The sequence below is a fragment of the Bradyrhizobium sp. Bra78 genome (assembly GCF_024519855.1).
Classification (GTDB): Bacteria; Pseudomonadota; Alphaproteobacteria; order Rhizobiales; family Xanthobacteraceae; genus Bradyrhizobium; species Bradyrhizobium japonicum_G.
The window spans coordinates 1-53,903 of sequence record NZ_JALJRE010000010.1 but is presented as its reverse complement, the minus strand read 5'-3'; the positions used below and the strand labels follow the sequence as shown (position 1 = coordinate 53,903).

Genomic DNA, 53,903 nt, shown 5'->3' with positions numbered 1-53,903 from the left:
ATCCTTCGGTTGAAGTGAAAACAGACGCAGGGAAACGCAGGAAATCAGGCGGTCGCGGTCGGAGCGCCCTCGGCGGTCCGGTACGTCACCAGATATTCGAGGCGGATACCGCCGATGTGGTTCTCGCCTTCGGCCTCGGCCACCGCCTCGGTCGCCGACAGCCGGACGTTGAGCGCAAGGCCGCCAAAGAATTTCGCGGTCTGGTAGTCGACCATCGCGGCCATGCCGGCCTCGATCTCCGCGGCGATCGTGTCGAGCAGGTCGTCGGGCGGCGCGGCCGCGACGACGCGGCCCTCGATGTGCAGCGTGCAGTCACGCTCGAGCAGCGGCGGCCGCCCGGAGACCGCACGGCGCGAGGTCTCGCTGCGCGTATAGATCAGCAGCGTCGGCTGGTGACCCTTGGCGAGCGGCCTGGTGCGGCCGACAAAGACCCGATCGCCGGTAGTGGCGAGCGCGCCGAGACCGGCGGCGACATAGTCCCGGATCTGCTTGCGGACATGGTCTGGCATCAGGCCGCCACCTTCAGCTTGTCGCCGACGAAGCGCTGCCAGCCCTCGCGGGCGCGCGCGACCAGCTTCTGGTCGAACGTGGCCCGCGCCGTCTCGTAGAACGGAAAGCGCTTCTGATAGCGCGGCGCGCGCACGAACATGATGGCCGGCACCATGCCGCGGGCGCCGTCGCGGAAATAGATTCCGGGCGCAACGTTGCGATCGGCGCGGCCGCCGGCGCCGGGCCGCAGCACGAAATAGGTCCCGGCCTTTTTCTTCTTGGCGCGCGAGCGCTTGCTGCCGGTCGCGTTGGCCTGGTAGCCGGCCTTTTGCTCGGCGGCGCCGAGCTGCGACAGGATCCGGGTGATGGTCGAGCCCGGCACGTTGCCGAAACCATCCAGCTTGATGCCGCTCCCCGGCACGGCGAACTCTTCCGCCTGCATCAGCCCGGCGCGGATCAGCCGCAGCTCATGCGATTTGTGGACGCGCGCGCCGCCCTCGACCTGCGGGCCGAGATAGCGCCAGGCGGGCAACGAGCCGAAACCATCCTTGAAATAGACCTCGGCGACCAGGTCCGTCTTGGTGGCCGGCTTCAGATAGAGCGCGTTGAGTGTGAACTTGGTCGGACGGTCGAATACGCTTTTCATGCTGTCGATCTCGGCGGCCTTGATGTCCTGGCCGGTCTTGGTCAGGGCATAGGCCGTGACGATCGGCGCATCGTTGTCGCGCAGATTGCCGAGCGCGCGAATGACGTCGGCGGATTCCACCCGGAAATGCACAGCCATCAGACCGCCCCCAGCCGCAGCAGCACCATGCCGGTGCCGTCGGGCTCGATCGAGACCACCTCGAACGTGCCGGCGCCGGCGACGGCGAGCTGGTCGCCGGCATCGCCGACCGCGGCACCAGGCAGCGCCGAGGCACGGCAGCAGAAGGTCGGCCGCGCGTCGACGGTCGACACCTCGTTGAGCGGCTCGCCGATCGTCGGGCGATCGAAGATGCCATCGAACGGATCCGACGCCGCCCCGCCCGCCGGCGTATAGACCGCCGACGCGCCGAATTCATCGGCGCTGAAAAACACGGCGCGGTCGGCGTCGGACTCGATCGGCATCGATCAGGCCTTCGCGGCGTCAGCGGCGGCAGCTTTGGCGGCTTCCGCCGCCGCCTCGGCCGCTTCCTTGCGGCGCGCCGCGACGTAGTCGCCGACCTTCGGATAGTCTTTCTTGATCGCCTCGGTCGCCGCCCATTCGTCGGCCCAGGCCATCTCGCGCGCCGCGGCCTCGCGCTGCTGCTCGTCCGCCAGCCGCGCCGCCTCCTCGCGCTCGACCTTCTGGGCGCGGTCCTGCTCGGCCCGCTCGGCCAGCTGATTGTGGATCTTGACCGCCTCGAGGAAGGCCGGCACGGGATCCTCGCGGTCGCGGCGGCCCTTGACCGGCACGACCTCCTCGACCAGCTCGAGCTGGCCTTTCGGCGGCTCGGTGAGGCCGAGCAGCTCGCCGGCCTTGAACGCCTGCGTCTCCTTGGCGCGCGCGAGGCCAAAGCCCTCGCAGACGCGGCCGCCGCCCGGCAGCGGCTCGAGCTTGTGCACGCGCGCCATCGCCTGCGCGGTAGAGAGCAGCAGCAGCGCGCCGGCGCCGACATGAAAACCACGACCGATAACGCGATAGGCCTGCATAGGACGTCTCCGTTTGAGGTTGAGAAAACAGGGCTGTCGACGGCAGCGCGCACCGTGCTGCCCGCGACAACCCTCCCCGGCAGGCGCGCCGGGGAGAGAAGCGAGGTGACGGCGGATCAGTTGAGCGTGACGTGCACGCTGCGCTGCCAGTAGCCGTAACCGGCGCCGCGCCAGGCATCGATACCCATCTGCCAGGCGTCGTTGTCGAATTCGAACTCGGACCCTTCGGCCTTCATCTTCATTTCGACTTCCTGCTCGCTCTGGCGGATCAGCGCCTTGATCGGCGAGTCCGTGCGGAACACGGTGAACTGGTTGGTCCAGCCGGCAGAGGTGAGGCGCACGTTCAAGGCCACCTCGACCTTGAAGTTACGCAGCAGGTTCGGGTTGAGGTTCTGCACCGACATCGCCGGGATAAGGCTGGAGACAGCTGCGAGCGCGGACTGCATCAGGCCGAGCGGCACCATCACCAGGAAGCTGGACGCGTTCTCGTTCATCGGCTCGCCCTTGTCGTCCTTGAACGACAGCATCTGCACGATGGCCTTGATGATGGCCTGCTGCATTTCCTCGACGCTCGGATTGGTGGTCGAGCCGTGGATCACGCAGGGCAGAGTGGCGATGGTGACGCCGATCTTGTTGGACTGCACGCCGGAGTCGCCCTCGACGTGGTCGGTGTCGTAGAAATACTGGCCGTCATAGCAGAGCGACGACACGCCGTTGACGATCAGCGTCGACGACAGCGAGGCCCAATGGGTCTGGCTGCGATCGGCGAACTCGTCGACGCGCGCACGGATCTGGCCGGTCTTGTCGCGGCGCGCGTCCTTTTTCTGGATCTCGAGCGTCGCCTCGTAGTGCTTGTTGACGATGGTCAGGCCCTGGCCGGAAAAGCCCTTGGCCTGGCGCTGGCCGATCCATTCCCGCATCATCGGGGTCTGGCCGAGGAAATTGTAGGTCTCGGAGGCCTGGTCGGAGCCGAAATAGTTCGCGACGCTGTCCAGCCAGTTGGTGCCGGGATCGGTCTCGAGCCGGGCGAAATACATGCCCCGGATGGCACGGCTGGAAAGCAGGGAAAGATCGGACATGGTCTAGCGTTCCTTGTGGGTTGAGATGGTGAGCCGACTGGTCGACGGCATCTGGGCCGTGCGGCCGGGAAAGAGGATGCGCGGCGGCCAGGACGGCCGCCGCGCGGGTGACGCCGTTACGCTTCGCGCGCCCAGGTGCCGACGAACCGCGCCGACCAGCCGTTGGCGTCGCCGTTGGCGATCTCGATCCAGTCACCACGGCGCGCGGTCGCCTTGGTGTTGATGAGGTCCTTGTTGTCGGCCGCGGCGATGCCGGGCCCCTCGATCATGTCGGCGGCGTTCGGGCTGACGGCGACGCCGACCGCGCCGAACGCGCCGAGATTGCCGACACGGACGAAGTTGATGCCCTCGACCGCCGGCAGCGTGATCACCACGGCGTCGGTATCGACCCACAGCCACTTGCCGGTGTCGGTCGCGTCGACCGTGTAGTTGGCGCTCTTGAGCACATGGGTGAAGCCGGCATAGGGATCGCGCAGGCCATCGGCGTCGAACTCGACCAGGACGATGCCCGCCGAGATGAAGCGGTGCACGAAGCCGACGAAGGATCCGCCGACCGGCGAGAACGAGAAGGTGTCATCGTCGGAGGCGTAGACCGGCAGGCCGCGATCGGTGATGACCGCGCCGGCGACGGACAGCACGATCATGCCGAAGGTGCGGAGGTCGACGTTGATCGCCGCGGCGGCGCCGGCCGAATTGTCGGCCTGCGCGTTGGCGAAGCCGGCGAAGCGGTCGCCGGCGACAAGCGGGCGGCCATGGCCGGTTGCATCGACGCTGCCGACGGCGGCGCCTTCAAAGATGATATCGGCTGCGATCACCGGCAGCGCGCTGTACTCGATCGCGGTCCGGCTGCCTTCATAGACGCGCGGCTTGTTGACGGCCAAAGTGGTCATTGGCTGGTTTCCCTGTTTTTCGATTGTTGGAAAATGGGCGCCGGCGCGGAATGCGGGACGGCGAAGGTGGTCGAGGCCAGGCGGCGCGGACGCCGCCCGGCAAAGCTTGCTTGAAAGGCCGCGTTTGTTACTTGCGGGCGCCGAGGACGCGGACCTTGCCGGCCGACTCCGCGGCCTTGAGCGAGACGTAGTCGTCGACGGTCGCGAATTCGGCCTGCAGCGCCGCCGACGCGGCGTATTCGGATTTCCACCCCTCGGGCGTCGAGCCCTTCTCGGCCTCGGACGCGGTGGCACTGGCCGCAGGATGCGACTGCGGCGCGGCCACGACCTTGCCGGTGACCTTCTCGACGTCGACGATCGCCTGCGCCTGCTGGCCGCGCGCGAGCTTTTCCGCCGCCAGGATGCGGCCGGCGGCCATGTCCGGCGTGATGGTGGCGTCCGCCTTCATCGTCGCGATCAGCGCCTCGTGGCCCGCCATGGCGTGCGCCTCGATGCCGATGATGCGCGCGCGCTCGGCGGTCGCCCCCTCGGCGCGGATCGCCGCGCAGAGGTCCGGGAACGCCGCAGCGAGATCCGCGACGGTGGTGACGGCAGCTGCAGCCGCTGGCGCTGCCGGAGCTGCGGGCGCCGCCTGCAAAGCCGTCGTCGTCGCTGCCGCAGCGAGATGCACGGCCGCCAATCCAGATCCAGACATAGTTCTCTCCTTCAGGGTGATGGCCTGTAGCGGCCTAGTTGACGCTCTTGACGAACTCGGAAAACGCGACTTGCGGATCGATGATGCCGTCGACCAGGCCGGCCGACACCGCGTCCTCGCCGTGATAGACCTGCGCCTCGGTCGCCAGCGCCTTCTGCACCGGCAGCCGCGAGCCTCTGCCGCTCGCGACGGCCGCGGCAAACTGATCCCGGCGCATGTCGACGCGGGCCTGCAGCGCCGCGCGCATGTCGTCGGGCAGCGGCTGCGTCGGATTGCCGTCCGCCTTGTGCTTGCCGGACGAGATCAGCGTGATCTTGACGCCGTCCTGCTCGAGCTTTTTCGACATGTCGGCGTGCATGGTGATGACGCCGATCGAGCCGGACGCGCCGGCGTCGGGCATCACGACCTGGCGGGCCTGCGACGCCAGCAGATAGCCCGCCGACAGCGCAAAATCGGTCAGGATGGCGAGCGTCGGCTTCTGCGCCGAGAGCTGGCCGATCATGGACGCGGTCTCGAACGCGCCGTTGACCTCGCCGCCGAAGGAGTCGACCTCGAACACCACGCCCTTGATGGCAGGGTCGCGGCCGGCACGCGCGATCTGCGCCTGCAGGCCCTCATAGGAGGTTTCGCCGGACGATTGCCCGATGAACTTGCCCTTGTGCACCAGCGTGCCCTCGATGCCGATCACGCCGACATTGCCGACGCGCTGCACCAGGCGATCGCCAGCGTTGGCGCGCTCATAGGCGCTGCCGATGGGATCGCCGAGCTTCCCCATGCGTTCGGACGGCCGGCCGTTCTCGAACGCCACATGGTTGACCGCGGCAATGCCCGGCAGCGACACGCCGCCCTCGACGATGCGGGCGCCGAGGCCGATCAGGAAGGCCTGCAGCTTGCCCGGATCGACCATCAGCTCGGCGCCGAACAGGCGGCTCGCGATATGCGGCATCAACAGCGTCATTTGGCGGCCCTTTTCGGTTCGGATTGCTGCGGCTCGTCGCCGTCGTCAGGCTCGGCGTCGGGATCATCAGGATCCTGCGCTTTCGGATCCTGCGGCACGTTCGGATTTGCGGCCGGCGGCGGCGGCGCCACGACGCCGGTCTCTTTCCGCATCGCGGTTTCCTTGGCGCGCTGCGCGTTCTTTTTCTCGAACTCGCCCCCGGTCCGCTCCATGCAGACCTGCTCGATGGTCTTGAAGCCCTGCGCAACGTCCTGCGTGTCTGCGTCCGATTCCTGCTTCGGATTGAGGCTGGCGCGCTGCGGCCCGATCCACTCGGCGCCGCAATAGGCCTTGCGAATGATCGGGTCGGCAAAGAAGCCGGGGCGGTTGAGCCGGCCGGTCGCAACCGCCTCCTCCATCATCCATTCGTAGGCCGGCTGCACCAGGCGCGCGGCCAGCCAGGTGCGGCGGCGGCGGAAATACTGCCAGGCCATCTCCAGCGCGGCGCGGGAGGCCGAATAGGACGCCGTGAAATGCTTGACCAGCAGCTCGAACGGGATCTCGAGCGCAACGCCGATCTGGCGGCAGAACGACATCACGAACGGGTCGAAATTCGAATTCGGCCTGTTCGGGTTGAAGGTGCTGAGCTTCTCCCGCTCGGCCAGGCTGACGACCGCGGCGCCGCCAAGCTTGACCTCGTTGGCGTTGAGACTCGAGTCCGACTCACCAATCGGCGGGTCCTCGGAGTCCGACGCTCCGTCATTGGGCGTCTCGATCACGAACGCGACCATGGCGGTCGCGACCGCGGCGTCGACCTCGGCCTCGGAATAGGTCGAGAGCTGCTTGAGGAACTCGATCACCGGCGCCAGATACGGCACGCCGCGAGTCTGCTCCGGCCGCAAACGATCGTAGAGATGCAGCACCACCGGCAGGCCGGTGTCGGTGCGCGCCTGCACCCGCTCCCATTTCAGATCGAGGACGCGCAAGCCGCCAGGATGCTTGTTGGTGACGTGATAGGCGATATGGACGCCGTCCTTGCTGACCTCAACGCCCCCGGCGATGGCGTCGGTATCGGCCGCGCGGTTCGGGTTGCAGACCCGATCGGCCTCGATCATCTGCAGCTTGGTGCCGTAGGCGTCGCCGGGATCCTTGCGGTAGCGCCGCAGCATGAACAGGTCGCCCGACTCGAGCACGCTGCGGTAGGAGGTCGCCTCCAGCTCGTCCATGCACTGCACGCGCGTGAAGTCGCAGCTGGCGCAGAACAGGTCCCATTCCCGTTCCTGCTCGCGCTCCATCGCATCGGCCTGTTCCGGCGTGATGCCGAGCGCCTCGTGGTCGACGTTGGCCTGCAGCTTGAGTCCGTCGCCGACCACGTTGGTGACGTTGGTAGCGATGGCGCCGGTCGCGATCGGCGCGTTGCGCGCGAGATCGCGCGAGCGGCCGCGCAGATCCGGCAGGTCTAGCAGCGTGTCGGCGTCGGCTGAGCCATCCTTCGGCCGCCAGCGCTTGGTCGGGCGCCGGTCGCGGGCGCCGCCGTTGTAGCCGCCGGCGCCGGTCGCCGAGGCGAGCTCGGTGCGCGCCTGCGCCCGCGCCAGGCCGCGCTGCGGATCGAACGTGGCAACGACGCGGTCGATGAAATTCAACTGCATCGGCTGCTTGGTCGACGACGGATTGGCCATGGTCACTCCGGCACGATGTAGCGGGTACGGCGGCGACCGCCGGCCGCGCTCGGCGTCAAGGTTTTCACCTGTGCGTCCCAGAATTCGATCATCTGGCGGATTTCCGCGGCGTCAGCGCGCTGCAGCTTGCGGCGGCCGTTGCCGGTCTCGATCTCATAGGACTGGCTCGCGGCGACGGCGGTCGACGCCTCGATCCATTTCGCGAGCTGCGCCTGCGCCTGTTCAAGCGTGATGCCGGCCATGTGCTTAGAAAACCCCTCGGCTGTGAATCGTCATGCCGCGCTTCTTCGGACGGCGCGTCAGCAGCGGCCGCACCAGCGCGGGCTCGGCGGCGGCAATCTTGACGGCGTCCGGCGCGAGCAGATCCGGCTGCTGCAGCACCTGCGGCACGCCGCGCTCTTTGGCGATGGCGGCCCATTGATCAGCGGTCAGGCGCGACAGGCCGAGATATTCGGCCATCGCCATCGCGTAGATCCGGCAATCGAGCAGATGGTTCGGCCCTGTTTCCTGCCATTCCTTGACGGTGCGGCCGCGCCGGACCGTGGTCTTGAGATATTCGGCGGTCTGCTGCTTGAAAAACCGCTCGTCGCAGCCTTCGTGGTGGTGGCAGTAGCCGTCCGGATCCTGCTCGGCGCCGGCGCGCCGACCGTCTTTGACCAGGTTGGAATAGAACGTCGCCTTTAGCGCCCAGGTGCCGACCGGCCAGAGCGTGGCGCCCTTCTTGATTTTCTTGCCCGACAGCTTGATGTCGACCTGGATCGGCGTCCCGATAGCCGGCGCCGACCAGCCCGACACGCCCTTGATGGCGAAGGCGCGGGCGCGGCCGCGGCAGAACCGATAGACTTGGTTGGCGCGGCCGCCGTCGCCGGCGTCGATCGCCAGGCAATCGACCAGCCGAGTGCCGCCGAACGCGTCGGGGAATTTCTGGTCGTACAGCTTTTCCAGCTTGGCGAAGGCGCCGCCCTTGTGGTCGGTTGTGTCGCCCTCGAGGAAATCGTGCTGCACGCTCCAGGACTCGCCGTTCGAGGCGTAGGCAACGACCTCGTACCAGATGCCGGTGTGCTGCACGTCGGCGCCGGCGACCAGGAGCAGCCCGCGCGCCGGGACCGTTCCGAGCTTGTAGTCCTCGCGGCGCGCGAGCAGCCGATCGAACTCCGGCGCATCGCCCTTCAGCTCGAACGGCAGGCCGAGCGTCAGATTCCAGAACGCCTTGAGCTTGATCGGGTTATCGCCGGCGGCGACGTATTCCTTGGCGATCTCGTCCCAGGGCACGAACGGCGACGACAGCGCGTCGAAATGATAGCTTTTGTACCTGCCCTCGCCCAGCGCGGTGGCGACCCAGCGGCCGGTGGCGTAGACCGCGAATTTCTGCCAGCCCTCGATCACGGCGCCGCAGCACGGCGGAATGTAGCGCGCGCGATACGGCGGCGCCGACTCGAACTCGAAACGCCGGTTCTTTTCGGACCACTCGAACCGCAGGTTTTCGTCGCCGCAATGCGGGCAGACCATGGTCCAGCGGCGCTGGTCGCCGGCCTCGAACTTGGACTCTATCGACGACGCGCCCTTGATGGTCGGCGTCGAGAAATAGGCCCGCTTCCAGGTGCCGGAGCGCAGGAACGAGATCTGCCTCGCCCGGATCATGTCGAGCGGGTCGCCCTGGTCGTTCAGATCGGCCGGATATTCGTCGATCTCGTCGCACAGCGCTTTCTTGATGGTCTTGGAGCGCAGGTCCGCGGTCGACGACGCCAGCGACAGGAACAGCGAGCAGTCCGGCGAGAATTTTTTCTCGTAGGTTTTCGACGCGTTGCCGGCGCGCGCGGTCTGCGGAAACACCTTTTTCCGCATGATCGGCGACAATTCGAGCGCGCGGCCGAGCTTCTGCGAGTTGAAATCGCCGAGCGCTGAGTCGGTCGGCTGCACGATCATCATGTCGCACGGGTCGCGGTCGATCGAATGACACGCGGCGATCTGCAGCAGCGTGGTGAACGCCGATTGCGCCGACTTCATCACCGCGATTTCGTTGTCGGGCGCATCCGGGCCGAGCGCATCGAGCGGCTCGACCAGGTGCGGCGTGCGCGACAGGTCGATCAGCTGTGACTTGCGCTCGCCGTCCGGCAAATAGAAATGCTGGTTGGCCCACGCCGACGGCGGGATCGGCGCCGGCGGCGAGAACACCGCCGCGAAGATGCCGGCGATGATCGGGAGCGAGGCGCGCATCGACACCATCACGAATGATCCTCGGCGGCGCGACCATCCTCGGCCGGCAGAACGCGCATGCTCTGCTCCAGGGCGAGGCGGATCTTGCGCGCCAGCTCCTTCAGCGCCTGCCGCAGCTCCGGCGCGCCGCCCTTGGACGCGGCGGCGATCAGCTCGTCGCAATGGTCGGGCAGCTGCTCGACCTCGCGGACGATGACCGCGGCGCAGCGCTCCATGCTGCGGGTGACGTCCTCGATCGAAAGCAGCTTGCCGAGCCGCTCCTCGAGGTCGAGGCGCTTCAGCTCGGCCTCGTAGCCGGCGCGATCGGCCTGCGCCTTGGAGAACGTAGGTTCCCGGGTCGGCGTCGGCGCATCCTCGGCCGACTTCGTGTCGGCGCCCTGCTGCCGCGACAGGTCCGTGGTCTCGCCGACCAGGCGATCGTACTCGGCCAGGTTCACCAGCTTGGACTTGCCTTTGCCGGGCCGCGTCGACAGGCCGTGCTCGGCGACCAGCTTGTTCACGCGCTCCGAGATGGTCTGCTTCGTGACATTCTTGCGGGACGCGATGTCCGAAATGCTCAGCCAAAGGCCGTCGCCGGCCGAGGCGGCGCTGGTCGCGATATCGAACATGTCAGGTGCCATCACCCTAGCGTCAGGTGAGTCAGGTCAGCGCCGACCACCTCCAGCTAGCGCGACGTCGGGGTGCGAATTACCCGCGAGCGAATTCGAAACGCCAGAGGGACCCATCGATCCCAAACGAAAAAGGGGCGAGACCGATCGCTCGGCCCCGCCCCGCAAAGTCTAGGGAGGAACGCCCAAGGAGGGCAGCGATAGAGACAGCCCCTACCGCACACCCTATGCACCCGAAAGCGCCGCCTGCGTTGCGGCAGACGGCGCTTGTCCAAAGATCCCCGTTGAAGGTGTTAAGCGCCGCGTTGCGCGCCTCGATGCTCGCCAGACCCGGCAGCCGGTCCGTGGAGCGAGGGGCTGGGGATATTTGCACCCCCTGCCCTCAGTGCCAGACGCCCCCCGCACGAACATATTGCGTCGCAGCACGCTCCAACGAGCGAGCTTATACCAAGCTTTCCAGAGAGGTTGCGGCATTCACCAATATTGCCAAAGCACTGCCTGGCTTCTTCCCGCCCACGCAAAACTTGTGGTACATCGCAGGCACCCGCTTAGCGGGCGTTTACTTTGGGAGGTTTTGAGAATGAAACGTGCCGTTTTCGCACTTGTGGCAGCAGCATTTGGGATGACCTCGCCTGCGAAAGCAGACTGCGCGCAGTCAATCTACGAGGTTCCGGTGATTGCCGGCTTCCAGTACATGGCCAGCGAGATCTCATCGGACAACAACGTCGAGGTCTTCGTGAACGGCCGGCTGGTTCAAGTCTGGCGCTCCACCGACAGCATCAAGCCACTGGTAGACCTGACTGCGCTTTTCTCTCAGCAACGCACGAACACGGTAAGGATCCGCGGGACGAACGAGCCTTATCGCAAGGGCTGGCACGATCCCAATCCAGGCGACACCGGCTACCTCTTACTGGGAGTGACGTCGTATCGATGTACCGTAGCTGACTGGCGCGGTGAATGGCCGCAGCAGATGTTCGACCACACCTACTCGTTCATTGATCAAAGATATCCCGGAATTGCGAAGGTGGTGAAGCCAAGAGTGAAGTCAGATCCAAGGCTCGCCCGGCAAGAATACAAAGCTATCTGATGACAAACGGGCCGCTTGCATTACGACAAGCGGCCCAAGTCTAGGGAGGAAGCGTACAACGCATGCAGCACCGCGAGACGCTGCACCCTATGCATGCAAAAGCCCGGCACGATGGCCGGGCCTGTTTTACGTAAAAGGCGAGAGGTACGCTTCGCGCGTGTACCTGGAATCAGGTGCTGCGCATCAGGGCCTTAGCCTTCTGACTCGAACCAACCTCAGCCGCGTGGCGTACTGGCGATCGGTTCAATCTGCGTGTCGTCCATCTGGAGCGAGACGCTGCGCTTGAACGCGTCGATGTCAACGGTGAGTCGGCCCCTTGAGTCAAGCCGGGTGACCTTCCCGATGAACTCGGCGAACGGACCATCGACCACCTTGACCAGCTCGCCAATCGTCAGCCTGCCACGATGACCCCGCTCGGAACGTGGCGTGTTGAGATAGGCCTCGATGTCGCGCAGCCTCGCCATGTCACAGGCAGGCATGCGGCCTAAGCAATCGCCGACCATGTGGAAGCCGTCGACATCGGGAAAGGTCGTCATCACTTCGCTGGTCTCGGTATCGGGCACGAAGATCAGACCAGGCACAAGAGGCCGGACAACTTTGCGACCAAGATGCGGCTTACGCGCCGGCCCGCCGAGCCCTCGCCTGATGTAGCTGATCTCGATCGGATACCAGCCTTGAAGACCGGAATAGCGAAACCATCGCATGACCTTGGCCTCTCGGCCCGGATAGACGTTGAGCAGATGCCAATGCTTCACATCGGTTTCGACGACGACGCGGGGCAAGAGTCCGTTTCGGAATTCCCCCTGCAGATAGTGCATGTTCATTTGTCTCCCCCTGCCTGTGAGGCGTCGTCCTGCGATGCTGCGAGCCAGGTGCCGTCGCGGCGCGGCGGCCACGGTGCGGGCACGCGAAGGCCCTCCTTCGATTTCCGCAACTTGAAGCCCGGATGATTCCACCGCAGGCCGTGCACGGCCGGGTCGTGGTCCTCGAGCCAGATCTTTTCCGGTCGCGGCTCGGCGCCGAGCCAGAGCTGCAACCGATCGCGCCAGGCCGCGAATTCCTCCGAGCCGCGATCGACCACGAGCCATGCCGCAGACGGCATGCCGCAAGCCGCGAGCGCGACCAAGTCAGGCTGAGCCGGGGTGGTGCGCCAGACGCCCTCGCCGAGCTCGGGCTCGCGCCGCACGGGCAGCTCGCGGCGTTCGGCGATCATGCACGCCACGCGCAGGCCGAGCAGCTCCTCGCCGACGACAAAGCGACGCTCCGCAGGCCTTGGCCGGTCCTCCTCGAGCATCGCGCCGGGGAACTCGTCGAAGCACTTGGCGCGGATCCAGAGGTGGAAGCTCATGCCACGCTTCTGCCGTAGCTCACGCAGCTTGGCCGCGTAGTCGGGCACGGCGGCGCGACAATGACGCTGCTTGTCCGGAGACAGTTCACGGAACGCCTCGAGCGCCAGATCTCGCCGCTGCACCTCATGACCAGGCCAAGCGCGCCAAGCCGGATCGAAATGTACCGGCTCGGCTTCCTTCCCGTCAAAGCGATGAGCATCCGAAAACCCCCTGGAAGGGGGCTTGGGGGAAGATTCCAGTTCAGGTTCAGAGATTAGGCCCTCTACCGAGTCATAGGGCTGGCGTAGTGCTGGCGTAGTGCTAACCGGATCGGCCGGCGGATTTAGCCCTGTCTGCGGCATAGGGCTAACTTCACGTGAAACAGGCTCGGCTCCCCCGCCGATGGCGACCGCCTCGATCGTTTCGGGCTCGACATCGATCATCAGCCGGATCAGGTCGCTGGTGCGCTTGCCGCGGCCGTCACCATTGCGACGGCCATACTCGTCGATCCATTGCGGCAGCCGCGCGACCGCACCGATCTCCTCAAGCCAGGCCAGCCGGTTGCGCACGGTCTGCTGGGACAATTCGGTGTCATCGGAGAGCGTCGGGATCGAAACGAAGCAATAGCCGTCGCCATCGACATACTGCGTCAGCATCGACAGCGTCAGCTTGGCGTGCGGATTGTTGAGGCGCAGGTTTCGTGCCCAGGCGTGCGCCTCGTCGGCGGCGATGCGGCGGGCTCGCCGTTTCGCGACTGTCATGTGATGCTCTTGAGCTTTCGATTCAACTGGACGCGGTAAGCAACTGCACTGACTTGTTTCTGCTATCGCGGCCCCATCAGCATGATGCGGACGATCCCGGTATCGGAGCGGCTCCAGAGCAGCCCGCGATTGATCGCGTCGCCGATGCGAGTGAGCCAGCGCGGCGGAAAGCGCTTGATACGGACAAGGCGATCTGTGGTCGGCGCGTCGATCGCCGCGGCCTCATCTTCGGTCATCACCCGGCCGGTCCCCTCGACGCGATAGGCGATCTCCAACTCGCCAAGCCTGCCGGCCTCAACGACCAACGCCTGAATGATGTTGGCCAGCCTGATGGCGGGCTCGCCGCCGGCGGCGAGTGTCGTGAGGACGAGCGCGGTCATGGATTGCGTCTGCCGGCCCTCACAACCCCGTGATGGCTGCAACTCCAACCTTCCCAAGCTTTACAACCGAAGATCGAACCTACAATCTTGCAGGCATGGCCGTTGACCCCGCCGCCAGTCAAAGTCTGTTTGACGCGCTGAAAGACTTCGTCAGCTCGGGGGCGGATGCGCACCACAGCGCTCTCTACAACAGCCTCAAGGATTTTCAGACGCTGGCGGCTGCGTTCGTTGCGTTTGCTGCGGCTTGGGTGGCCTACCTTTCTGCCATGGTCTCTGCCCGAAACGCACGCCGCACCGAATTGCTCGCCGACGCCAGCAAACGTCTTGGACTGCTTGTGCGCCTTAACGCGGCGGCCAACAGCGTGGCGACGGGCGCTCAGGCGGTCCGTCCGATCATCCCCAGATCGGTTGACACTTCTCCCGTCCATGACCCAGTCCGCGAGGAGGTCTGGTTGGCGCTGAAGGCCAATATGCACTTGGTTGTGGCCCCCGATTTTGCGGAGGCATGGAAGCGAATTGAGCTCATCCCGCGCGACGCTGTCGATGATCTGCGCTCTCTGATGGGTGCCTCGGGAAACTTGCCCGCTATTATGAAAACTAGTACCCCAGAGAACAGGACGCTTTGGCTGGCCAAAATAGAGCTCGATGGCATCCTGATCAGCGCGCCGCGCTTGAGCGAGCGATTGCAGCCGGTGATTACCAAACTTAGCCGGTACGTCAGCAAAAATACGGTTTGAGCCAAGCGAACGCGTCGGCGGCAGCGTTATAATGCTCATGCTGGCACCTCGACGGGCTCGCACGCGGGCGTGCTGCCGCCGCGCTGAACCAGATCAGTGCCACGGAACCATTCTTTCCAATGCAGAGCAAAGCCGCGCTCGTCGGTTTCGTGGCGCGAGACGCAGACGATATCGCAGCCGTCGCGCTCACAAACCTTGCGCGAGCTATGGCCGTCCGGGCTGCGGACCTTTTCGCTCCAGCGATGCTTCACGCCTGCGACCTCCGCACGCGGACCTCGAGGTCGTTTACGATCATGATCGTCATCTCAGGATCAGCGACTTCAGAGAGCGCGCGCACGATCTGGCTGCCTCGCTGGCGCCAGCCAATGGCGTAGCCGAGCATGAAGCCGGCGAACGCAACGATGGAACCGGCGCCAACAGCGACGTTGGTGCTGATCATTTGCGCCCCCGGTTGCGGTCGAGCTTCTCGCCTTCCGCGACAACCAGCGCTGCCGCGCGGACCAGGTCGCGCCGGTTGTTCTGCGGCTTCCACCAATCAAGCGACCATGGCCACGTCATCGGCGGCTCCGGCCCAAAGTCATCATCCGCACGCCGACGCCATGTCGGCATGATCGCGTAAGACGAACCCGCGGCCGCAAGCTCGCCGGCCGGATGCGCGTCATCGTGCGCCGTCGACCAGCCTTCTTGCTCGATCTGGCGGAAGCGCTCGGCGATAACAGCCTGGATGAACGGCGACAGCGGCCGCCGGATGTGCAGCGCCTCGAACACGCGGCGCAGCGCGTAGGACCGCGCGGTCGAGATCAGGATCATGATCAGCGCGAACATTAGGTTTTGCTGGAACGACACTGCGACGCCGAGTAGCGGTAGAAAGAACGCCTGCGCCGCAAGGCTGATGCCGAACCCGACGAGGATGTTGATGAAGCTCTCGGCGAGCGACATTATTTTGCTTTGCTTCACGCCCCTGCCCCCTGCTGTTGAAACGATGCCGGCCCGACCAGCTGTGCCAGAAAGGCGCGGCCGTCGTCGGTGACGCTGATTTTGGTGGTGCCGCAATGCGCCAGGCCCTTGCCGACCAGGTGGCGCAGCATTTCGGGTGCGACGGGCTCGCCGGCGTCGACGCTGATCAGCGCGAGTCGCTCAGCGAGCTCGTCGGCATCGACCGGCAGGCGCGTCTGCAGATGACCGTCGACCACTTCGGCCGGCGGCGTGTCGTCGAGCTGGCGCGCCGCATCGAACAGCGAGGGCTGCGGCGCGCGGTAAGGCTCGGTCAGGTCCGCGCGCGGCGGCGCCCCGCCTTGCGTCAGCTCGGCCGCCTCCAGCTCGCGCAAGCGATCCCAGCCGGCGCCGCGCAGCGTCCATTGCTGGCTGGCGGACTGGTAGCAATAGCCGCGCGCAACGTAGAGCGGGCCGATGACGTCCTGCAAGTCGCGCTGCGTATGGCAGAAGTCGGACAGGATCTTGAGATGCTGCCGTTCGCCGAGGCGATGCGCAGCATCGTCCTCGTCGCGCACGTCGCGACGCGCAGCGTCGTCGACATCCTGCGCGTCCGCATCGGCCGGCGCCAGCCATTCGGAGCCGGCCAGCTGATCGATGGCGAGGACGTCGTCGGCGTTGTACGGCGCTGCATTGTCGCGCGCCGACGACGGCGAAGCCGCCGCATCGGTAGCGTTGCGCATCGCGTCTTGCGACGCGAGCGCGGCCGCAGCGGCGCTGGCCCCTTGTGACGTTGCTTTCGCTGCGGCCGGCTCAGCCTCACCGGAGGGCGCCGGGAGGTCGTGCTTTGCGATGATCTCGCGCCAGTGCGCGTCGACGGCGGCGTCGCGATCGAGGTCAAACGGCTTGGTCTCGCAGCGGAACGACCAGCCGCATCGGCAGGTCGCCACGTTGAAGGCAATGCCGCCGGGATAGTCGCGCGTCATGCTGACGACGTGCTCGCCGTGGACGGCGGGATGATCCCACAGCCGATAGGGATCGCGGCCGGCGTTCGCGGCGACGAAGGCCTCGCGCAGCGCATCTGGCGATGCTTCAGCGCGCTGCGCCGAAACCCCGGCCTGGTTGCCCCACGCGCCCCAATTCTCCGGCAGCGGGTGCTCGGCGTCGACGCGGGCGAACAGCTCGAGCACAGGCAGCGGCGCGCCGTCGCTGTCCTTGCCGACCATGGTCGCGATCATGTGGCGGTAGAAGTCGGGCTTGCGCGAATGCTCGCGCGGCCGCTCGCGATGGTTGGAGCCGAACTTTTCACTCGATTCCGGTTTCGGCAGGCCGCGGCCACGCTTGAACTGCAACAGCAGCTCGTCCTGGTCCCACACCAGGAGGCCGGAGCCGGAAACGTCGGGATGCTCGGCGTCGGTCTTGGTCCAGACGTAGCAGGTCGAATAGGCGTCCATGCCGAGCGCGAGCTGGCACGCATAGGCCAGCGGCAGGTCGACGGTCGCCATCACGCACTCGCCGTCGGCGAGCATCACCTCGGTTTTTAACGGCACCTTGGCGAGCAGATGCGCCCGCGGAATCCACATCCAGGCCCAGGCATCCGGCAGCAGCGCCTCGCCGGCGCGCTTGAGATAGTCGAGGATCTCCGGCCAGGGCATGGTCGGGTAGTGGTTCTCATAGGCGCGGTTGCCGATGCCGGCCTTGCGATGCCAGGGCGGGTCGGCAGACAGCGCCGGATAGAGCCGCCCACTCGGCGCGACGCTTGAGACTGAGGACAGCGCCGACGCGAGGTCGCGGCGATGGATGCGGCCCTTTTCCTCGGCGTCGATCTTGAGCAGGTCCATCGCGACGCGTCCGGCGCCGGATTCCATCTGCTGCCTGTGCCGATCAAGCGCCTGCTCGAATTCGGCGGCGTCCATCGCGGCGAGTTTCTGCGCTTTCGACGACAGCTTGCGATCAATCCCGATGTCAGCCAGCCGCGGCCGCTCGTCTTCTGGCTGTTCCACGACGGCACCGCCAGAATCGCTCTTGCCCGCCAGCTGGCCGCGAGATCCGGCATTGAGCCCGACGGTTTCTTTCTGCGCGACGATCATCTCGCCGAGGCGCCGCTCGGCCCGGAAACGGATCTGCGCGGCCTGGATCTCTAGTCCCTTGTCGCTGGCCTGGCGCGCATAGACCCGCATCGCTTCGGCCTTGCTGCGGATGTCGATGACCTCGTCGACCGCGACCGCCTCGGCCAGTGCCCTGCGAGCGGCTTCGTATCGAACCAGCTCAGTCAAAGGGAATGTCCTCCAGCTGGCGGCTGCCTTCGAGCGCATCGGCCATGATCTGGCGCAAGATGGCCTCCAGCGTCGGCGCGGTGCCGCGCGTGCGGCGGCTGATGGCGTTGTCGCGCTTGGTGGCCCAGCGCAAATTGCAACGGCGGTTGTCGAGCGTCTGGCCGTTGATGTGGTCGACGACATGGGCGGCGAGGATACGCGTCATCTCGACCGGGATCGGCCGCGATCATGATCACGCGATGCATCCGCACGGTGGAGCGCGCCGGCCCAATGTTGCGCTTGGCATAGAGCATCCAGCTGTCGCCGCGGCCGCTGCCGGCATGCCAGACGTTCCACATGTTCTCGGAGAGCCAGGCATAGTCGACCGCATCGACGAGCGCCCAGACCGGCTCGCGCTGCGACAGCCAGATCCGGCGACACGGCGTCTGCGACAGGTCGGGCAGGTCCGAGAGGTCGAAGGCCACCGCGCGGGCATCGAGGATGTTGACCGGCGCATGCATCATCACAGCATCCCCAGCGCCTGCATGTAGGTTTCGAGGATGGTCTCGAATTCTGCTCGCTCGTTCGGGTCCTGCGCCCGCATGCGAACGATGGCCTTGAGCGCCTTGGTGTCGTAACCGTTGGCCTTGGCCTCGGCGTAGACGGCCGACACGTCGTCGCCGATCGCCTGCTTTTCCTCGAGCAGCCGCTCGACCCGCTCAATGATCGATTTCAGCTGGTCCTTGGCGATCTGCTGGGTGCGTTTTTCGGTGCCCCTGCCCGCCATCACACGCCCTCCAACAGGCTGGCGTCGACCCGGTACGGCTTCACCTGGAAATAGCGCGGTGCCTCGCCGGGCGGGACCAACAGGCCGTAGACGTCGGCGCGGACGAACGGATCGCCATCGATCATCAGCAGCGTCGGCGCGTTATCGTCGATGGTCAGCGTCGCGACGCTGCGCGTGCCGTCGAGGAAATGGCAGTCGGCCCGCACGATGCGGACGCGTCCGGGCGGATGCGTCATGGCCGCCTCGCCCAGCGAAAGCCGAAACCGGCATCGCCATCCCTCGGCAGCATCTGCACGCCAGCCGCAACGGCCAGCACGCCGACGATCAGCACGGCCGCCAGCATGACCAGGAAGCGCAGATCGTCAGGATCTGCGATGCGCGTAGCGACGTCTGCCATGTCTCCCGCCCCGCTTAAAAACCGCTTGAAATGCTGGCTCGGCGAGCCTTTTCCACACGCGTCCACAGGCTCCGAAATGCCCGCTGTGTGACCGACCGAGACTCGAAGTGTGACGCTCAAGATCGGCCCGCCGAGTTATCCACACCCCCGAAGACTCACTGCGTTCGAGGCGGCGGCAGGCTCGACGTCTGGGCGCTTGCTGAGTCAGCTTTCGACGCATGAAACGCCTCCCGCCCGTCCGATCTCCGAAATCTCCCGTTCAAGTGCCTTGCGCGCCGGGCCGTGCTGCGGTGGGCCGTAGGTTTCCCAACGATGAACCGTGCTCTGGTCCACCCCGAAGCGCTCGCCGAAAACGGCCTGGCTCTCGCCTACCCGTTCTCGCGTCTGTCGAATCAATTGCGCATCCATGACGCAACAATGCGTTTTGCATAGTTATGGTCAATGCCTTTTGCATTCCATCCCAATGCAAAATGCATTAATGGCAGACATGCATGAGCGGCTCACCTCAGCCCGAAAAGAGGCCGGATACACCACGGTGAAGGCTGCGGCAGACGCGCTTGGGGTCAAAGAAGTCACCTACGCACAGCACGAGAATGGCATTCGCGGCTTTAGACGCGAGGCGGCCGATCAATATGCCCGCAAGTTTCACGTTTCTTTAGAGTGGCTTCTGACTGGCAAGGGACAGAAAGAGCGGAGGCCGATCAAGGTGCCGCCGGGTCAACAGCGCCACGTCAGCCTGGTGGGCTATGTGGGCGCTGGAGCCGAGACCCACTTCTTTGCCAACGACGCGCCTCTTGATGAAGTGCGCGCGCCTGACGGAACGAATGATGAGACCGTTGCGGTCGAGATCCGAGGCGAAAGCTTAGGCTCCTTTTTCGACCGATGGCTGGTTTTTTATGACGATGTCCGGCGCCCGGTCACGTCGGACCTCATTAACCGGCTCTGTGTCGTCGGGATTGAAGATGGACGGATACTCATCAAGAAGATTCAGCGCAGCAAGGCGCGCGGCTTCTATCACCTTCTGTCACAGACCGAGCCACCAATCTTGGACGTGCGAATCGAGTGGGCGGCCGCCGTTAAAAGCATGGTGCCGAAATAATAATGCGGCGCGTCGCCTTCGGCTTGCCGCTACTTAATGCAATACGCATTGACTGAACAATGCAAAATGCATAGTTTTGTTTCCCGTGAAACGCTTCCCGGGAGATCGCCGCCGTGCCGCGCCCAACCGACCTGTCCGCCGCCGCCTTCGACCAGCAACTGAAGCTGCTCGGCTTTTTCCAGATCCGCGCCGAGGGCCGCTTCGCCGACGTCCGCGCCAAGGGCTGCCCGCGCACCGAGCCCGTGATGCGCGGCAAGCGCCTCGATCGCCAGGCCACGCTCAACGCCCTTCTCGCCGCCCGCAAGTCCCGCCAGGACGCTGCAAGCGCGGCCGAGGCGGCCCAGGTCGAGCGCGAGCGGATCGCCGCCCAGATCGCGCCAGCCGCGCTGCCCGCGGCCCGCGCCGCGCTTGAAGGTCCGGCTGCGATCGCCCAGCTCGCCGACGACTTTATCGTCATCAGCACGCGAAGCGAAGGCGCCGCCCTCCCCGACCTGGTGCGCATGGGCTGGCGCAAGTCGCAGATCTTCGAGCACGCCGACGCCGCTCGCGCGCTGGCCTATTCGCGGCAGAACGGGGCGGCCGCCTGATGGCCCGCAAGCTTCCCGGCTACCACTACAAACACCTTCGCCTGCTCAAACTCAGCCCCTTTGAGCGGCGCACACGCGGCGGCTGGCGGTTCGGCACGCGGCGGATCAGTGACGGCGTCGCCGATCGCCTGATCGCCAGCGGCCGCGCGGAGGTTGTCCGGGACCGATTGCAGCTGAAGCGGGAGGATCGCCCGTGACCGAGAAACGGTGCCTCACCAAGCAGGAGGCGGCCGACTATTGCGGATGCAACACCCTCGCGGCGTTTGATCAGTGGCGGGCCAAGGGCATCGTGCCCGACGCGATCCCCGGCACAAACCGCTGGGATCGCAAAGCGCTGGACCAGGCTCTGGACCGCGCCTCCGGGATTGTGACACTCTCCGATGCCGAGCTTACCCCGTACCAGCGTTGGAAGGCGGACCATGCGCGGAAGACCCAGGCTGCCTAACAAGCCCCTCAAGCTGAAGGGCATTCATCGCGTCAAGAAGCGACAGGCAGATGGGTCGATCAGGATCTATCTCTATCACCGTGCCACCGGCCTCCCGCTCGACGAAAACAGGCTCGCCGAAACCTATGCCGACGCAGAAAAGAAAATGCGCACGAAGGGCGAAGGCACCCTCATGCAGCTCATTCGGCACTTCGATCAGTCGGCCTATTTCGACGGCCTCAGCGAGGAGAGCCGCAAGCAGTACCTCTGGAAACTGAAGCGCCTCGAAGTACGCTGGGGCACCTGCCCTGTCGCGACGTTCAACGATGCTGACGACGCGCTGGAATTCCGCAAGGACGCGCTCGCCTGGCACAACGAACTCGGCAAGGCCTCGCCGCGCTCGGCCGACAATTTGGTCGCCGCGCTGGCGCGCGTGCTGTCATTTGCGAAGGAAAAGGCCGTCATCAAGTTTAATCCGCTCGACACTTTCGCGCGGCTCTACAAGAGCCACCGATCCGACCTGACCTGGCCGGACGAGCTGCAGCAGCAATTCATTGCAAACGCGCGGACGGCCATGGCGACAGCGATGATCATGGTCCGGAATACTGCGATGCGCGCGAGCGACATCCGCAAGTTTCCCTGGACGCGTTACGACGGCAGCCGCGTGCAGATCCGCTCGACCAAGACAGGCAAGCTGCTCTGGATCCCGGCCACGCGCGAGCTGAAGGCCCATCTCGACGCTCTCAAGGAGACGAAGGCCGGCGCGCTGGTGATACTGACGCCGACGGGCAAGGCCTACACGAAGCGCTATTTCAACGAGCACTGGCGCGAGGACTGCGACAAGGTCGACGCGATCAATGTCAAGGCCAAGGGGGCCGGCGTCGAGTATGTGAAGACGGCCGACCTGAATTTCCACGACAACCGCGGCACGGCCGCGACGTTGCTCGCCGAGGCCGGCGCGACGGCACCGGAGATCGCTGAGGCGTTATGCTGGAGCGTCGATAAGGCGCAGAAGGTGATCGATATCTATCTTGCGCGACGTGGGGTGCTGGCGGCGAATGCGATCGCTAAGCTCGAGGACTATCGCGACAAGCTGGCCCCCCCCAATTGACCGCAAGCTGAGGTCCGCTTTAGGTGGACCTCTCTTCAGGCCCGGACAGGCCGCTGGAGATTTGCTGCGGCAGAAGCCTCAGTTGGATGAGCTTTTCATCACTATCGAGCGACCCCAGCGGAAGGTCTAACAGTCCCGTCAATCTGGAGGCCGCTAAGGGCTGTTATCGGACTCTAGCCAATGTCGGTTTTTCATTTTACCGCCGAAAGCTTGCGACCAATCGGAGGAGGAGCCTCCTGAGCCGCCAGGTTCCAGATCAGGCCCTCGAGTTCGTCTAATGGCATGTCTAAGCTCTTAGCGATGTCATTCTTGGTGGTTCAGCGCATCATTGATGCATATCTAGCCCGCCGCGGCGTGCTAGCGGCAAACGCGAATCAAAAAGCTCCAGCAATATCGAGACAGAGCGGCGGAAGGCTAGTACAGCGCATTCTTGCGGCGGCGCCAGGCTAACCACTAGACCTTATGCGGCTGAGGCAGCATTACTCGCTGCGAGTAGTATGCCATGCGAGATTGAAGATGCTCGCGGTACTGGCTGTCTAGCCGGGTGCGCCTCTTGGCGGTGCCGCTGCGAATTTGTCGATAGACTTCGTCCGGAGGAAGAGTGAAGAACGCCTTGAAGTCTATCGCCAGGCTCGGGCATCCCACTTTTTCTAGATCCCGGCTCGGATCCACAGCGCTCAAGACGTGATAACGCTCGTCCGTATTGCGGGCAACGCGCTTCCACACATCACTACCCGCTACCTTGGCTTTTTTATCCGCTGTGCTCTCCGCAATGTAGAAAAGCACGCTGTGGAGCCGAGAACCGCTTCCCCCATTCCGATGTTCAAAATCCCACAACAGGTCGCAGTCTTGATTGAGAACAACCGCATATGCATGCGGTAGCGGCTGGATGAGTTCGGTTCCAGAGTTGTACAGAAATTCGGTAAGATCAGTAATGATCTCACCCTGTCGGAGCTCTCGATGGAGTTCCGACACGGTGAAGATGCTCAGCTGGGCCTCCGCCTCCGCGGATGCGACTGGACTTTCCTCAGCACTCACGGTTCCTCAAATGGAAGCACAGGCCGCGACTGTGGTGGCAACATTGATTTGGCGGAGATCTTTTTCGGCAACGGCGGCTCTATGATGCGCGTGGACGCAACCTCTCGATCCCAGGAAAGTATATCGCCGATCGATCTAGCTGCGTTCCACACCCCTTTGTCCGTCAATTTGAAAAGGGCGTAGATGCAATATATCCGCGCGACGGCGATGGCCGCGTCCTTCTTGGAAATCTCGCCAGTAACCTCAACCGAGGTAGTAAATTCGATCGTTCCGGATGCGCTTTCCAGATCGGAATCATCCCAAGGGAATTGGTTTTGGTCCCAAGGCATCGTGTAAGACTGGTTCAATACACCAGCGAAACGCTCTGCCAACCATGGCGTTAAGGCCGTTGATTGTGGGTTTGGCATTAGCAACCTCTACTTTTTCCTCTCTAAAGAAATCAAAATCGAGCCGATAGGCAGTCTCTTGAGTTTCTCTGACCTTCACTAGGCCATAGCGAAAATTTAGCTGACCACCATCAGCCGCCCGAAGGCGCATTCGGTGCGTCGATTCCTCTGCGCTAAATTCGAACTGATCGCTCGCCAATGCGCCCAGCACCTCCTGTTTCAAGAGGTGGCTCCATGGGGTGCCGGCCATGTTGACATCTGACCGCTTGATAATGTCCACGTATCGAAGGCCGACGCGCTGATAGAAGCTCGGCCTATAGCGCTGCTCCAGCGCAGCCATTACAGGCCATAAGAGCGCCTTGAAACTTTCCCAAGTCGAATACGAGCTTGTGCTCAGGCTAAGCGTCTCAGCGGTAAGGTGGACTGCTGTCTTTCTATCTTCAGACCTGAAAAGGAAATTTCCGGCAGCCATGCTGAGCCCGATCATCTGCGCGATCTCGGGCGGCAACTCAGCAGGCACCTGCATCTGAACCTGCTCAAGCAGCGGAAACATGCCGCGAATATCATCCTGAAAATCAGCCGGGGGCTGGCTCTCGATTCGCAGTATCTTGGGGAACTTTAGTTGACAAACCACCTGAGTGAGCGGCGCCCGTTCGTAGAAAACGCGCTCAGACTCAGGAAAAAGATCGGCGAGCGATTTTACCGCGTTCTCAGGCACAGTGGTCTATTTCCCTAGAATGATCAGGGATATAGTCATTTCTGCGACCGCCTTTCAAGGCGCGGCTTTCTGCCAGCAGGATCGCCGTCCCGCACCGCCGGAATATGCGGCTTCGGCTTCACCTTGAGCATGCGCCTCGCGACCTCGCCCCCCGCCCGAGGCAACCCGGGCGGCCTCATGTGGGGGCCTTAGACCCCACGATCAACGTCAACACGATTTGCGATTCCCGCAAAGGTATTTCTTTCAAGTCGAAAGCTTCGATAGCGCGAGCAATTCTCACACTTCATCCCTTACCGGCCCGTCACTCGGTACCAACGCAACACCAATCTTGGTGAACGCTTAACGAACAGAATTGGCAAAGATTTGGCAAAGGGCGGTCATTGGAGAAACCGCCGACTGCCAATCTATTTGATTTCACTTTGAAAAATGGTCGGAGCGAGAGGATTTGAACCTCCGACCCCTAGTCTCCCAGACTAGTGCGCTAACCGGGCTGCGCCACGCTCCGAACGTCGTTCCATTAGCTAGGATCGCCGCTTTGCGCAAGGCGAGGTGCGCACCAATTTGGCGGCTGCCCTGTCCCCCGGAACTGACGGCAAGACGGCGAAATGCCGGCTCAGCCGTCCTTCAGCGCCTGGTCGAGCATTTCCCGGCAGGCGACGAGGTCGGCGAGTGCCCGCCCGAGCCGCTCCCGGTCCAGCGCGCTGGGGCCGGCGGGCGCGGCGGGGGTGCCGCCTTTGCGGAAGGTGGTAAGGATGTCCTCGTCGTCGACCTCCGTGAAGCGGAAGTCGATGCCTTCCTCCTCATCGCCCTGGTAATCGTCCTCGTCGGCCTCGGTGACGCCCTTGATGGGCGCCTCGTCGTCGGGCTCCATCAAGCTGGCGCCGATGGCGTCCTCGATTGCCCCGAACGAGACCGCGGCCGCGCCGTCGGCGAGGCCCTGCACCGACTTGACGCCGTGCTCTTTCAGGATCCGCTGCACGCCGCGGATGGTGTAGCCCTCGCCGTAGAGGAGGCGGCGGATGCCCTTGAGCAGGTCGACGTCATCGGGGCGGTAATAGCGGCGGCCGCCGCTGCGCTTCATCGGCTTGATCTGGGAGAACCGGGTCTCCCAGAACCGCAGCACGTGCTGCGGAATGTCGAGCTCCTGCGCTACTTCGCTGATGGTTCGGAACGCATCCGGCGCCTTGTCCAAATGCAATATCCTTTCCGAAAGGCGAGTTACGCCTCGGGTTGAGCCTTGCTGGCATCGCCATTGGTGCGGTGCTGGGCGTTGATCCGCTGCTTCAGGATCGCCGACGGCTTGAACACCATGACCCGGCGCGGCGAGATCGGCACCTCGGTGCCGGTCTTCGGGTTGCGACCGATTCGCTGACCCTTCTTGCGGACCATGAAGGAGCCGAACGAGGACAGCTTCACCGTCTCGCCCTTCTCCAGGCAGTCGGTGATCTCCTTCAGGACGAGTTCCACGAAGGCAGACGATTCCGTGCGCGACAGCCCCACCTTCTGGTAGACGGCTTCGCACAGATCGACACGCGTTACGGTTTTACTTTGATCGGTCATCGCCCTGCCCCACATCACGGCGAACAATTGTTGTCTGAAATTATGAGGTTACGATACGACGGTCAACAGCGCTCATCAATGCAGACGCATCGATAATCCGCGTTGATTCGGGCAAAATTTTATCGACTGTGGCTTACCAGCGCACCAGCGCGGAGCCCCAGGTGAAGCCGCCGCCCATCGCTTCCAGCAAAACCAGATCGCCGCGCTTGATGCGGCCATCCTTGCGCGCCGCCGACAGCGCCAGCGGAATCGAGGCCGCCGAGGTGTTGCCGTGACGGTCCACCGTCAGCACCACCTTCTCCGGCGCGATGTGGAGCTTGTGCGCGGAGGCGTCGATGATTCGCTTGTTGGCCTGGTGCGGCACGAACCAGTCGATGCTGTCGGCGTTCAGGCCGGTCGCCTCGAAGGCATCGACGATGACGTCGGTGATCATGCCGACCGCGTGCTTGAAGACCTCGCGGCCTTCCATGCGCAGATGGCCGACGGTCTGGGTCGAGGACGGCCCGCCGTCGACGAACAGCTTTGCCTTGTGGCGGCCGTCGGAGCGCAAATGCGTGGTCACCACGCCGCGGTCGGTTGCCGCATTGCCCGGCTGCTCCTGCGCCTCCAGCACCACCGCGCCGGCACCGTCGCCGAACAGCACGCAGGTGCCGCGGTCGTTCCAGTCGAGGATGCGCGAGAAGGTCTCGGCGCCGATCACCAGCGCGCGCTTGAAGGCGCCGGTACGCAGGAAATTGTCGGCGGTGGCGAGCGCGAACACGAAGCCCGAGCACACCGCCTGGAGGTCGAAGGCCGCGCCATGGTTGATGCCGAGCCCGTGCTGCACGGCGACCGCGGTTGCGGGAAAGGTGTTGTCGGGCGTCGAGGTCGCCAGCACGATCAGTTCGATCGACTGCGCGTCCACGCCGGCGTCGGCCAGCGCAGCCTGTGCCGCCCTGAGCGCCAGGTGAGAGGTGAACTCGCCCTCGGCCGCAATGTGCCGCTCGCGAATGCCGGTGCGCTGCACGATCCACTCGTCGGACGTGTCGATGCGCGTCGCCAATTGGGCGTTGGTCACCACCTGCTCCGGCAAATAAGAGCCGCAGCCCAGCACGACCGAACGAATTTGAGTCACGAAACATCCTCCGGCGCGGTTGGCACGGAACTGAGTGCACCACCCTCGCGGTTGAGCGTCTGATTGATCTTGTTCAGGAGATCGTATTGCGCCATCTCATAGCCAACATCGATCGCATAGGCAAAGCCTTCGGCGCTGATTCCGCCGTGGCTCTTGACCACTAGTCCGCGCAGTCCCAGGAACACACCGCCGTTGGACTTGTTCGGGTCCATCTTGTTCCGCAGGGCCTGGAAGGCACCCCGCGCGAACAGATAGCCCAGCTTGGACAGCCAGCTCCGCTGCATCTCGTTGCGGAGTAATTCCGCCATCTGGCGTGCGGTTCCCTCGGCTGCCTTGAGCGCGATATTGCCGCTGAAACCTTCGGTCACGATGACGTCGGACAGCCCCTTGCCGATCCCGTCGCCCTCGACGAAGCCGATATAGTCGAGCTCCGGCAGGTTCCTCGCGCGCAGGATGTCGCCGGCGTCGCGGATCTCCTCGTGCCCCTTGATCTCCTCGGTCCCGATATTGAGCAGGCCGACAGTGGGACGGGGCTTGTTGAACAGCACGCTCGCCATCGCGGCGCCCATGACGGCGAGCGATACCAGATGGTGCGCGTCGCCGCCGATGGTGGCACCGAGGTCGAGCACGACGGATTCCCCGCGCCTGGTCGGCCATATCCCGGCAATGGACGGGCGGTCGATGCCGGGCAGCGTGCGCAGGTGGAACCGCGCCATCGCCATCAGCGCGCCGGTATTGCCGGCGGAGACCGCGACGTCCGCCTCGCCCTTCTTCACCGCGTCGATCGCCATCCACATCGAGGAGGTCTTGCGGCCGCGCCGCAGCGCCTGGCTCGGCTTGTCGTCCATGCCGACGGCAACGTCGGTATGGATGATCTTCGAAGCGGCCTTGAGGGCCGGATGATTCTCGAGCTCTGGCTCGATTTTGGCGCGGTCCCCGACCAGCAGGAACTCGATCTGGCGATGCCTTTGAAGCGAGATGGCGGCGCCTGGAATGACCACGGCGGCGCCGACGTCGCCTCCCATGGCGTCAAGGGCGATGCGAACCTTGCTTGGCATAAAAGTCCTGGAAACCTGGTCTGGTGCGGTCTTGAAGGAGCGGGCCCGCAAAAATGGCTTCGCCATGGACATGGCGATGGGCCAAGCGCCACGCGCGCCCGGACCGGGGCGCGACAATAGCGTTTTGTTATCCCGAAACAACCTCTTGCCCCCAGCCTTTTGCATTCGGGGCAATCCGGAAAGGGGCCGGCGAATTCAAAGGAAATATATTGAAATCAGATAGATAAACGCGCCTCTCAAACCATCCGGGCAAGCACTTCGCACCGCCCGGCAAGGCGTTCTTACGGGAATACCCAGCTATTTGCCTTTCTTCTTGTCCCGCTTCTTGCCCTGGAGCGCCTTCAACACTGCGAACGGATGGTCCGCCGGGTCGGGGGCGGTGACCTCCGCCTCGAACACGGCCCCTTCCTTGCGCGGATAGGGGTCGATCGCCAGGAACAGCGCATCGGTGGCGAGCCGTCCGAGGTCGATGATGCCATTGGCAATCGCCTCCGGCGGGTCGGCGATCTCGGGCGGCGCCTTGTCGTCCTGCCCCTCCTCGATCAGGTCGGCCAGCCGCCGCGCCTCGGCCTCGGGGACGAACATCAGGTCCACCGCCTCCTCGATCTCGCTCTCGATCGGGTCGAGCGTGACCACGCAGGTCTGGCCGACCCTGGCGCGGACGCGGCCGGTAACCTCGAAGCGGCCGCCGCTTTTCGGCACCACGTCGAACTCTGCCTGGGCGGAGAGGACCTCCCGCAAACCCGCGAGCTCGGCCATGGCCTGCCGCTCGGCGGCAGAGGCCTCGAGCTTGCGATGCACGCCGGTGTCGGGAATTTGAGCGACGATCACAGGGGCACGCCAGGGATCGGGCCTGGATTCGGCGTTCGGTCGGCTCATCGCGTGGTGTCCTCAGTGAGCGCTGGGGGAAACCGGAAGGACGCGAGCAGCAGCGCAGCCTCGTCGGTCCGGCCGAGATCCGCCTCCGTGGCCAGGGCGTAGGCCGCCAGCCGCTGCGCCTGGTCCAAGCCGGTCCCATTCAAGATATTCTTGCAGATCGCCGCCGCCAGTGCTCCGTCGCCATCTTCGATGGCCTGGTCGTAGGCCTGGACGCGGCCATAAAAGGCCTCGCCAAAGGCCCGCATCCGCTTCGGCACGGTCTGGTCGCCGATCCCCATCTCGCGCAGATTGTCGTCCATGTCCTCGCAGAACCGGTCGAACAGCGCCTGCGACAGGTCGGTGGCGCGTCCGTTGGCGCCCTGGGCCGTGCGCAGGCGGCGCAGCAGCAGCCAGAGATGCAGCAGCAACAGGTCGAAACGCCCATTAACCGTATCCGGCACGCCCAAGTCGCGGTAAAATATGGGTTCTCGCGCCTGCGTCACGATCATGCCATAGATGGCTTCAATGGTGCCCGGCGGGGCTGGCCGGGGTTTCCTGAAGTGATTGAACGGCCAAAGCATTGTGGTTTCCGCAAGCGGGCGCGCGCGTGTTGCATTCAGAGCCTCCGCCCGGTACTTCAGCGCCTCGCGCGACGCAAGGGGACGGAATCAGTTCCGCTATGACGATAACGAATCAGAACGGCCTGCGCCCGAACAAGCGGCGCGGCCTTCATGCACGCTGGCGCAGCTTGCGGCTGTTCGCGGCCGCGACCCTGGTTGGCGTTGCGCTCGCGGGCTGCACCGGCGAGCAATTCCAGAAGGGCTACATCCTGCCCCCCGGCGCGCTGGAGCAGATTCCGATCGGCGCGAGCCAGGACCAGGTGCTGATCGTGATGGGCACGCCCTCCACGGTCGCAACCCTCGACGGCGAGGTGTTCTACTACATCTCGCAGCGCTCGGAGCGCATGGTCGCCTTCATGAACCAGAAGGTGGTCGACCAGCGCGTCATCGCGATCTATTTCGACAAGACCCGGCGCGTGCGGCGGCTCGCGAATTACGGCCTGCAGGACGGCAAGATCTTCGACTTCATCAGCCGCACCACGCCGACGTCGGGCCAGGAAATGAGCTACCTCACACCGCTGTTCAAGCTGCTCAGCTTTAACTGAGCCTTCAGCCTGCGGCGTCGTGCCGCTCTCCGCGCGGCACTTGCCGTCGCGCGCGACTTGCCGTTGCGCGCCTGGTTCCATACGCTCCCCGCAAAACAAGAAGCAGGGAGTGGATTCGTGCCCAATCAATTTCTGTCTCGCCGTCGCGTGCTTACCGGTGCTGCCGGCCTTTCGGCCGCAGCGATCCTGCCGCGATCGAGCCTGGCGGACTGGAAGCCCACCGAAAACATCCGCATCGTCGTACCGGCTGCCGCCGGCGGTTCGACCGACGTGATGGGCCGGCTCCTGGCCGCGCATCTGCAAGCGGCCTGGGGCCAGTCGGCCGTGGTGGAAAACCGCTCCGGCGGCGGTGGCACGATCGGCACGGCCGAGGTGGTCCGCGCCAAGCCGGACGGGCATACCATTCTGATCGGCAATCCCGGTCCGAACGCGATCGCCTACAGCATCTTCAAGAATCTCGCCTACAAGCCGGACCAGCTCCAGCCGGTCTCCAACATGATCCGGATCCCGAACATCGTCTCGGCGCATCCGAAGACCGGCATCAAGTCGATCGCCGAGCTGATCGCCTTCCTCAAGGCCAATCCTGACAAGCTCAGCTATGCCTCCTCCGGCGTCGGCCAGAGCCCTCACCTCACCGGCGCCTGGTTCCTCCAGCTCACCGGACTGAAGATGACCCACATCCCGTTCCGTGGCGCCGGGCCTGCGCTCCAGGCCGCGCTCGCCGGCGACATCCAGATCCTGTTCGACAATCTCTATCCGAGCCTGCCGCAGGTGCAGAACGGTACCCTCACCGGCCTCTGCGTCACCACGACGGAGCGTAGCGAACTTGCACCGAACCTGCCGACCATGCGCGAGAGCGCGCCGGAGCTGGCGAATTTCGACGTCTCGTCGTGGTTCTCGGTGTTCTTGCCGAAAGGCGTTCCCGCTCCGGTGCTCGAAGCGCTCAATCTCCAGGTGAAGGCGATGCTGGAGCGCGACGACATCAGGAAGAACATCACCGCCATGGGCGCCCGCACCGACTACGGCACGCCGCAGCAGTTTGCCGCCTTCCTGGATGCCGAGACGAAGAAATTCGCCGGCATCATCCAGAAGGAAGGGCTGCAGATGGATGTGCAGTAGGCGGGCTCGCTTGCGGCGCAGGAGATTTGAACCAGTTGAAGGCGATGAGGACGGCCGCCGCCAGCGCGACCGCCAGCATTGTGCGAGGCCCGGATTGCCGGCTGCCTCTTTGCGCCTTACCGCAAGCCGGACAGACGGTGTCGGCCGCCAACATGTCGCAACCGCACCGCATACATTTGGTCGTCTCGAAGTTCACAGCGACGGTCTCCCGTAAAGCTGACAACAAAAACCCGCGGTTTGCACCGCGGGTTTGTCGTTTGTAGAGCACCGCAGGTTCAGTGCGCCAGGATCGCCAGCAGCAGCAAGGCCACGATGTTGGTGATCTTGATCATCGGATTCACCGCCGGGCCGGCCGTATCCTTGTAGGGATCGCCGACGGTGTCGCCGGTCACGGCGGACTTGTGGGCATCACTGCCCTTGCCGCCGTAATGGCCGTCCTCGATGTACTTCTTGGCGTTGTCCCAGGCGCCGCCGCCGGAGGTCATCGAGATCGCGACGAACAGGCCCGTCACGATCACGCCGAGCAGCATCGCACCGACGGCCGAGAACGCCGCCGACTTGCCGGCCGCGCCGCCACCCGCGATCGTGTAGATCAGGAAGTAGACGACGATCGGCGACAGCACCGGGAGCAGCGACGGGATGATCATTTCCTTGATCGCCGCTTTCGTCAAAAGGTCGACCGCCTTGCCGTAGTCCGGCTTGTCGGTGCCCTGCATGATGCCCGGCTTCTCGCGGAACTGCCGGCGCACCTCCTCGACGATCGCGCTGGCCGCACGGCCCACGGCCGTCATGCCCATCGCACCGAACAGATAGGGCAGCAAACCACCGAACAACAGGCCGACAACCACGTAGGGGTTGTTGAGCGAGAAGTCCGGCTTGACGCCTACGAAATAGGCGTGGTGTGCGGAGTCCGCAATGAAGAACTTGAGGTCCTCATTGTAAGCCGCGAACAGTACCAGTGCGCCGAGGCCGGCGGAGCCGATCGCGTAGCCCTTGGTCACCGCCTTGGTGGTGTTGCCGACCGCGTCGAGCGCGTCGGTCGACTTGCGCACCTCCTTCGGCAGGCCCGCCATCTCGGCGATGCCGCCGGCGTTGTCGGTGACGGGGCCGAACGCGTCGAGCGCGACGATCATGCCGGCCAGCGCCAGCATAGTGGCGGTCGCGATCGCGATGCCGAACAGGCCGGCAAGGCTGTAGGTAACCAGGATGCCGGCGATGATGACGATCGCGGGCAGCGCGGTTGACTCCATCGAGATCGCCAGCCCCTGGATCACGTTGGTGCCGTGACCGGTCACGGACGCCGCCGCGATCGACTTCACCGGGCGATAGTCGGTGCCGGTGTAGTATTCGGTGATCCAGATGATCAGCGCGGTGACGACGAGACCGACGATGCCGCATTCGAACAGCGACATGCCGGTATACTCGACGCCGTCGAGCTTGCCGAACCCGATCAGGGCGTAGATCACCCCGGCGATGCCGACCAGCGACAGAACGCCGGTTGCGATCAGGCCCTTGTAGAGCGCACCCATGATCGACTGGCTCGGCCCGAGCTTGACGAAGAAGGTGCCGATGATCGAGGTGATGATGCAGATGCCGCCGATCGCGAGCGGCAGCGTCATCATGCTCATGAGGATCGGCGTCTTGGCGAAGAAGATCGCCGCCAGGACCATGGTGGCGACCGCGGTCACCGCATAAGTCTCGAACAGGTCGGCCGCCATGCCGGCACAGTCGCCGACATTGTCGCCCACATTGTCGGCGATCGTCGCCGGATTGCGCGGATCGTCCTCGGGAATGCCGGCCTCGACCTTGCCGACGAGGTCGCCGCCGACGTCCGCACCCTTGGTGAAGATGCCGCCGCCGAGACGGGCGAAGATCGAGATCAGCGAGGCGCCGAAGCCGAGCGCCACCATGGCATCGACGACGACACGGCTGTCAGGTGCGAGCTTCAGCGAATAGACCAGGAAGCCGAAATAGAGGGTCACGCCGAGCAGCGCGAGACCCGCCACCAGCATACCGGTGATGGCGCCCGCCTTGAAGGCGAGCTCGAGGCCGCCGGCGAGCGATGTCGTCGCCGCCTGCGCGGTGCGCACGTTGGCACGGACCGAGACATTCATGCCGATGAAACCGGCCGCCCCCGACAGGACGGCGCCGATGGTAAAACCGATCGCGACATAGAGTCCGAGGAAATAGGCAAGCAGCACGAAGATGACGATGCCGACGATACCGATCGTGGTGTACTGACGCCGCAGGTAGGCCTGTGCGCCCTCGCGCACCGCTCCCGCAATCTCCTGCATGCGCGGCGACCCCGCATCCGCACTCAACACCGAAGACGTCGCCCAAATCGCGTAGACGACGGAAAGCACTCCGCAGAGCACTATCAACCATAATGCTGTCATGTGATTTTTTGCCTCAGATCCTTGATGTACGTACCCCCGGCGCCTTTTGTTTTCCCGTCGTGCGGTGCGGCGCCTTTATGTTGAACAGGGCCGCTCCTTGCCTGAAGGGGTGGCCCTGGTCGGTCACAAGCTTGCCAAAATCAGAATGCGGGTGCAACGCCGTAAGCGGCCGAAAAGGCCGATCTCGGCAGGTATTTAGGGCGCGAGCGCCGGTTTGGAGCAATTCCTAGAAGTGGCTGTACGAAAGCCGCTTCAACACCAGTTCCTTGCCCTGCCCGTCCAGGAAGCGAGGCGGCTCATGTCCCGCGACGATCGTGCCGATCGCCGTGACGGCGAGGCCCACCGCCCGCCCCGCGGCAATCAGCGCATCGCTCTGTGCCGACGGCACCGTGCACAGGACCTCGTAATCGTCGCCCCCGGCAAGCAGCGTCTCAACGCAAACGACGTTGCCCGCAATCAGGCCGGCCGCCGCGGCCGACAACGGCACGCTCGCCACATCGATCGTGGCCGAGACGCCGGACGCCGCGCAGAGTTTCGTCAGGTCGCCCGCCAGGCCGTCGGAGACGTCCATCGCCGCAGTCGCATGGTCGCGCACCGCCTGCGCCAGCAAATTGCGCGGCTGCGGGACGCGGTAGCGCGAGATCAGTGCGTCGCTTGCAGCAGGATCGGACGCGAGCGCCCTTGCAGCCGCGCCGCCGGTGAGCACGTCGAGGCCGAGCGCGGCGTCACCGATCGTCCCCGTCACCAGGATGCGGTCGCCGGGCCTCGCGCCCGTGCGGCCGACCATCCGACCTTGAGGTACGCGGCCGAAGGCCGTGATCGAGATCATCTGCGGCCCCGGCGTCGACACGGTGTCGCCGCCGAGCAGCGGGCAGGCGAAGGTCCTGGCGTCCTCGCCCAGCGCGTCGGCGAACGGCCTGAGCCAGCCATCCGCCTTGCTGCGCAGCGCGAGCGTCAGCACGAAGCCGGCGGGCGTCGCGCCCTTGGCGGCAAGATCGGACAAATTCACCCGCAACGCCTTGCGCGCGACGGTGTCGGGCGGGTCATCGGCAAGATAATGCACGCCCTCGACCACGGCATCGGTGGTGACGACGATATCTCCGCCGAGCGATTGCAGGATGGCGGCGTCGTCGACCAGCCCCAGCGCGCCGGGATCAGTCGCCAGCGGCTTGAAATAGCGCGCGATGAGGGAGTCTTCGCCGGAAGGATTTTGCGAGGTCGCCATCGATGTCAACCTAACCTCCGGCGTCGCCTTACCCCCGCCCGAACTCGTCACCGCGAAACTGGCGGCCGATCTGGTCGAGCACGGCGTTGACCATGCCGGTTTCCTCGCGGTCGACGAAGGCATTGGCGACATCGACATATTCGGAGACCACGACACGGCCCGGCACGTCCTTGCGGTGCTCCAATTCGTAGGCGCCGGCCCGCAGCACCGCGCGCAAGATCGCCTCGATCCGCTTCAACGGCCAGCCCTTCGACAGCGCCTCGTCGATCAGAGGATCGAGCTTCTTCTGGTCGCGCACGACGCCGGAGACGACGTCGCGGAAGAAGGCCGCTTCAGCCGGCAGGTACGTGTCGCCCTCGACCTCGTTACCGAGCCAGTGGCTCTCGAACTCCGCAAAAATGTCGTTGATGCCCGCGCCGGCGATGTCCATCTGGTACAGCGCCTGCACGGCCGCGAGCCGCGCCGCACCGCGCCGGTTCGCCTTCTTCTCCGTGCCAGCCGACGGCTTTTTGCTGTGATCGGCCATCGTCAGGCCCGCGCCAGGCGGCGTTTGATGCGCAGCATCGCAATCGCGGCGCGCGCGGCATCGCCGCCCTTGTTGAGCTCGCTGGCGCGCGCCCGCGCCCAGGCCTGCGCCTCATTGTTGACCGTGAGGATGCCGTTGCCGAGCGGCAGCTTTCGCGCCACCGCAAGGTCCATCAGCGCGCGCGAGGATTCCTGCGAGACGATCTCGAAATGGATGGTGTCGCCGCGGATCACGCAGCCGAGCGCGATCGCAGCGTCATAGGGCTTGCCGCTGGCGGCAGCCGCATCGACCGCAATGGCGATTGCCGCCGGGATCTCCAGCGCGCCGGGAACCGTGATGACGTCATGCGTCAGGCCCGCCGCCTTCAGCTCGGCCACCGCGCCGTCCAGCAGCGCGTCCTGGAGATCGTCATAGAACCGTGCCTCGACAATCAGCGCGCGCGCGCCGGAAATGTCGGTCTGGTCCTTCAGAGGTGCGCGCCGCGCGTCTGCCATCGTAAACCTATTGTGTCATTGCCAGGCTCGACCCGGCAATCCATCGGGTCAAGACCTCTTAAGAGGATGGATGCGCGGGTCAAGCCCGCGCATGACGAAGTTTGATCACCGTCACTTCATTTCCGTCAGCCGCGCAGCGTAGCGGGCCATCAGATCGACCTCGATATTGACCTCGGTCCCCGCCTTCCAGCCGCCGATCGTCGTCACCGTCAGCGTGTGCGGGATGATCAGGACCGAAAAGGTCACGTCCGCCACCGTATTAACCGTCAGCGAGACGCCGTCGAGGGTGATCGAGCCCTTGGTGGCGATGAACCGCGCCAGCTCCCGCGTGGTCGAAAGCTCGAACCGCGCCATGTCGGGCAGGTCCTCGCGGCTGACGAGGGTCGCGATGCCATCGGCATGGCCGGCGACGATATGCCCGCCAAGCTCGTCGCCGATCTTCAGCGCGCGCTCGAGGTTGAGCTTCGTGCCGAGCCTCCAGTGTTTTGCGGTCGTCAGCGCCAGCGTCTCGGCCGCGGCATCGACATCGAACCAGGTTCTGCTGTCTTCGACGCCCGAGGCGACGACGGTAAGGCAGACACCATTGCAGGCGATCGAGGCGCCATCGGCAATGGTGGTCTGATCGTAGCGGCAGGCGATGCGCAGCCGGTGCAACTGGCCCTGCGCCGTCGGCGTGAAGCCGACGACCTCGCCGATATCGGTGACAATGCCGGTAAACATTACGCGCGCTCGTAGATGGTGAGAGTATCCTTGTCGAATGTCTCGCTAGCATGAACCTTATAGGCCGGCGACTGCGTGATTTTCGACAGTGGCAATGCATCGAGCGCATCGACGCCGCTGCTGCCGACCTCTTCCGCGCCGCGGAACAGCCAGATTTCGTCCACGAGGTCCGCGGCCACGAACGACGCAGCGACGCGGCTGCCGCCCTCGACCATCAGCCGCGAGATGCCCTTCTCGGCCAGCGCACGCAGCACGGCCGGCAAATCCAGCCCGGATGTGCCGCCCGGCGGGACGCGGATCACTTGCGTACCGGCAGCGCCAAGCCGTGTTGCGGCCGCAGCTTCCGCAAGCTCCGAGCCGACCACCCAGAGCGGCGTCTCGCGCGCGGAGCGGACGAGCTGGCTCGAAGCCGGAATGCGCAGGCTCTGGTCGAGCACCACGCGCACCGGCGAGCGGGCGGCCATGCCCGGCAGGCGGCAGTTGAGCTGGGGATCGTCCGCCAGCACGGTGCCGATGCCGACCAGGATGGCGTCGCTCTGCGCGCGGAGCAGATGCACGCGATTGCGCACGGCCTCGCCGGTGATCGCGACCGGCTTGCCGCCGGCCGCACCGATCTTGCCGTCGGGCGAGACCGCGAGCTTCAGGATTACATGCGGGCGCCGATCGCGGATGCGGCGGAAGTGACCGGCATGATCAAACGCGGCCTCCGCCGCGCACAGGCCGACATCCACCGTGATGCCTGCTGCGCGCAGGCGCGCATGGCCCTGGCCCGCGACTTCCGGATTGGGATCCTCGATCGCTGCCACCACGCGCTTGATGCCGGCGGCGATCACCGCATCGGCGCAGGGCGGCGACTTGCCGAAATGCGAGCATGGCTCCAGCGTGACATAGAGCGTGGCGCCGCGCGCCGCCTCGCCGGCGCGCCGCAGCGCCTCGGGCTCGCCATGCGGCCTTCCGCCGGGCTGTGTCCAGCCGCGACCGACGATCACTCCATCTTTCACGATGACCGCGCCCACGGCCGGATTGGGCCAGGTGCGCCCCTGCCCGCGGCGGCCGAGCGCAAGCGCAAGCTGCATGAAGCGGCGATCGGCGTCCTTGGACTCGCGGATCTTCTGGCCGAATTGATCCTCCAGGATGCGGAAGATCATTTGCGGATCGCGGCGAGCCGCGCTTCCTCCTCACCGGAGAGCTCGCCGAGCACGTCGGCAAAGTCCTTGGCCTCGCGGAAATTGCGGTAGACCGAGGCGAAGCGCACATAGGCGACGTCGTCGAGCGTGCGCAGATGCTCCATCACGGTCTCGCCGATCACCTCCGAGGAAATCTCGGCCTCGCCGCCGGTCTCGAGCTCGCGCACGATGGTGGAGACCATCTTCTCCACCCGCTCCGGCTCGACCTGCCGCTTGCGCAAGGAGATCGACACCGAGCGCATCAGCTTGTCGCGGTCGAACGGCACGCGGCGGCCGTTGCGCTTGATCACGGTGAGCTCGCGCAATTGCACGCGCTCGAAAGTGGTGAAGCGGAAATTGCAGGCGACGCACACGCGCCGCCTGCGGATGACGGAGGAGTCCTCGGTCGGACGCGAGTCCTTTACCTGCGTATCGAGACTGTTGCAGTTCGGGCAGCGCATCCGTTTACCTTGAGCGGTTTACTTACTGGTAGATCGGGAAGCGGTCAGTCAGCGCCTTGACCCGTTCCTTGATCGCGGCTTCGACCAGCGGCGCCTTGCCGTCGGAGGATTGTGCGATCGCGTTGAGGACCTCGGCGATCATGCCGCCGACCTGCTGGAATTCAGCGACGCCGAAGCCGCGGGTGGTGGCGGCCGGCGTGCCCAGCCGAATCCCCGAGGTGACGAACGGCGACTCGGGGTCGAACGGAATGCCGTTCTTGTTGCAGGTGATGGCGGCGCGGACCAGCGCCTTCTCCGACGCATTGCCCTTCAGGCCCTTCGGCCGGAGATCGACCAGCATCAAATGGTTATCGGTGCCGCCCGAGACAATATCGAACCCGTGGCTCTTCATCGCTTCAGCCAGCGCCTTCGCGTTCTCGACCACGTTCTTCGCGTAGATCTTGAAGTCCGGACGCAGCGCCTCGCCGAAGGCGACCGCCTTCGCCGCGATCACATGCATCAGGGGGCCGCCCTGCAGGCCCGGGAAGATCGCCGAGTTGAATTTCTTGGTCAGCGCCTCGTCATTCCACAGCATCAGGCCGCCGCGCGGGCCGCGCAGCGATTTGTGCGTCGTGGTGGTGGTGATGTGGGCATGCGGCACCGGCGAGGCATGCACACCACCGGCGACGAGACCCGCGAAGTGCGCCATGTCGACCAGCAGATACGCGCCGACGCTGTCGGCGATCTCGCGGAAGCGCTTGAAGTCCCAGGCGCGCGAATAGGCCGAGCCGCCGGCGACGATCAGCTTCGGCTTGACCTCTTCGGCCTGCTTGGCGACCGCATCCATGTCGATGATCTGGTCCTCGCGGCGCACAGTGTAGTGCGCGGCCTTGAACCACTTGCCGCTCATGTTGACGGGCGAGCCGTGGGTGAGATGGCCGCCGGCCGCAAGGTCGAGGCCCATGAAGGTGTCGCCGGGCTGCAGCAGCGCCAGGAACACCGCCTGGTTCATCTGGCTGCCCGAGTTCGGCTGCACGTTGGCGAATTTGGCGCCGAACAGCTTCTTGGCGCGATCGATCGCGAGGTTCTCGGCGACGTCGACCCACTCACAACCGCCGTAATAGCGCGCGCCCGGATAACCCTCTGCATACTTGTTGGTCATCACCGAACCTTGCGCTTCCAGCACGGCACGGCTGACGATGTTCTCGGATGCGATCAGCTCGACCTCATGGCGTTGCCGGCCGAGCTCGCCCTTGATGGCGGCGGCGATTTCCGGGTCGGCCTGGTCGAGCGAGGCGGTGAAAAACGAATCGGGCGCGGAGGCGGTTTTAGCTGAGGTCATCTTGCGAATATCTCCACCGCCGCAGCCTTTTGGCGGGCTACGTGCGGGTCTGGTGTGGCGATCGGAAGCGGCGCGCGCGATCTACCACATTGCCCGCCCCCGGCCAAGTAGTTGCGGGTCGGGCCTGATATTTATGCAAGATATGGTGGGGGACGCAGATTTTCGGCACTGGGTGGTTCCAAGGAGCCACCGGCCAGCGACATTCCCTAATGGGACCGCTTTGAGCCTCAAACTCTGCGCCGGACCCGCCGGCCGCGGTCAGCGTCCCGTCACAGCCCGGTATACCCCGATTTCACGGGGTCGACGCTGCCGTCGAGCTCGCGCAGATAGGTCAAACCGAACACGGTCAATCTGTGGGTGTCCTTCTCGCCGGCTTCCATCAGGGTGTTGAGGTAGTTCGTCACCTTGGCCCGCGCCTCCGCGCTCGCCGCAGACGTGCGGTTGGCGAGCAAATCGTAGGTCTGCATGATGCGGTCGATGGCAGCTTCCATGGCACCCTCTGGTTCTTGGACATGTTGGGACTCGTGATCAGGCAACCGCTTTGGCCTCGGACTGCGCCTCGAACCTCGTGATGGCCTTGTTGGCCAGCCTGATCTTGTTGAATTCACCGTGCTGGAGCAGCTTGATGACGATCTCGAGCAGGTGCTCGTCGGTGACGAGGCTGTCGGGGATCGCGCCGGAGCGGCGGAGATAGTTCGCGGCGATAGCATAGGCCTCGCTCACGAGTTCCACGTTCATCACCCCCAAGCCACGCTCGACCAGCATCGTCCGCCCTCCGATCCGAAGGGGATAAGCACCGAACCGGGAACTCGTTCCCTGCGGCCGGAGATTTTTTCGCAACCGCGAAATGACAGAACGCACCGGTCCGGGCACAAGCCGGGCCGGCGCGCTTGGGGAAGTCAGGCACGTTCGGGAGGCTTGCCGGTCTTGTTGTGGGCCGGCTTGGCCAAGTCCCGTCGAAAAGATCTCAAAGACGATACAGGATCTGGTCGGTCCAGAACCGCTCGAGGCGGTGCAGCGACTTGTTGAGGGTCGAGAACTCCTCGCCCGAGATGCCGCCGACCTGCTCCACCGTCTTGACGTGCTTCTGGTAGAGGGAGTCGACGATGCGGCGAACTTCCTGGCCCTGCGGCGTCAGGCGGATGCGCACCGAGCGGCGATCAACGCGCGAGCGCTGATGATCGAGGAAACCGAGCTCGACGAGCTTCTTCAAATTGTAGGAGACGTTGGAGCCGAGATAATAACCGCGCGTGCGCAGCTCGCCCGCGGTCAGCTCCTTGTCGCCGATGTTGTAGAGCAACAGCGCCTGCACCGAATTGATGTCCGCGCGGCCGCGGCGATCGAATTCGTCCTTGATGACGTCGAGGAGCCGGCGATGCAGCCGCTCCACCAGAGTCAAAGCTTCCAGATAGAGCGACTGCACCGAACCCTGCTGGCCGGAGACGCGCTCTGCGGTATCTGCCGCAGTTGCGACGGCTTTCATCATGACACTTCCCCTGTTGTCGTTTTTATCGACACTTATTCGACGAAACTTGTGCTCCGTCTGATAGCTGCAACTTAAGGGGCTCGTTTGAAGATCGGCTTAAATAAGAGAATAAAGAGATCATGAATTTAAGACAGTGAATTGCGGATTAAGCCTGTGCCACAAGCACTTTTCGCAACCCTCTGTTGACCTTCGCAAGGTCCTGTTCACCCTCCGTCCGCTCCCGTTGTCGCATTCCAGAACAGCCCCGCCCCGTTTCGAAACGGCCGCGTAAGAGCTGTGGCGGAATGCACGGAGTCAACGAAAAGTTACCTCGAATTTTAGGCAACCGGCGGTCAACCAAGCGCACCATTCTCGTGTCATGGACAAGCGCAGCGAAGCCAGAGCATGGATCGTAGAGAGATGGACCCCGGCTCTGCGACGCATCACGCCGCAAGTGCGGCGCGCTCCGTCGCGTCCGGGGCACGAGAGTTTGCCTGCTACGGCGGCCGTTCGCGTGCGGCCATCCAGGCGAGCGCGAGATAGGCGGCCAGCATGAAGGCTTCGACACCGACCACGACCAGGCTGCCGCCGTAGATGCCCGGGAACATCAGCTCGATCACCGCCATCGACACTACGGTCGTCAGCCACACCACCGCGCCCCAGGGGGTCGCGAGCCACAGGCCGACCGCGGCGACGAGCTCGATTACGGCGAAGTAGACGGTCGCGGCCTGCCAGGCCATCGACTGGTTCTCGAAGGCCTCGTCCTCGCCGCCGACGAAGCCGGTGACCTGCGCCCAGTGATAGAGACCTTTGAGGATCGAGAGCAGCGCCATCACCCGCAGGAACAGCACGAGCCGGCGCGTCCAGACATTGTCGTCCGACTCGGCGCGCTCCGACGAGATCGCCGCCACCGACATCGCGTTGTCTCTGGCGTTGTCTCGGGCGTTATCCCTGGCATTGGCGCCGTCGCGGGCCGCATCGCGGGTGGAAATCTCGGACATGCCTCTCTTCTGGCTGCTTCGGCCTGCAAAATCAATCGGCTGCCCAGGCCGGTCCTTCGCCTTGTCTTTACCTTGCGGCAGGTCAAGCCGCGGTGACGGGACCCATGCGAGCTGGTATAAGAATAATTCCAGCCGGAGGAAGAGTGATGGCGATCAAATACGGACGTCCGATCGAATTGCGCGAGGTTTCGCGCGGGGATGGCGCTGGCGCCTCCCCTGCCCTCGATCTGACCGTCCGCCCGCGCCGCAACCGCAAGGCCGAATGGGCCCGGCGCATGGTGCGCGAGAACGTGCTCACCACCGACGATCTGATCTGGCCGCTGTTTTTGATCGACGGCGACAACAAGCGCGAGCAGATCGCCTCGATGCCGGGCGTCGACCGCCTCAGCGTCGACCAGGCCGTGCGCGAGGCCGAGCGCGCGATGAAGCTCACCATCCCCTGCCTGGCGCTGTTTCCCTACACCGACCCGTCCCTGCGCGACGAGGAAGGCTCGGAGGCCACCAACCCGAACAATCTGGTCTGCCAGGCGGTGCGCGCGATCAAGAAGGAGTTTCCGGAGATCGGTATCCTGTGCGACGTCGCGCTCGATCCCTTCACCAGTCACGGCCATGACGGCCTGATCTCCGACGGCAAGATCTTGAACGACGAGACGGTCGCGGTGCTGGTGCGTCAGGCCCTGGTGCAGGCCGAAGCCGGCTGCGACATCATCGCGCCCTCCGACATGATGGACGGCCGCGTCGCCGCGATCCGCGAGGGCCTGGATCGCACCGGGCTGCTCGACGTGCAGATCATGGCCTACGCCGCAAAATACGCCTCCGCCTTCTACGGGCCGTTCCGCGACGCCATCGGCTCGGCCAAGACGCTTACCGGCGACAAGCGCACCTACCAGATGGACAGCGCCAACACCGACGAAGCGCTCCGCGAGGTCGAGCTCGACATCTCCGAGGGCGCCGACATGGTAATGGTGAAGCCCGGCATGCCCTATCTCGACGTGGTCCGCCGCGTGAAGGACACCTTTGCCATGCCGACCTTCGCGTACCAGGTCTCGGGCGAATACGCGATGATCGCAGCCGCCGCGAACAATGGCTGGCTCGACGGCGACCGCGCCATGATGGAGAGCCTGCTGGCGTTCAAGCGCGCGGGCGCCGACGGCGTGCTCAGCTATTTCGCGCCGAAGGCGGCGGAGAAGCTGCGGGCGCAGTAATTGTAGGGTGGGCGCACCTGTCTCCCCAACCTCGTCCTGGCGAAAGCAAGGACGACACCGGGGCCGATAACTCGCCGCTCCCCCGACCACCTCCCCGCCCCCGAATCGCCGGAATATTTCAGCTTGTTGACGTCGGCGCACCCTTGGCACGCGGACGGCCTGTTCCCATGTCCTGCCACGGGAGTTTCCCTCGGGAGGACGGTCATGTCGTATTCGGACTCGGGCAATGCCTGGCGCAATGCCGGCGGGGCGCACGCCTATGATCCCGATCTGCACCCGGAACTGTTCCGCGGCGTCGCTACGCGGCGGGTGTTCGCCTTCCTGATCGACATGGTCGTGATCTCGGTGCCGGTGATCCTCGGCTACCTCTTCATTGCGGTGTTCGGCGTGATCACGCTCGGCATCGGCTGGGCGCTGTTCTGGCTGGCCTGGCCGGCCTCCGTGATCTGGGCGATCGTCTATTACGGCGCCTGCATCGGCGGTCCGTCGTCCGCGACGATCGGCATGCGCGTGATGGATCTGGAACTGCGCACCTGGTACGGCGCATCAGGCTATTTCGTGCTCGGCGCCACCCACGCCGTGCTGTTCTGGGTGACGGTGTCGTTCCTGTCGCCCTTCGTGGTGCTGGTCGGCCTGTTCAACGGCCGCCGTCGCCTGCTGCATGATTTCGTGCTGGGAACGGTCGTGATCAACAATTCCGTTCGCGCCCCGGTGCCTCAGGGCGCCAGGACTTACTGAGAAGACCTACTGGGAAGGCCACCCGAGAGCACCTGCTCGGGAACTGGTGATCAAGAACCTATCAACCTGGATCCGCTAAACTGGCTGATCCGACCTGCCGAGCAGACCGATTGACCGGGAGCTTTCGTAGCGCGATGCTGGTACCCAATTTGGAGGCCCACGACGTCCCTTGACCCAGCACTCGCGCGATACCCCACAATTTTACCTCACGGCGCCCTCCCCCTGCCCCTATCTGCCGGGCCGGCACGAGCGCAAGGTGTTTACGCACCTCGTGGGTGAGCGCGCCGGTGATCTCAACGACCTCCTGACCCATGGCGGGTTCCGCCGCAGCCAATCGATCGCCTATCGGCCGGCCTGCGACCAGTGCCGCGCCTGCGTCTCCGTACGGGTCGTCGCCAACGAATTCCGGCCCTCCCGCAACTTCCGCAAGGTGATCGCCCGCAACGCCGACATCATCGGCGAGCAGCGCAGCGCGGTGCCGACCTCCGAGCAATATTCGGTGTTCCGCGCCTATCTCGACTCCCGCCACCGCCATGGCGGCATGGCGGACATGACCGTGCTCGACTACGCCATGATGGTCGAAGACAGCCATGTCGAGACCCGCATCATCGAGTACCGCAAGCGCGGCCCCGACAGCGGCATCACCGGCCGCGGCGAAGAACTGATCGCGGTCGCGCTCACCGATGTGCTCAGCGACGGCCTGTCGATGGTCTATTCCTTCTTCGAGCCGGGCCAGGTCAGCCGCTCGATGGGCACCTTCATGATCCTCGACCACATCGCCCGCGCCCGCCGGCAAGGGCTGCCCTACGTCTATCTCGGCTACTGGATCGAAGGCTCCAAGAAGATGGACTACAAGGCCCGATTCCTGCCGCAGCAGCGCCTCGCGCCATCAGGCTGGCTGCGCATCGACGCGCTGGGCGATGCGGCCTCCGAGCCGCAGGATTAGCCGCCCTCACCCGAACAGCGTATCCGCGAGCAGCTTCACGTTCAGAACCACGATCACGCCCGCGACGATCCACGCGATGGCGGCGACCCATGCGGGGATCGCGAACTTGCCCATCTTGCGGCGATCGGAGACGAAGCGCACCAGCGGGATGACCGCGAACGGCAGCTGCATCGATAGCACGACCTGGCTGAACACCAGCAGATCGGCCGTGCCGCGCTCGCCGTAGATCGCCGTCACGACGATCACGGGAACGATGGCGATGCCGCGCGTCAGGAGACGCCGCGCCCAGTTCGGCAGGCGCAAATCGAGAAAACCTTCCATCACGATCTGGCCGGCGAGCGTCGCCGTCACCGTCGAATTGAGGCCCGAGGCGAGCAGCGCGACCGCGAACAGCGTCGAGGCGATGCCCAGACCCAGCAAGGGCGAGAGCAGTTCGAACGCCTGGCCGATCTCGGCGACATCCGAATGGCCGCTTGTGTGGAACGTCGCGGCGGCCACCACGAGGATCGCGGCATTGATGAACAGCGCCAGCATCAGGGCGATGGTCGAATCCGTCGTCGCCCATTTGATCGCCTCGCGCCGGCCGGTGTCGTTGCGCTCATAGGCGCGCGTCTGCACGATCGAGGAGTGCAGATAGAGATTGTGCGGCATCACGGTCGCGCCGATGATGCCGATCGCGATGTAGAGCATCTCCGGGTTGGTGAAGATCTCGGTCTTCGGCACGAATCCCCTCAGCATCTCGGCAACCGGCGGCGCTGCCGCGGCAAGCTGGACCGTGAAGCACACTGCGATCACGACGAGCAGCGCGATGACGAAGGCTTCGAGGAAACGGAAGCCGCGGTTCATCAGGATGAGCAGCAGGAAAGCGTCCAGCGCAGCGATCAGTGCGCCGCCGATCAGGGGAATGCCGAACAGCAGTTTCAGCGCAATCGCGGTGCCGATCACCTCGGCGAGATCGCAGGCGATGATCGCCGCCTCGCAAGCGAGCCACAGCATGAAGTTCACGGCCGGCGAATAGGTCGCGCGGCAGGCCTGCGCGAGGTCGCGGTCGGTGACGATGCCGAGCCGTGCCGCCAGCGACTGGAGCAGGATCGCCATCAGGTTCGAGAGCAGGATGACCGAGAGCAGCGTGTAGCCGAACTTCGATCCTCCGGCGAGGTCGGTCGCCCAATTGCCGGGGTCCATGTAGCCGACCGAGACCAGGTAGCCCGGGCCGACGAAGGCGAGCATGCGCCGCCACCACACTCCCGCCTTGGGGAGGGCAACCGTGGAATTCACCTCGGCGAGGCTTTTGGTGGCAGGCGCATCATTGCGCCAGCCGGCGGCGTCTCGGGTCAGATCGGGCGAGCGAGCATCCATGGAGAGGACAATACCGAAGTCGGGGCTTATTGCAACTCATTTGCAACTGCATCTAGCCCTTTTGGTTCCCGGCACGGCCTTGTTCGCCGTCCTGTCGGGAAGCGGGTGGGTTTGAAGGCCTCCCGAAGCGGATACTGGCGCCAACCCGACTTTGCAGGAAATGAGCCATGTCAAATCCGCCTCGCCTTCCGCCGACCTTCAACCGCCTTGCCTGGTCCAACCTCGCGGCGCAGTCGGCCGAGCAGATCGCACTGGCCGCAGCCCCGATCGTCGCCGTGCTGACGCTCGGGGTGGCCGAAGGCCAGACCGGCCTGCTCCAGACCGCCCTGACCTTGCCCTTCGTCCTCTTCGCCATTCCGGCCGGCCTGCTCGCCGACCGCATCTCCCGCCGCGCGCTGATGGCCGGTGCCGAGGCGCTGCGGGCCGCTGCGCTCGCCTCTATCGTGCTGCTGCTCGCGCTCGGCGCGCTCAATCTGCCGCTGCTGGCGCTGCTCGGCTTCGCAGCCGTGTGCGGCACCGTCGTCTACAGCGTGGCCGCGCCGGCGCTGGTGCCGTCGCTGGTGAGCGCAGAGCTGTTGCCGGCAGCCAATGCGCGCATCGAGCTCGCGCGCACCATCGCCTTCGCCAGCGGCCCTGCGCTCGGCGGCGCGCTGGTGGGATGGTGGGGCGCCAGCCCGGCCTTCGGCTTTGCCGCGGCCCTCTCCGCCATTGCCGTGGTGCTGCTCTCCGGCATCTACGAGCCCACCCGCACGCCGGCGCCGCGGCGCCATCCGCTCCAGGACATCCGCGAAGGCGCGGCCTTCGTGTTTCACCATCCGCTGCTGCGGCCGGTGTTCATCACCCAGTTCATCTTCAACACCGGCTGGTTCCTGCAGATCGCCGTGTTCGTGCCCTACGCCGTGCGCCATCTCGGCCTGACCGCCACCGGCATCGGCACCGTGCTGACGATGTACGGGGTCGGCATGGTGATCGGCGCGCTGTTCGCAACGCGCGTGATGAAGCGCATCGCCTTCGGCACGGTTGTCGGCCTCGGCCCCGTCACCGGCTTCGTCGCCGCGGTGGTGATGGCGTTGACCGTGCTGGTCCCCTCGCCCTGGCTCGCGGCCTTGAGCTTCTTCCTGCTCGGCGTCGGGCCGATCCTGTGGGTGATCTCGACCACGACCTTGCGTCAGTCGGTAACGCCGCCGCGCCTGCTCGGCCGTGTCTCCGCCATCAACATCATGAGCTACGGCGCGCGCCCGGTCGGCTCTGCGCTGGGCGCGATCGTCGGCGGCATCTGGAGCGCGGAGGCGTGCCTATATCTCGCCGCCGCCGTGTTCGGCGTGCAGGCGCTGGTCATTTGGCTCTCGCCCGCGGCGGCGCTGGATCGGCAGCCGGCGATGGTGGGGGACGAGGCGGCGGCACGATGCTAGCCTCCCCGTGACGGGGCGGCCCGGCCTAATTCGCCAGATACCGCTCGTAGCTCCCCGTCACAGGCTCGCTCGCGTCCACCTCCGGATCGAGCGTGTAGAGATCCTGGGCGCGGCCGATGCCGCGCAGCGCGTAGCGGCCGGTGGAGACGAGGTAACGCCGGCCTGCGGCGTCGAGACCCTTGTAGAACTCCGCCGAGGCCAGCAGTTCGCGATCGACCGAACGGCTCATCGAGGCGATGCGGCTGACCTCGTTCACGGTCGGACCGACCACGGTGAAGTCGAGCCGGTCCTCGCTGCCGATATTGCCGTAAAAGACCTCGCCGACATGCAGGCCGATATAGGCGGACGTGACGGGACGGCCGTCGGCTTCCCGCCGCACGTTCAGCGCCGCGACGTTCTTGCGGAACAGATGCTCGGCGCGCAGCGCGGCGCGGCGGGCCGCCGCCATGTCCTCGCCGGTGAACATCGCGAGCACACCGTCGCCGATCAGCTTCAGCACGTCGCCGCCGGCATCGTGGATCGCGTCGATCACGGCCTGCGCATAATCGTTGAGGAACGGGATGATCTCGTCGGGGCCGATGCTCTCGCTGATCCCGGTCGAGCCGCGCAAATCCGAATACCACAGCACGGCGTTGATGCGCTCGGTGACGCCGCGCGAGATCCGCCCGCGCAGCACCTGCTCGGAGGCATCGCGCCCGAGATAGACCCGGCCTAGCGTGCGCGCGATGTCGACCTGCTGCGCCGACTTGATCGCGAGCCCCAGCACCGGCACGAGATCGCGCAGAGCCTCCAGCTCGGGTTCGGAGAAGCCGCTCTCGCGGCGCGTGGTCCAGCAGGAGTAGAGGCAGTCCATTAGGCCGAGCGCGCCATTCTCGCCGAAGCGGTGCACGAAGGCGAGATAGTGCCGGTGGCCCTTCTCGGCGAGCTCGCCGATCTGCGAGAAATCCATCGACGGCGCGTCGGCGAGATCGATCACCATCTCGTCGTCGCCATGCTCGAGCATGTGGAAGAACACCGAGCGGCGCCAGCTCTTGGCTGCGTCGCCTTCGGCGGTCGAGCCGTATTCGAACGCATCGCTCTCATTGCTCGGCCGGTCGCTCCAGCGAAAGCCGCGCCCCTCGTAGATCGGATGCAGCGTGTCGATCACGACGAGCCCGCGCGAGAGTTCCAGCCCTTCGGCGCGGCAGCGCTCGCAGAAGCCGCGGAGCAGTTCGTTTTCGGGCAGGCCGGTGAGCCCCTGGCCGGTCAGCCAGTTCATCAGCGCAAGGCGGGAGGTCAATTGCATGCGCCATTATGCCGTGCATTCGTGACGGGCGAAAGGCGCAAGCCACGCGCGGGCCGTGCGCAAGGTCCCGTCCCTTGCAGATCGAATATGCCGCAGCCGCGGTTGACGCACTCGCCGCGCGGGCGGCAAATGCTAGCGATGATGATCTTGTCGGCCAGAATCGGAAGCACGCGGGGATGAGCCAGCGCCAGCTTCCGATCATCCTGGCGCTCGGCACCACGCAGACCCTGGCCTGGGCTTCCAGCTACTATCTGCCGGCGCTGCTCGCCGATCCCATGGCGCACGACCTCGGCGTCTCCTCCAACTGGATCTTTGGCGCGTTCTCGGCCTCGCTGGTGATCGCGGCAATGCTCGGCCCGCGGATCGGGCGACGGATCGATCTCGTCGGCGGCCGGCAGGTGCTGTCGGCATCGAACGTGACGATCGCGGCCGGCCTTGTGCTGCTCGGCCTCTCGCAATCGGTGGCGGTGATGGCGATGGCCTGGCTCGTGCTCGGCATCGGCATGGCGATGGGGCTCTATGACGCCGCCTTCGCCGCGCTCGGCCGCATCTACGGCACCGAGGCGCGCAGGTCCATCACCGGCATCACGCTGATGGCGGGCTTTGCCTCGACCGTCGGCTGGCCGCTCACCGCCTGGGGCCTCGCCCATATCGGATGGCGCGACACCTGTTTTGCCTGGGCCGCCGCCAACATCCTGATCGGCCTGCCCCTCAACTTCTTCATGCTGCCGGCGATCAAGGGGGCGAAGCAGGCGGCGGCGACGGCCGAGAAGCCGCATTTGCCGCTCGACCGCACCATGATCCTGCTCGCCTTCGTCTTCGCCGCGGTCTGGACGGTCACCGGCGCGATGGCGGTGCACTTCCCGCGCATCGTGGAGGCAACCGGTGCGACACATGTCGAGGCGATCGCGGCCGGCGCGCTGATCGGTCCGGCACAAGTGCTCGCGCGCATCCTCGAAGCGAGCGTTCTCAGCCGCTTTCATCCGCTGTGGTCGACGCGGCTCGCCTGCCTCACCCATCCGCTCGGCGCGGCCGTCGTCGCCATCTTCGGCGCCCCCGCCGCCAGCGCGTTTGCGCTGCTCCACGGCTCGGGCAACGGCATCCTGACCATCGCCCGCGGCACCCTGCCGCTGTCGATCTTCGGGCCGAAGGATTTCGGCTACCGCCTCGGCATCATCGGCGCGCCGGCACGGATGGCGCAGGCCGTGGCGCCGCTGGCCTTCGGCCTGCTGATCGACGTGATGGGAGCCAAGGTGCTGATCGTCTCGTCCGCGCTCAGCCTGTCGGCACTGGCCGCGCTGTTCCTGATCCGCGCCGAGCCGCGGCCGGATTGACCGGCTTGCGGCTTTCGCGCACAAGCAAAGCATGACCGAAGACAACCGTCCGCCCCGCGACTTGAAAGGCCTCCTGCGCTGGGCGACCACGCCGCCGCAGGCCTGGGGCGTCTATCTCCTCGCCATCATCCTGGTCTGGCTGGTCTCGTTCTATGCCGGGTCGCTGCGGCCGAAGAAGGCGCCGAATGCGAGCCCGCCCGCTGTGACCGCGCCGAAAAGCTGACCCCGGTTCGGCTTGCGGCCACGCCGCGCAATTCCGCTTCAGCCGATCACGTCAATGCGGGCAGGTCTCGACCTCGACCGTGACGTGGCTCAGCCCCTTCAGCCCGGCGAGCCGCTTCTTGTAGACGGCCGGCTGTTTCGGCTTGTCCGACACCACGGACACCAGCACGGCGCAATGGCCGGGGCCGACCTGCCAGAGATGCAGATCGGTGACGCGGTCGTCGCCGGTTTCCATCCGCGCACGGATCACCCGCTCCAGCTTCTCGTCGGCGCGCACGTCGAGCAGCACCGCACCTGATGTCTTGATCAGGCCGAACGCCCAGCTCGCGATCACCGCGCTGCCGATCAGGCCTACGGCCGGATCGGCACACACCCACTCCGAATACATCGCCATCAGCAGCGCACCGATCGCCAGCACCGAGGTCGCGGCATCCGCCATGACATGGACGTAAGCGGCGCGAAGATTATTGTCGTGATGATGATGGTGGTGATCATCACGATCGTCGTGGTCATGATGCGCATGGCCGTGGCCGTGATGGTGGTGATCATGGCTGCCGCGCAAAAGCCACGCGCTGGCGAGATTGACGCAAAGGCCAAGGGCAGCCACAGCGATCGCCTCGCCGTAGACGATCGGCACCGGCGTGATCAGCCGTAGCACGCTCTCATAGGCGATCTCGACCGCGATCAGCCCGAGAATGATCGCGCTGGAGAAGGCGGCGAGATCACCAAACTTGCCGGTACCGAAGGTGAAATGCGAATTTCCCAGGTGCCGCCGCGCAAAGCGGTAGGCGAAGGCGGCAATGCCGAGCGCCGCCGCATGCGTGCCCATGTGCCAGCCGTCGGCGAGCAGCGCCATCGAGCCGAACAGCGAGCCGGCGACGATCTCGCCGACCATCATGACCAGCGTCAGGACGACCACGAGCCAGGTGCGCCGCTCGTTCTCCTCGTGCTTGTCGCCGAGAAAGGCGTGGTCATGGGTCCATTGCTCGATGGAATGGGAATGCATCAGGTCAGGCTCCGGGAACAGATTCCTCTGCCCAATATAGGCCGCGGCAGCCGATCTTTCTAACGCTCATCGCCTTCGAAACCGGCGATTGACAGGCTCGCACGATTTCGCTGTAATGTTCCCATGGGGATTTGAGCGATCTCCCCACGAGGCGACATGCCCAAGTATCGCGTCCCGTTTCGTTTATGCGAGGACGCATCATGTCAACGTTTACGACCATATCATCTGACAAATTGACACGGCTGATCGGCACGGCGAACGCCCCTGTGCTGATCGACGTGCGCACCGACGAGGATTTTGCTGCCGATCCGCGGCTGATCCCCGGCTCGATCAAGCTCAGCCACGAAAACGTCTCGGACTGGGGCGGCGAGCTGTCCGGCCGCTCCGCGATCGTCTCGTGCCTGCGCGGCGCAAAGCTCGCGCAGGGCACTGCGGCCTGGCTGCGGCAGCTCGGCGTGCAGGCCGAGACGCTGGAGGGCGGCTTCGAGGGCTGGAAGGATGCCAAGCTGCCGCTGATCGACGCGTCAAAACTGCCGCCGCGCGACGCCAGGGGACGCACCGTCTGGGTGACGCGGGCACGGCCAAAGGTGGACCGTATCGCCTGCCCGTGGCTGATCCGCCGCTTCGTCGATCCGAACGCGGTGTTCCTGTATGTGGCGCCGTCCGAGGTGGTCGCCGTCGGCGAGCGGTTTGGCGCGGCCCCCTTCGACATCGAGAACGTGTTCTGGAGCCACCGCGGCGAGCTCTGCACCTTCGACGTCATGATCGAGGAGTTCGGGATCGCCACCCCGGCGTTGCTCCGGCTCGCAACGCTGGTGCGCGGCGCCGACACCGCACGGCCCGACCTTGCGCCGGAAGCGCCCGGCCTGCTCGCGGCCTCGCTCGGGCTGTCGCGGATGTACGATGACGACATCGAGCAACTCGAGGCCGGCATGCTGCTCTACGACGCCTTCTACCGCTGGTGCCGCGACGCCACTGGCGAGACCCACAACTGGCCGACCAACAAAGTGAAGGCGTGATGGATACCCGTACTCTCGAAGCAGGAGCTGACGCCGGTCACGGCGTCAGCTTCCGTGAAGCGTTTCGCGTCTGGTTCCGCGTCGCCTGCCTGAGCTTCGGCGGGCCCGCGGGCCAGATCGCGGTGATGCACCGCATCCTGGTCGAGGAGAAGAACTGGATCTCCGAAGCCCGTTTCCTCCACGCGCTGAACTACTGCATGCTGCTGCCGGGCCCGGAGGCGCAGCAGCTTGCGACCTATGTCGGCTGGCTGATGCACCGCACCGCCGGCGGGCTGATGGCGGGCGGGCTGTTCATCCTGCCCGGCATCATCGCCATCTTGGGCCTCAGCTACGTCTATGCCGCCTTCGGCAATGTCAGCTTCGTCGAGGCGCTGTTCTTCGGGCTGAAAGCCGCCGTGCTCGCCATCGTCATCGAGGCCGTGGTGCGCGTCGGCAAGCGGGCGCTGAAGAACCGCATCATGATCGCACTCGCGGCGATCGCCTTCGTCGCCATCTTCTTCTTCGCAGTGCCCTTCCCGATCATCATCATCGCCGCGGGCATGATCGGATATGTCGGCGCGAGGCAAGGCCGTCCGGAATTCGCTCCGGCCGGTCATGGCCACGGCGGCAGCACCGCCGCAATCGACAGCATGCTCGGCGAGGCCGTGCCCGAACACGTCCGGCCCGATACCGGGCGCGCGATCCGGGTCGGCGCATTGTGGCTGGCGCTCTGGCTGGTGCCGGTGATCGCGCTGCTTCTGTCTCTCGGGCAGGCCAACGTCTTCAGCCAGATCGCGCTGTTCTTCTCCAAGATGGCGCTGGTCACGTTCGGCGGCGCCTATGCGGTGCTGGCCTACGTCGCCCAGCAGGCGGTCGAGCATTATCACTGGCTGAAGCCGCACGAGATGCTCGACGGGCTCGGCATGGCCGAGACGACGCCGGGCCCGCTGATCATGGTGCTTCAGTTCGTGGGCTTCATGGCCGCCTACCGCGATCCCGGCGGCCTGTCGCCGATGCTCGCGGCCACGCTGGGCGGGCTGCTCGCGACCTGGGTCACCTTCACGCCCTGCTTTCTCTGGATTTTCGTCGGCGCCCCCTACGTCGAACTGCTGCGCGGCAACAAGGGCCTCGCCGGCGCACTCAGCGCGATCACGGCCGCCGTCGTCGGCGTGATCCTCAACCTCTCGATCTGGTTCGCGCTGCACACGCTGTTCCGCGAGACCGTGCCGGTGCATGCGTTCCCGTTGAACTTCGACATGCCGGTGCCGACCAGCGTCGATGTCCCCGCGCTCGTGCTGTCGATCGCGGCCGCGACCGCGATCTTCCGCTTCAAGCTCGGGATGCTGACGGTGCTCGCGGGCAGCTGTGCCGCGGGCGTCGCGTTGCGGTTTGCGGGGATAATCTAGTGTCCTGAGTCACAAGTTCGCAATCGTAGATTCGCAGTAGATTCACGTCGC

At 65.2% G+C, this 53,903-nt stretch carries 63 protein-coding genes and 1 tRNA gene; 17 read left to right on the top strand and 47 right to left on the bottom strand.

The features are described 5' to 3' along the window. Nucleotides 1-44: 44 nt before the first annotated feature. The 12 genes from OC450_RS22015 to OC450_RS21960 form a co-directional block, all read right to left on the bottom strand. Entirely contained in the window at nucleotides 45-509 is a 465-nt protein-coding gene (locus OC450_RS22015; RefSeq protein ID WP_262048656.1) for a hypothetical protein, read from the bottom strand. Beyond that, on the bottom strand, nucleotides 509-1,273 hold the full coding sequence (locus tag OC450_RS22010) for a hypothetical protein (RefSeq protein WP_262048655.1): 765 nt from the start codon (nucleotides 1,271-1,273) through the stop codon (nucleotides 509-511). Before OC450_RS22010 ends, OC450_RS22015 begins: the two co-directional genes overlap by 1 nt. Then, entirely contained in the window at nucleotides 1,273-1,596 is a 324-nt protein-coding gene (locus tag OC450_RS22005; RefSeq protein ID WP_262048654.1) for a hypothetical protein, read from the bottom strand. The genes OC450_RS22010 and OC450_RS22005 overlap by 1 nt, the downstream gene beginning before the upstream one ends. A 3-nt stretch (nucleotides 1,597-1,599) precedes the next feature. Beyond that, a complete protein-coding gene (locus OC450_RS22000; RefSeq protein WP_262048653.1) occupies nucleotides 1,600-2,160 on the bottom strand; it encodes a hypothetical protein in 561 nt (186 codons plus the stop codon). Between the two features lie 116 nt (nucleotides 2,161-2,276). After that, a complete protein-coding gene (locus OC450_RS21995; RefSeq protein ID WP_262048652.1) occupies nucleotides 2,277-3,239 on the bottom strand; it encodes a Mu-like prophage major head subunit gpT family protein in 963 nt (320 codons plus the stop codon). Nucleotides 3,240-3,355: 116 nt separating this feature from the next. Further along, complete coding sequence (locus OC450_RS21990) at nucleotides 3,356-4,129, bottom strand: hypothetical protein (protein WP_262048651.1); 774 nt, start codon at nucleotides 4,127-4,129, stop codon at nucleotides 3,356-3,358. 127 nt (nucleotides 4,130-4,256) lie between these two features. After that, entirely contained in the window at nucleotides 4,257-4,823 is a 567-nt protein-coding gene (locus tag OC450_RS21985; RefSeq protein ID WP_262048650.1) for a hypothetical protein, read from the bottom strand. 34 nt (nucleotides 4,824-4,857) lie between these two features. Further along, a complete protein-coding gene (locus OC450_RS21980; protein WP_262048649.1) occupies nucleotides 4,858-5,781 on the bottom strand; it encodes a S49 family peptidase in 924 nt (307 codons plus the stop codon). Beyond that, complete coding sequence (locus OC450_RS21975; RefSeq protein WP_262048648.1) at nucleotides 5,778-7,439, bottom strand: phage portal protein; 1,662 nt, start codon at nucleotides 7,437-7,439, stop codon at nucleotides 5,778-5,780. The genes OC450_RS21980 and OC450_RS21975 overlap by 4 nt, the downstream gene beginning before the upstream one ends. A 2-nt stretch (nucleotides 7,440-7,441) precedes the next feature. Then, a complete protein-coding gene (locus tag OC450_RS21970; protein ID WP_262048647.1) occupies nucleotides 7,442-7,681 on the bottom strand; it encodes a DUF6148 family protein in 240 nt (79 codons plus the stop codon). Nucleotides 7,682-7,685: 4 nt separating this feature from the next. Beyond that, complete coding sequence (locus tag OC450_RS21965) at nucleotides 7,686-9,665, bottom strand: phage terminase large subunit family protein (protein WP_262048750.1); 1,980 nt, start codon at nucleotides 9,663-9,665, stop codon at nucleotides 7,686-7,688. Beyond that, a complete protein-coding gene (locus OC450_RS21960; RefSeq protein WP_262048646.1) occupies nucleotides 9,665-10,276 on the bottom strand; it encodes a DUF1441 family protein in 612 nt (203 codons plus the stop codon). Before OC450_RS21960 ends, OC450_RS21965 begins: the two co-directional genes overlap by 1 nt. A gap of 568 nt (nucleotides 10,277-10,844) precedes the next feature. Between OC450_RS21960 and OC450_RS21955 the strand changes: the two genes are divergently transcribed. Next, nucleotides 10,845-11,351, top strand: coding sequence for a hypothetical protein (locus OC450_RS21955; protein WP_262048645.1), 507 nt, complete (start codon nucleotides 10,845-10,847; stop codon nucleotides 11,349-11,351). 215 nt (nucleotides 11,352-11,566) lie between these two features. Here OC450_RS21955 and OC450_RS21950 read toward each other — a convergent pair whose 3' ends face one another. The 3 genes from OC450_RS21950 to OC450_RS21940 all read right to left on the bottom strand — a co-directional run bounded on the left by OC450_RS21950 (nucleotide 11,567) and on the right by OC450_RS21940 (nucleotide 13,820). After that, entirely contained in the window at nucleotides 11,567-12,169 is a 603-nt protein-coding gene (locus tag OC450_RS21950) for a transcription termination/antitermination protein NusG (protein WP_262048644.1), read from the bottom strand. 2 nt (nucleotides 12,170-12,171) lie between these two features. Continuing rightward, nucleotides 12,172-13,440: a helix-turn-helix domain-containing protein gene (locus OC450_RS21945; RefSeq protein ID WP_262048643.1), complete on the bottom strand. Its 1,269-nt coding sequence runs from the start codon at nucleotides 13,438-13,440 to the stop codon at nucleotides 12,172-12,174. A gap of 62 nt (nucleotides 13,441-13,502) precedes the next feature. After that, on the bottom strand, nucleotides 13,503-13,820 hold the full coding sequence (locus tag OC450_RS21940) for a hypothetical protein (protein WP_262048642.1): 318 nt from the start codon (nucleotides 13,818-13,820) through the stop codon (nucleotides 13,503-13,505). A 32-nt stretch (nucleotides 13,821-13,852) separates the two neighbouring features. Here OC450_RS21940 and OC450_RS21935 point away from each other — a divergent pair, with 32 nt between their 5' ends. After that, complete coding sequence (locus OC450_RS21935; protein WP_262048641.1) at nucleotides 13,853-14,557, top strand: hypothetical protein; 705 nt, start codon at nucleotides 13,853-13,855, stop codon at nucleotides 14,555-14,557. Nucleotides 14,558-14,592: 35 nt separating this feature from the next. On the opposite strand, the gene OC450_RS21930 is transcribed toward OC450_RS21935, so the two are convergent. The 8 genes from OC450_RS21930 to OC450_RS21895 form a co-directional block, all read right to left on the bottom strand. Further along, the gene (locus OC450_RS21930; RefSeq protein ID WP_262048640.1) at nucleotides 14,593-14,808 is read right to left on the bottom strand and encodes a cytochrome C; all 216 of its coding nucleotides are present in this window, start codon (nucleotides 14,806-14,808) and stop codon (nucleotides 14,593-14,595) included. Next, nucleotides 14,805-14,996 (bottom strand): hypothetical protein, encoded by a 192-nt coding sequence (locus OC450_RS21925; RefSeq protein ID WP_262048639.1) that lies wholly within the window; start codon nucleotides 14,994-14,996, stop codon nucleotides 14,805-14,807. The genes OC450_RS21930 and OC450_RS21925 overlap by 4 nt, the downstream gene beginning before the upstream one ends. After that, nucleotides 14,993-15,514 carry a hypothetical protein gene (locus tag OC450_RS21920; protein ID WP_262048638.1) on the bottom strand — a complete coding sequence of 174 codons (522 nt, stop codon included), beginning with the start codon at nucleotides 15,512-15,514 and terminating at the stop codon, nucleotides 14,993-14,995. Before OC450_RS21920 ends, OC450_RS21925 begins: the two co-directional genes overlap by 4 nt. Next, nucleotides 15,511-17,766 carry an S-adenosylmethionine-binding domain-containing protein gene (locus OC450_RS21915; RefSeq protein WP_262048637.1) on the bottom strand — a complete coding sequence of 752 codons (2,256 nt, stop codon included), beginning with the start codon at nucleotides 17,764-17,766 and terminating at the stop codon, nucleotides 15,511-15,513. The genes OC450_RS21920 and OC450_RS21915 overlap by 4 nt, the downstream gene beginning before the upstream one ends. Further along, a complete protein-coding gene (locus OC450_RS21910; protein ID WP_262048636.1) occupies nucleotides 17,759-17,971 on the bottom strand; it encodes an HNH endonuclease in 213 nt (70 codons plus the stop codon). The genes OC450_RS21915 and OC450_RS21910 overlap by 8 nt, the downstream gene beginning before the upstream one ends. 297 nt (nucleotides 17,972-18,268) lie before the next feature. Continuing rightward, complete coding sequence (locus OC450_RS21905; protein WP_262048635.1) at nucleotides 18,269-18,532, bottom strand: DUF2312 domain-containing protein; 264 nt, start codon at nucleotides 18,530-18,532, stop codon at nucleotides 18,269-18,271. Continuing rightward, nucleotides 18,532-18,768, bottom strand: coding sequence for a hypothetical protein (locus OC450_RS21900; protein WP_262048634.1), 237 nt, complete (start codon nucleotides 18,766-18,768; stop codon nucleotides 18,532-18,534). Before OC450_RS21900 ends, OC450_RS21905 begins: the two co-directional genes overlap by 1 nt. Continuing rightward, nucleotides 18,765-18,929 (bottom strand): hypothetical protein, encoded by a 165-nt coding sequence (locus tag OC450_RS21895; RefSeq protein WP_262048633.1) that lies wholly within the window; start codon nucleotides 18,927-18,929, stop codon nucleotides 18,765-18,767. Before OC450_RS21895 ends, OC450_RS21900 begins: the two co-directional genes overlap by 4 nt. A 478-nt stretch (nucleotides 18,930-19,407) precedes the next feature. Here OC450_RS21895 and OC450_RS21890 point away from each other — a divergent pair, with 478 nt between their 5' ends. From OC450_RS21890 to OC450_RS21870, 5 genes are all read left to right on the top strand, one after another. Then, nucleotides 19,408-20,028, top strand: a complete 621-nt coding sequence (locus OC450_RS21890; protein ID WP_262048632.1) for an XRE family transcriptional regulator — start codon at nucleotides 19,408-19,410, stop codon at nucleotides 20,026-20,028. A 113-nt stretch (nucleotides 20,029-20,141) separates the two neighbouring features. Then, nucleotides 20,142-20,615 carry a phospholipase gene (locus tag OC450_RS21885; protein WP_262048631.1) on the top strand — a complete coding sequence of 158 codons (474 nt, stop codon included), beginning with the start codon at nucleotides 20,142-20,144 and terminating at the stop codon, nucleotides 20,613-20,615. Further along, a complete protein-coding gene (locus OC450_RS21880) occupies nucleotides 20,615-20,812 on the top strand; it encodes a hypothetical protein (protein WP_262048630.1) in 198 nt (65 codons plus the stop codon). Before OC450_RS21885 ends, OC450_RS21880 begins: the two co-directional genes overlap by 1 nt. Next, nucleotides 20,809-21,060: a hypothetical protein gene (locus OC450_RS21875; RefSeq protein WP_262048629.1), complete on the top strand. Its 252-nt coding sequence runs from the start codon at nucleotides 20,809-20,811 to the stop codon at nucleotides 21,058-21,060. The genes OC450_RS21880 and OC450_RS21875 overlap by 4 nt, the downstream gene beginning before the upstream one ends. Then, the gene (locus OC450_RS21870; RefSeq protein ID WP_262048628.1) at nucleotides 21,035-22,150 is read left to right on the top strand and encodes a tyrosine-type recombinase/integrase; all 1,116 of its coding nucleotides are present in this window, start codon (nucleotides 21,035-21,037) and stop codon (nucleotides 22,148-22,150) included. Before OC450_RS21875 ends, OC450_RS21870 begins: the two co-directional genes overlap by 26 nt. Nucleotides 22,151-22,603: 453 nt before the next feature. On the opposite strand, the gene OC450_RS21865 is transcribed toward OC450_RS21870, so the two are convergent. The 9 genes from OC450_RS21865 to OC450_RS21825 all read right to left on the bottom strand — a co-directional run bounded on the left by OC450_RS21865 (nucleotide 22,604) and on the right by OC450_RS21825 (nucleotide 29,463). Further along, a complete protein-coding gene (locus OC450_RS21865) occupies nucleotides 22,604-23,188 on the bottom strand; it encodes a hypothetical protein (protein ID WP_262048627.1) in 585 nt (194 codons plus the stop codon). A gap of 294 nt (nucleotides 23,189-23,482) precedes the next feature. Beyond that, entirely contained in the window at nucleotides 23,483-24,292 is an 810-nt protein-coding gene (locus tag OC450_RS21860; protein ID WP_262048626.1) for a TIGR04255 family protein, read from the bottom strand. Between the two features lie 427 nt (nucleotides 24,293-24,719). Next, a tRNA-Pro gene (locus OC450_RS21855) sits at nucleotides 24,720-24,797 on the bottom strand. A gap of 108 nt (nucleotides 24,798-24,905) precedes the next feature. Further along, on the bottom strand, nucleotides 24,906-25,484 hold the full coding sequence (locus OC450_RS21850; RefSeq protein ID WP_211385941.1) for a MerR family transcriptional regulator: 579 nt from the start codon (nucleotides 25,482-25,484) through the stop codon (nucleotides 24,906-24,908). 26 nt (nucleotides 25,485-25,510) lie between these two features. Continuing rightward, nucleotides 25,511-25,852, bottom strand: coding sequence for an integration host factor subunit alpha (locus OC450_RS21845; RefSeq protein ID WP_018456841.1), 342 nt, complete (start codon nucleotides 25,850-25,852; stop codon nucleotides 25,511-25,513). 133 nt (nucleotides 25,853-25,985) lie between these two features. Then, nucleotides 25,986-26,966, bottom strand: a complete 981-nt coding sequence (locus tag OC450_RS21840) for a beta-ketoacyl-ACP synthase III (protein ID WP_211385940.1) — start codon at nucleotides 26,964-26,966, stop codon at nucleotides 25,986-25,988. Then, a complete protein-coding gene (plsX, locus tag OC450_RS21835) occupies nucleotides 26,963-28,024 on the bottom strand; it encodes a phosphate acyltransferase PlsX (protein WP_262048625.1) in 1,062 nt (353 codons plus the stop codon). The genes OC450_RS21840 and plsX overlap by 4 nt, the downstream gene beginning before the upstream one ends. Before the next feature lie 297 nt (nucleotides 28,025-28,321). Next, nucleotides 28,322-28,903 carry a YceD family protein gene (locus OC450_RS21830; RefSeq protein WP_262048624.1) on the bottom strand — a complete coding sequence of 194 codons (582 nt, stop codon included), beginning with the start codon at nucleotides 28,901-28,903 and terminating at the stop codon, nucleotides 28,322-28,324. Continuing rightward, entirely contained in the window at nucleotides 28,900-29,463 is a 564-nt protein-coding gene (locus OC450_RS21825; RefSeq protein ID WP_262048623.1) for a ubiquinol-cytochrome C chaperone family protein, read from the bottom strand. The genes OC450_RS21830 and OC450_RS21825 overlap by 4 nt, the downstream gene beginning before the upstream one ends. Nucleotides 29,464-29,561: 98 nt before the next feature. Here OC450_RS21825 and OC450_RS21820 point away from each other — a divergent pair, with 98 nt between their 5' ends. Both OC450_RS21820 and OC450_RS21815 read left to right on the top strand, forming a co-directional pair. Beyond that, the gene (locus OC450_RS21820) at nucleotides 29,562-30,047 is read left to right on the top strand and encodes an outer membrane protein assembly factor BamE (RefSeq protein ID WP_256807133.1); all 486 of its coding nucleotides are present in this window, start codon (nucleotides 29,562-29,564) and stop codon (nucleotides 30,045-30,047) included. A 117-nt stretch (nucleotides 30,048-30,164) separates the two neighbouring features. Then, nucleotides 30,165-31,166: a Bug family tripartite tricarboxylate transporter substrate binding protein gene (locus tag OC450_RS21815; protein WP_262048622.1), complete on the top strand. Its 1,002-nt coding sequence runs from the start codon at nucleotides 30,165-30,167 to the stop codon at nucleotides 31,164-31,166. A 275-nt stretch (nucleotides 31,167-31,441) separates the two neighbouring features. Here the strand turns inward: OC450_RS21815 and OC450_RS21810 are convergent, their stop codons facing one another. The 12 genes from OC450_RS21810 to OC450_RS21755 form a co-directional block, all read right to left on the bottom strand. Further along, nucleotides 31,442-33,562 carry a sodium-translocating pyrophosphatase gene (locus OC450_RS21810; RefSeq protein ID WP_211385934.1) on the bottom strand — a complete coding sequence of 707 codons (2,121 nt, stop codon included), beginning with the start codon at nucleotides 33,560-33,562 and terminating at the stop codon, nucleotides 31,442-31,444. 226 nt (nucleotides 33,563-33,788) lie between these two features. Next, a complete protein-coding gene (gene thiL, locus OC450_RS21805; RefSeq protein ID WP_262048621.1) occupies nucleotides 33,789-34,787 on the bottom strand; it encodes a thiamine-phosphate kinase in 999 nt (332 codons plus the stop codon). Nucleotides 34,788-34,815: 28 nt separating this feature from the next. Continuing rightward, nucleotides 34,816-35,313, bottom strand: a complete 498-nt coding sequence (gene nusB, locus OC450_RS21800) for a transcription antitermination factor NusB (RefSeq protein WP_211385932.1) — start codon at nucleotides 35,311-35,313, stop codon at nucleotides 34,816-34,818. A gap of 2 nt (nucleotides 35,314-35,315) precedes the next feature. After that, on the bottom strand, nucleotides 35,316-35,807 hold the full coding sequence (gene ribH, locus OC450_RS21795; protein ID WP_211385931.1) for a 6,7-dimethyl-8-ribityllumazine synthase: 492 nt from the start codon (nucleotides 35,805-35,807) through the stop codon (nucleotides 35,316-35,318). A gap of 111 nt (nucleotides 35,808-35,918) precedes the next feature. Further along, nucleotides 35,919-36,527, bottom strand: coding sequence for a riboflavin synthase (locus OC450_RS21790; protein WP_211385930.1), 609 nt, complete (start codon nucleotides 36,525-36,527; stop codon nucleotides 35,919-35,921). Further along, nucleotides 36,527-37,675: a bifunctional diaminohydroxyphosphoribosylaminopyrimidine deaminase/5-amino-6-(5-phosphoribosylamino)uracil reductase RibD gene (gene ribD / locus OC450_RS21785; RefSeq protein ID WP_262048620.1), complete on the bottom strand. Its 1,149-nt coding sequence runs from the start codon at nucleotides 37,673-37,675 to the stop codon at nucleotides 36,527-36,529. The genes OC450_RS21790 and ribD overlap by 1 nt, the downstream gene beginning before the upstream one ends. Continuing rightward, nucleotides 37,672-38,154 (bottom strand): transcriptional regulator NrdR, encoded by a 483-nt coding sequence (gene nrdR, locus OC450_RS21780; RefSeq protein WP_007603426.1) that lies wholly within the window; start codon nucleotides 38,152-38,154, stop codon nucleotides 37,672-37,674. The genes ribD and nrdR overlap by 4 nt, the downstream gene beginning before the upstream one ends. Before the next feature lie 22 nt (nucleotides 38,155-38,176). Beyond that, on the bottom strand, nucleotides 38,177-39,475 hold the full coding sequence (glyA, locus tag OC450_RS21775; RefSeq protein WP_211385928.1) for a serine hydroxymethyltransferase: 1,299 nt from the start codon (nucleotides 39,473-39,475) through the stop codon (nucleotides 38,177-38,179). Nucleotides 39,476-39,744: 269 nt separating this feature from the next. After that, nucleotides 39,745-39,966 (bottom strand): hypothetical protein, encoded by a 222-nt coding sequence (locus OC450_RS21770; RefSeq protein ID WP_262048619.1) that lies wholly within the window; start codon nucleotides 39,964-39,966, stop codon nucleotides 39,745-39,747. Nucleotides 39,967-40,003: 37 nt separating this feature from the next. After that, entirely contained in the window at nucleotides 40,004-40,240 is a 237-nt protein-coding gene (locus OC450_RS21765) for a hypothetical protein (protein WP_211385926.1), read from the bottom strand. A 202-nt stretch (nucleotides 40,241-40,442) separates the two neighbouring features. Continuing rightward, entirely contained in the window at nucleotides 40,443-40,961 is a 519-nt protein-coding gene (gene ldtR, locus OC450_RS21760; RefSeq protein ID WP_011087797.1) for a transcriptional regulator LdtR, read from the bottom strand. A 476-nt stretch (nucleotides 40,962-41,437) separates the two neighbouring features. Beyond that, nucleotides 41,438-41,941 (bottom strand): DUF6163 family protein, encoded by a 504-nt coding sequence (locus OC450_RS21755; protein WP_211385925.1) that lies wholly within the window; start codon nucleotides 41,939-41,941, stop codon nucleotides 41,438-41,440. A gap of 146 nt (nucleotides 41,942-42,087) precedes the next feature. On the opposite strand from OC450_RS21755, the gene hemB reads away from it, so the two are divergent. From hemB to OC450_RS21740, 3 genes are all read left to right on the top strand, one after another. Beyond that, entirely contained in the window at nucleotides 42,088-43,146 is a 1,059-nt protein-coding gene (hemB, locus tag OC450_RS21750) for a porphobilinogen synthase (protein WP_211385924.1), read from the top strand. A gap of 204 nt (nucleotides 43,147-43,350) precedes the next feature. After that, entirely contained in the window at nucleotides 43,351-43,884 is a 534-nt protein-coding gene (locus OC450_RS21745; protein ID WP_211385923.1) for an RDD family protein, read from the top strand. A 169-nt stretch (nucleotides 43,885-44,053) separates the two neighbouring features. After that, entirely contained in the window at nucleotides 44,054-44,830 is a 777-nt protein-coding gene (locus tag OC450_RS21740; RefSeq protein WP_211385922.1) for an arginyltransferase, read from the top strand. Nucleotides 44,831-44,836: 6 nt separating this feature from the next. On the opposite strand, the gene OC450_RS21735 is transcribed toward OC450_RS21740, so the two are convergent. Then, the gene (locus tag OC450_RS21735; protein ID WP_262048618.1) at nucleotides 44,837-46,189 is read right to left on the bottom strand and encodes an Nramp family divalent metal transporter; all 1,353 of its coding nucleotides are present in this window, start codon (nucleotides 46,187-46,189) and stop codon (nucleotides 44,837-44,839) included. A 167-nt stretch (nucleotides 46,190-46,356) separates the two neighbouring features. Here OC450_RS21735 and OC450_RS21730 point away from each other — a divergent pair, with 167 nt between their 5' ends. After that, nucleotides 46,357-47,601, top strand: a complete 1,245-nt coding sequence (locus tag OC450_RS21730; RefSeq protein WP_262048617.1) for an MFS transporter — start codon at nucleotides 46,357-46,359, stop codon at nucleotides 47,599-47,601. Nucleotides 47,602-47,626: 25 nt separating this feature from the next. Here the strand turns inward: OC450_RS21730 and OC450_RS21725 are convergent, their stop codons facing one another. Continuing rightward, a complete protein-coding gene (locus OC450_RS21725; protein WP_211385919.1) occupies nucleotides 47,627-48,886 on the bottom strand; it encodes an adenylate/guanylate cyclase domain-containing protein in 1,260 nt (419 codons plus the stop codon). A gap of 176 nt (nucleotides 48,887-49,062) precedes the next feature. Between OC450_RS21725 and OC450_RS21720 the strand changes: the two genes are divergently transcribed. Together OC450_RS21720 and OC450_RS21715 are read left to right on the top strand one after the other, a co-directional pair. Then, complete coding sequence (locus OC450_RS21720; protein WP_262048616.1) at nucleotides 49,063-50,220, top strand: MFS transporter; 1,158 nt, start codon at nucleotides 49,063-49,065, stop codon at nucleotides 50,218-50,220. A gap of 31 nt (nucleotides 50,221-50,251) precedes the next feature. Then, complete coding sequence (locus OC450_RS21715; RefSeq protein WP_262048615.1) at nucleotides 50,252-50,443, top strand: hypothetical protein; 192 nt, start codon at nucleotides 50,252-50,254, stop codon at nucleotides 50,441-50,443. 51 nt (nucleotides 50,444-50,494) lie between these two features. On the opposite strand, the gene dmeF is transcribed toward OC450_RS21715, so the two are convergent. After that, complete coding sequence (gene dmeF, locus OC450_RS21710) at nucleotides 50,495-51,448, bottom strand: CDF family Co(II)/Ni(II) efflux transporter DmeF (protein WP_262048614.1); 954 nt, start codon at nucleotides 51,446-51,448, stop codon at nucleotides 50,495-50,497. A gap of 200 nt (nucleotides 51,449-51,648) precedes the next feature. Here dmeF and OC450_RS21705 point away from each other — a divergent pair, with 200 nt between their 5' ends. Both OC450_RS21705 and chrA read left to right on the top strand, forming a co-directional pair. Next, a complete protein-coding gene (locus tag OC450_RS21705; protein WP_211385915.1) occupies nucleotides 51,649-52,467 on the top strand; it encodes a chromate resistance protein ChrB domain-containing protein in 819 nt (272 codons plus the stop codon). After that, nucleotides 52,467-53,852 carry a chromate efflux transporter gene (chrA, locus tag OC450_RS21700; protein ID WP_262048613.1) on the top strand — a complete coding sequence of 462 codons (1,386 nt, stop codon included), beginning with the start codon at nucleotides 52,467-52,469 and terminating at the stop codon, nucleotides 53,850-53,852. Before OC450_RS21705 ends, chrA begins: the two co-directional genes overlap by 1 nt. Nucleotides 53,853-53,903 lie beyond the last annotated feature (51 nt).

Bases quoted from the DNA above. Each gene is read 5' to 3' on its own strand.
- OC450_RS22015 (WP_262048656.1), bottom strand. From the start codon at position 509: ATGCCAGACCATGTCCGCAAGCAGATCCGGGACTATGTCGCCGCCGGT.
- OC450_RS22010 (WP_262048655.1), bottom strand. From the start codon at position 1,273: ATGGCTGTGCATTTCCGGGTGGAATCCGCCGACGTCATTCGCGCGCTC.
- OC450_RS22005 (WP_262048654.1), bottom strand. From the start codon at position 1,596: ATGCCGATCGAGTCCGACGCCGACCGCGCCGTGTTTTTCAGCGCCGAT.
- OC450_RS22000 (WP_262048653.1), bottom strand. From the start codon at position 2,160: ATGCAGGCCTATCGCGTTATCGGTCGTGGTTTTCATGTCGGCGCCGGC.
- OC450_RS21995 (WP_262048652.1), bottom strand. From the start codon at position 3,239: ATGTCCGATCTTTCCCTGCTTTCCAGCCGTGCCATCCGGGGCATGTAT.
- OC450_RS21990 (WP_262048651.1), bottom strand. From the start codon at position 4,129: ATGACCACTTTGGCCGTCAACAAGCCGCGCGTCTATGAAGGCAGCCGG.
- OC450_RS21985 (WP_262048650.1), bottom strand. From the start codon at position 4,823: ATGTCTGGATCTGGATTGGCGGCCGTGCATCTCGCTGCGGCAGCGACG.
- OC450_RS21980 (WP_262048649.1), bottom strand. From the start codon at position 5,781: ATGACGCTGTTGATGCCGCATATCGCGAGCCGCCTGTTCGGCGCCGAG.
- OC450_RS21975 (WP_262048648.1), bottom strand. From the start codon at position 7,439: ATGGCCAATCCGTCGTCGACCAAGCAGCCGATGCAGTTGAATTTCATC.
- OC450_RS21970 (WP_262048647.1), bottom strand. From the start codon at position 7,681: ATGGCCGGCATCACGCTTGAACAGGCGCAGGCGCAGCTCGCGAAATGG.
- OC450_RS21965 (WP_262048750.1), bottom strand. From the start codon at position 9,665: ATGGTGTCGATGCGCGCCTCGCTCCCGATCATCGCCGGCATCTTCGCG.
- OC450_RS21960 (WP_262048646.1), bottom strand. From the start codon at position 10,276: ATGGCACCTGACATGTTCGATATCGCGACCAGCGCCGCCTCGGCCGGC.
- OC450_RS21955 (WP_262048645.1), top strand. From the start codon at position 10,845: ATGAAACGTGCCGTTTTCGCACTTGTGGCAGCAGCATTTGGGATGACC.
- OC450_RS21950 (WP_262048644.1), bottom strand. From the start codon at position 12,169: ATGCACTATCTGCAGGGGGAATTCCGAAACGGACTCTTGCCCCGCGTC.
- OC450_RS21945 (WP_262048643.1), bottom strand. From the start codon at position 13,440: ATGACAGTCGCGAAACGGCGAGCCCGCCGCATCGCCGCCGACGAGGCG.
- OC450_RS21940 (WP_262048642.1), bottom strand. From the start codon at position 13,820: ATGACCGCGCTCGTCCTCACGACACTCGCCGCCGGCGGCGAGCCCGCC.
- OC450_RS21935 (WP_262048641.1), top strand. From the start codon at position 13,853: ATGGCTGCAACTCCAACCTTCCCAAGCTTTACAACCGAAGATCGAACC.
- OC450_RS21925 (WP_262048639.1), bottom strand. From the start codon at position 14,996: ATGATCAGCACCAACGTCGCTGTTGGCGCCGGTTCCATCGTTGCGTTC.
- OC450_RS21910 (WP_262048636.1), bottom strand. From the start codon at position 17,971: ATGACGCGTATCCTCGCCGCCCATGTCGTCGACCACATCAACGGCCAG.
- OC450_RS21905 (WP_262048635.1), bottom strand. From the start codon at position 18,532: ATGGCGGGCAGGGGCACCGAAAAACGCACCCAGCAGATCGCCAAGGAC.
- OC450_RS21900 (WP_262048634.1), bottom strand. From the start codon at position 18,768: ATGACGCATCCGCCCGGACGCGTCCGCATCGTGCGGGCCGACTGCCAT.
- OC450_RS21895 (WP_262048633.1), bottom strand. From the start codon at position 18,929: ATGGCAGACGTCGCTACGCGCATCGCAGATCCTGACGATCTGCGCTTC.
- OC450_RS21890 (WP_262048632.1), top strand. From the start codon at position 19,408: ATGGCAGACATGCATGAGCGGCTCACCTCAGCCCGAAAAGAGGCCGGA.
- OC450_RS21880 (WP_262048630.1), top strand. From the start codon at position 20,615: ATGGCCCGCAAGCTTCCCGGCTACCACTACAAACACCTTCGCCTGCTC.
- OC450_RS21870 (WP_262048628.1), top strand. From the start codon at position 21,035: ATGCGCGGAAGACCCAGGCTGCCTAACAAGCCCCTCAAGCTGAAGGGC.
- OC450_RS21845 (WP_018456841.1), bottom strand. From the start codon at position 25,852: ATGACCGATCAAAGTAAAACCGTAACGCGTGTCGATCTGTGCGAAGCC.
- plsX (WP_262048625.1), bottom strand. From the start codon at position 28,024: ATGCCAAGCAAGGTTCGCATCGCCCTTGACGCCATGGGAGGCGACGTC.
- OC450_RS21830 (WP_262048624.1), bottom strand. From the start codon at position 28,903: ATGAGCCGACCGAACGCCGAATCCAGGCCCGATCCCTGGCGTGCCCCT.
- OC450_RS21825 (WP_262048623.1), bottom strand. From the start codon at position 29,463: ATGCTTTGGCCGTTCAATCACTTCAGGAAACCCCGGCCAGCCCCGCCG.
- OC450_RS21820 (WP_256807133.1), top strand. From the start codon at position 29,562: ATGACGATAACGAATCAGAACGGCCTGCGCCCGAACAAGCGGCGCGGC.
- OC450_RS21810 (WP_211385934.1), bottom strand. From the start codon at position 33,562: ATGACAGCATTATGGTTGATAGTGCTCTGCGGAGTGCTTTCCGTCGTC.
- thiL (WP_262048621.1), bottom strand. From the start codon at position 34,787: ATGGCGACCTCGCAAAATCCTTCCGGCGAAGACTCCCTCATCGCGCGC.
- nusB (WP_211385932.1), bottom strand. From the start codon at position 35,313: ATGGCCGATCACAGCAAAAAGCCGTCGGCTGGCACGGAGAAGAAGGCG.
- ribH (WP_211385931.1), bottom strand. From the start codon at position 35,807: ATGGCAGACGCGCGGCGCGCACCTCTGAAGGACCAGACCGACATTTCC.
- OC450_RS21790 (WP_211385930.1), bottom strand. From the start codon at position 36,527: ATGTTTACCGGCATTGTCACCGATATCGGCGAGGTCGTCGGCTTCACG.
- ribD (WP_262048620.1), bottom strand. From the start codon at position 37,675: ATGATCTTCCGCATCCTGGAGGATCAATTCGGCCAGAAGATCCGCGAG.
- nrdR (WP_007603426.1), bottom strand. From the start codon at position 38,154: ATGCGCTGCCCGAACTGCAACAGTCTCGATACGCAGGTAAAGGACTCG.
- glyA (WP_211385928.1), bottom strand. From the start codon at position 39,475: ATGACCTCAGCTAAAACCGCCTCCGCGCCCGATTCGTTTTTCACCGCC.
- OC450_RS21770 (WP_262048619.1), bottom strand. From the start codon at position 39,966: ATGGAAGCTGCCATCGACCGCATCATGCAGACCTACGATTTGCTCGCC.
- OC450_RS21765 (WP_211385926.1), bottom strand. From the start codon at position 40,240: ATGCTGGTCGAGCGTGGCTTGGGGGTGATGAACGTGGAACTCGTGAGC.
- ldtR (WP_011087797.1), bottom strand. From the start codon at position 40,961: ATGATGAAAGCCGTCGCAACTGCGGCAGATACCGCAGAGCGCGTCTCC.
- OC450_RS21755 (WP_211385925.1), bottom strand. From the start codon at position 41,941: ATGTCCGAGATTTCCACCCGCGATGCGGCCCGCGACGGCGCCAATGCC.
- hemB (WP_211385924.1), top strand. From the start codon at position 42,088: ATGGCGATCAAATACGGACGTCCGATCGAATTGCGCGAGGTTTCGCGC.
- OC450_RS21745 (WP_211385923.1), top strand. From the start codon at position 43,351: ATGTCGTATTCGGACTCGGGCAATGCCTGGCGCAATGCCGGCGGGGCG.
- OC450_RS21735 (WP_262048618.1), bottom strand. From the start codon at position 46,189: ATGGATGCTCGCTCGCCCGATCTGACCCGAGACGCCGCCGGCTGGCGC.
- OC450_RS21730 (WP_262048617.1), top strand. From the start codon at position 46,357: ATGTCAAATCCGCCTCGCCTTCCGCCGACCTTCAACCGCCTTGCCTGG.
- OC450_RS21725 (WP_211385919.1), bottom strand. From the start codon at position 48,886: ATGCAATTGACCTCCCGCCTTGCGCTGATGAACTGGCTGACCGGCCAG.
- OC450_RS21720 (WP_262048616.1), top strand. From the start codon at position 49,063: ATGAGCCAGCGCCAGCTTCCGATCATCCTGGCGCTCGGCACCACGCAG.
- OC450_RS21715 (WP_262048615.1), top strand. From the start codon at position 50,252: ATGACCGAAGACAACCGTCCGCCCCGCGACTTGAAAGGCCTCCTGCGC.
- dmeF (WP_262048614.1), bottom strand. From the start codon at position 51,448: ATGCATTCCCATTCCATCGAGCAATGGACCCATGACCACGCCTTTCTC.
- OC450_RS21705 (WP_211385915.1), top strand. From the start codon at position 51,649: ATGTCAACGTTTACGACCATATCATCTGACAAATTGACACGGCTGATC.
- chrA (WP_262048613.1), top strand. From the start codon at position 52,467: ATGGATACCCGTACTCTCGAAGCAGGAGCTGACGCCGGTCACGGCGTC.